Source organism: Roseateles sp. P2_H4 (assembly GCF_056403315.1).
Window position 1 is genome coordinate 1 of record NZ_JBFUFR010000037.1, and the last position, 55,313, is coordinate 55,313.

The window sequence follows — 55,313 nt, forward strand, 5'->3', positions numbered from 1 at the left end:
CTGCAGGCCTTCGGTGAATCGGCGCCGGCCGGCGCCCGACTCGAAGCTCTTGATGTTGACCAGCAGCATCGGCAGCATCAGCGACGGCCTCTCCCGCCACCGCGGCCGGGCCACATCGATCTCACCGATGCAGCGCATGCCATACAGCTCAAGCCACCGCCGGATGGCGCGGCCGGCCTCTGGACCACCCGGTAACTTCTCCAGCCCGTCCAGGAAGCAGTCATCGCGGGCCTCCTTCAGAAAGGCGACGAGATGCCGATGCGGGCGAATCTCATCGGCAACGTCCATCAGCGCCAGCCCCATCTCGGTCGTCACGTTGCCGGCCACCGACAAGGTCAGCGTGTCGGCCGCGTTTTTCTCTCCCAGCCACGCCTTCAACTGGTCGTTGAGCCACCACTGCGCCTCGACCCCCGCGAAGATGAGCTTGATGCTCTGCTGCGCCGACTGCAATTTCCTGAGCTCCTGGATGTCGCTCAAGATGAAATCCAGCAGCGCGTTGCCGGCCTTCGTGCGGAGGTCGCGCTCGGCCGCCGCGATGGAGACGCGGTACGCCTCGATCATTTCCCCGACCAGTGACACATCGACGTCTGCTTGCGCCTCGTTGCCCACCGGCCGCGCGGGTTGAGGGGCCGCGTCGCGTACCGTCGGGATGAAGTCGCCGCGCCGAAGCAGGGTCTCGATGGCATCGCGCACGAGAGGGTCGCCTCGTTCGAGCATGGCCAACTGGCTGGCCCGCTGGCTTGGCGATGCCAGCGCCTGGCTGATGTCCACGAACAACCGCCCGCCCGCATCATGCATACGGGGATTCATCAGCTGCCACATCGACACGCCAAGAGGCCGCAGCGGGTCGGTCATCATCTGTTGATGGCCTACCGACACGTAGACGTGGTTCTCGTGGTCGGTCGCCGCAGGGACGGGAAACAGCGTAGTGATGGAACGGCTCTGCACGAAATGGAAACCGTTGTCCTGGAGACACCATTCGATGTCCTGGGGCCAGCCGAAGTGCGATTCGATCCGCCGACCGAGCTGCACGAGTTCCAGCGCCTGTGCGTCCGTGAGGGCCGGTTGACTCTGCAATGCGGCGGCGACCGCCTGCTCCCGCGTGCCGCCCTCCGGCAAGGCCAGGACGGCCAGCTTCTTGTCGCCTGTCGTTCGGGTGATGATCAGCCCGTCCCGCACCTTGTAGTGGTCTGGATTCACCAGTCCACCCACCAGCGCCTCGCCCAGCCCAAAGCTGGCGTCGATGGCAGCCACCTTGCGGTTGGATGAGACCGGGTCGGCGGTGAACAGGACGCCCGCCACGCGCGGGACGACCATCCGCTGGACCACCACGGCCATCAGCACCTGACGATGGTCGATGCCATTGTGCAGCCGGTAGGCGACGGCACGCTCGGTGAACAGCGATGCCCAGCACCGGCTGATCTGCCGCAGGATGTCTGCAAGCCCGACGATGTTCAGATAGCTGTCCTGTTGACCTGCAAACGACGCGGTCGGCAAGTCCTCGGCTGTCGCGCTGGAGCGGACCGCATACGCAGCTTCCTCGCCAAGGCCCCGCAGCTCGGCGGTGATCGCGTCGACGAGGTCGCCGGGCATCGCGGCGGCCTCGATGGCGTGGCGGATGTCGGCGCTGGCGGACCTGATCTCTTCACGATCATCAGCCTTCAGGCCTGACAGGCGATCCAGCAGACCGTGCCAGGTCGGCACTTCTGTAAGGATGCGCTGAAAGGCTTGTGTCGTTACGCAGAACCCGTCCGGAACGCGAATGCCCTCGATTCGCGCCAGTTCCCCAAGATTGGCTCCCTTGCCGCCGACGGTATTGAGCAGTGTCCGATCAACGTCCGCGAGCCGCAAAGCATAGGGACCCGAAGGTGCAGCGGTGAATGCCATTGCTTGAGCTCTCAATTGCCGTTGAGAGGCCAGTTGGCCGTCACTTTCCATCCAGAAAGGCCGCCGCGGCCTTCCCCACGGCGTCAGTCGCCAGCAGGTTGTAGTGCGTCGTGTTCGGGATGACGGCCCACTGGCCCGCCGGCCGCTGCGAGCCGTCCATGCCTGCGTCCTRCCGCCCGCCACCCAGCAGCTTGTAGAACTCCACCATGTGCTCGGGCCGCATCGCGTCGGCGTCGGCGAACACGAGCAGCGTGCGCGCCTTCACGGCGGCGAGCTGGGCCGTCCAGTCGTAGTCGTGGCTTTCAAGCTCGCCGATCTTGCGCAGCAACGCCTCCCACTTCACGTTCGGGTAGAGCTTGGCCATGGGTGACTGTGCGATGTTCTGCGCGATCATCGGCGCGTGCGCTGCCATCGCGTCGAACGCGGCAATCACCTCGGGGTACCAGCCGGCGCGCTTGAACACTTGCGACACCACCACCAGCCGGTCCACCAGCCCGGGGTGGCGGACCGCCACCTGCTGCGCCACACCGCCGCCCAGCGAATAGCCCATCACGTCGATCTTCTTCAGGCCGAGGTGGCGGGCCAGCGCGGCCACATCGTCGGCCATGTCCTCGAAGCGAAGCGGGCGCTCTACGTCCGGCGTGTGGCCGTGGCCTTGCAGGTGCACGGCGATGACCTGGCGCTGCGCGGCCAGCGCGGCCAGGTTGGGACCGAACGCCTCGCTGGCCGACACGCCGCCGTGCAGCAGCATGAGCGGGCGGCCGCTGCCGTGGATCTCGTAATACAGGTTCACGCCGTTGACGGCAGCGTGGGCGGAACGGATGGCGTCGGTCATGGGAACTCCAGTGGGTGTTTGAGAGGTGGAAGCAGGGGCCGCCTTGGCCGTGAAGGGGAGCGCGGTCAGCGCAGGAAGGGTGAGCAGCGAGAACAGCTGGCGTCGGTGCATGCGTGTCTCCGGTTCATGGGGATGCAACCCTCCCTGGCGGCTCATGCAAGTCACCACGAAGGCAGGTCAGGGTCAGGGGAAAGCGCCTAGGACGGTTTGCGCGGCTTGCGCCTCGCCCGATCTGGCGGCGGCTGCGCGAACGTCATATGCGGGTAGGGGCGAAGGTGGTCCAGGCAGTCAGCAGCGACGGCCGGCTCGTGGCAAGGACGAGCGGTTCGTTCTGGGACGGCGGAGCCTGGCCGGTCTCACTCACGGTGAGCCCTCCGTCTAGCGACCTCGGTGCGGTGGTCCGCGTCTCGAACCGCCGCGCTGGGTTGATGGGCAAGCCGATGCCGCTCGCCTACCGTTGCGAACGCGGGCAGAGCGGCGAGAAGGCAAAGCGCCGCCGCGAAGTCGGTGAGTGCCTTCATCTGTCTTGCGGCCGAGGATTGGCATCGCGCGGCTGTGGAGCGCACAGCCCGTCGATGTAGAAATCGAGGTGCCGGTGAGCGAGCGAGCGCTCTTCGCTCGATGGCATTCCCATGGCCAGCGGCCGTGCAAAGCGCGTCAGGGCGAACACGATGTCCCGCTCGGAGAGATCAGCGCGAAGCGAACCGCCCTGCTTGGCGCGTGCAACGAGGGATTTCATGAGCTTCGCCGCGCGGGAGCGAAGATCGTTCCAGTCTCGTTTTTCCAGGAGTGGGTGAATGATGTTCACCGCCCCGATCCCGTTGTCGAGCGCCACGTGCATGTATTGGCGCAGCGTATCGACGCCGTCGGGAACCGATTCAACGAGGGCCTCTCCAGCATGGATGGTCTTTTCCAGTACATGACGAACGGCGGCGTGCAGAAGGGACTGTTGATCCGGAAAGTGCCTGTAGAGGGTTGCTATGCCCACCCCGGCGCGTTCGGCGACAGCGTCTCGTGCCGGCTCGCCGCCCACCTCCAGGATCAGGTCGACCGTGACTTCAACAAGCCGTTGCCGATTCTTCTGGGCGTCAGCCCGCATCACACGCCAAGTCAGTTCTTCGGTCCATAAGCGGAGAATATTCCTCCGTTTAATGTCGTGTCAAGTGTCGGGAAGATCGCGCTGAATCAGGCCCGGCGCGACCTGCGTCCACAGGCCGTCCTCCCTTCAGTCGAAACTGCCTACCACGAAGGACGCCTTCACCGTGATCAGCCACTCGCCCTCAACCTTGTGCAGGACGAAGTGATCGTTGAACAACTTCTTGCCGATCCGCACCCTCACGTTCGCCGTTGAAAGGCAGTCCGAAACGTGCTCAACCGAGAGGATCGCTTCGTCCCTCGGCGCGTCAGTTGAGCGGGGACTCGGCCTCCCACGGATGAGCGACGCATAGTCCTGCGAGGACAAGACATTCAGTCGTCCTCCGTCAAGCCACTGCACGAAGCAGCTCGGGTGGAAGACTTTGTTGAAGTCACGGCTCTTCGGCTCATAGGCCAGTTCGAAGTAATCCTCTATCAAAGCGGCTACGGCTTGGGTCTGGGTCATCGCGGGCCTTCATCACTGGTTGAACGATTCGTATAGTGAGGAATCCTTCCGCGCTCGACTACAGCGAAGCGGTTATCGCTGCCATTACCCAAACACATAGACCATGGATGATCTGGATGGAGGGCTTGTCATCGGCCTGCTGACGCTGAATGCGGTCGCCCAATCGAAAAGTTTTGGTCGGGCCGCTGCCCGTCTGGGTAAGACACAGCCTGCGGTGAGCCGCTCCATCCAGCGATTGGAGGACCGCTTGGGCGCCAAGCTCGTGCATCGCACAAGCCGACACGTTGAAGTGACGGACGCTGGCCATGCATTGCTCTCGAAGGTACTGCCCCTTCTCCAGGGGTTAGAGGATGCGACCATTGGCGCCGCCGACCAGGCATCAGCCGTCAGCGGTACGCTGCGCGTCGCCTGCGATGCGCGGTTTGCCGGCCTCGTGTTGGCACCGGAGTTGGCGAAATTCCTGGCGGCCCACCCGTCCCTTCAACTGAGGCTGGAGACGCGGAACGAACTCTCGGACCTGGTGAGCGACGGGTTTGATCTTGCAGTCAGGTTTGGGCCTCCGTCGGTCTCGACCTTGGTCTGCCGCCGTCTCTACAGTCCGCGCGTTCTGACCGTCGCCGCACCGTCCTATCTGGCGCAACGCGGTAGGCCCAGCTCCCCACAGGATTTGGTGGATGACGGTCACGAATGCATCAAGGCCATCGATCCCGCCACCGGCAGGCCTTTCGAGTGGGAGTTCTGGCGTGGCGATGAGAAGGTCAAAGTGGCCGTCAGCGGCAGCCTGACGGTCACGGACGCTGGAACCAAGATTGGGGCCTGCCTCGCAGGCTACGGGGTCGCCCAGGTGATCGACCTCGGTGTCGACACGCACGTGAGAGCGGGCACGCTCGAGACCATCTTGACGGACTGGCCAGACGAGACTTTTCCTCTCTATGTCTACTATCCCAGCCGCGCCCACGTTCCGGCCAAGGTCAGGGCATTCATCGATTTTGTAGTCCGCATGATGGCGGGGCCCCAGCCCAGGAAGGACGCCTGCCAACCGTCAGCGGGGCCATAGGCACTCCGAGTTCAAGTTCGTTCAGAGCGCGAGTCGATACCGTCGCTGATACCGTCAGACCATGCGTAGTTGGACGCTCTGATACCGTCATTTCGGCCAATGCTGGGCGCCTCGGCAGACCGAAATGAGGTCACTAGAACGGCGCATGTCCAACTCGAGGCGCTGTGGGACGACGAGTGCGGGTTTGCCAGCGGTAGGGATCCGTCGACGCTGGTGACGGTATCGCTATGAACTAGGCACCGAATATTTGATGCTGCCCCTTCGAGCGCGCTCGCAGCTTGACCATCGAGTGGGAGTGATTCAAAGTCGGGCCGGGCTGGATCCTGACAACCCGAGTTGCTACCGTCAGGCACCCTGACGGTATCGGTTGCCTGCCGCTATTTTTCGCTGGGTCGCGTCGCAAGCGCTCGGGCTGTCGGCCGGTCAACATAGCGCGCGAAAATCGCCTCAAGCGTGCCGTCGGTGCGCATCGTCTCGATCGCGTTGCGCATCTTGTCGACGTCGACGGCGGCAACCCGCTGGCGCGACAGCACGAGTCCGAGGACTGCGTTGTCCTGCGGCGCGAAGTCGAGGATTTGAACCTTTCCGGCCAACTGGTTGCGCTTGAGTAGTGGGCCCCAAACCACCGGTTGGCTTAGGAAGGCATCGACGCGTCCTGCAGCAAAGACTCTGGCGAGAACTTCAAGATCTGCCACGTCATCGATGCGGCCTTCGCGACGGAGTGTTTCAATCCAGACGTCCAGCGTTGCGCCATGGACGAAACCCTTGACCACACCCAGACGTAGAGACTTTTGCGCTCGGAACTCGTCCATGGTCTTCGTTGCGGCAGCCAGTTCGTTGCGCACGATCAGGTAGTTGCGATTGTTCAGGACGTAAGGAACGAAGTACGCAAATCTCTGCCGCTCAAGCGTTTCTATGCCCGAGACCGTCATGTCAAGCGTACCCCCGGCCAGCGCCGTCCAGGTGCGCACGCGAGACTCCATGACTCGCACCAAGGTGCAGCCCGTGCGCCTGCCGACCTCCTCGACAACATCGCGGTCAATGCCGACGTAGTCGCCTGCCGGGTTCTTGAAGTACAGCAAGCCCGTTTCGTAGAAGGCCACTTGATAAGGCCCGCAGGGCGCTTCATGGACCTGCAGTTCAGCACTGGCGAACAGCGTCGCCACCAGACAAGTCAGGACTGCCTTCATCCTTCGAGTTTAGAACTCGGTCGGGCTAGCGTGCCGTCGCGCGATCAGCGCTCGTTGACCTTCGCCTGTTGCATCAGCAGGTCGAGCTTGGCCTTCATCCGGTCCTGCGGCGTGCCGGTCTCGGCGCGGTACTGGAAGGTATAGAGGACGTCCGGAGCCGGCTGGGCATCCGCAACGCCATAGATCGTGCTGATCATTTGCCTGTTGTTCGCGGTCAGCGCAACGCCGTCGTAGGGATGGGCGTGATGAAGCCGTTTGCGCCATTCCGTCTTCGCGGCCTCACTCCCGACCTCGGCGGGTGTCCCATGGCGAAAGACGTCGATCTCGGTCTTCTCGTCGGGGTTGTAGGCCACGATGCCTGCGATGTCGAACTGGGCTCCCTCGGGTTCACGGGCGAAGGCGAAGTCCAGCCGCAGACGGCTGCCCTGATCGATCTTCTGCAACTCGGGCCCGTAGCTGAAAGCCACGCGGCGATCGTCGAAGGCGAAGCTGTGGCCATAGTCGATATGCAGCACCGATGCCGCCAGCGGCTTGGGCAGCAGGGCCCGCTGCGACAGGAAGCGGTCCCATTGCGACAGCTTTCCTTCGTAGGACGCCGCGAAGAAGCCGGTCAGCAGCTTCATTCGCTCGATCTGGAAATTGCGCCCCAGCGTGGAGACCCTGCTCTCGAAACCGACCGTACCGTCGGGCACGGGCAGGTCGAATTCGACCAGCCAGTCGCTGCCGAACCAGGTGGTGATGCGCCAGGCGCGCACTTGCCATACCCGGCCCCAGGTGTCGGTGAAGAGGGTGTCCTCGGTCGGGGCGCCCATTGAAACGACCTTGGCATTCTCGGCATTGATGTGGATCGTGGCCGGGGACGCCTTGAGCACCGCCTCCCTGACCATCTGGGCGTCCGAATACCACTTCGCCTGATTGACGTCGTCCGGCTTGTGCCGGTGGAACACAAGGTATCCCTTGAAGTTGGCCGAATCCTGCCAGCCCTCGCGGCCAAGATCGAGCCGCGTGTAGCTCGGCTGCGTGAAGGTCCAGTTGCCGTTGCCGTTCTGCACGACGATGGCGGGCGCGCTACGCTCGTAGAGGCCGTGAAGCAGCCGTTCGCTGCCGCTGCCGCGGGGGAAGGTTTCGTTCGCGTTGTCGGAGAGCAGCCCGCGCAGCTGGGTCGCATTGAACTCTTCCACCGCCTTCATGTAGGCCGCCGACAGCTCGGCGAAGCTCTTGGGCGCGGGGATGTCCGTCTTGAATCGTCCCGCTCGCGTCTTGTCGAAGACGGCAAAGCCGGTGACGGCGCGCGAATCCGCGCTCACCAGGTGGTCCGGCGCGCTCTTCACGAGCGCGGCGGGAACGGCAATGTTCAGCGTGTTCTCGGTGGTGCGCATGGCACGCACGAGGCCGATCACGCTGCCCTTGGCGTCGATCAGCGGTCCACCGCTGTTGCCGCCCGATATCGGCGCGGAAAACCGCATCCACTGCCAGCGCCCGCTCTCCTCCTCCGGCGTGTCCGACGTGTAGTTCCCTTCCCGCATGACGACGCCCTCGCCGAGTGCGTTGCCGACGGCGTAGACCGTCTCGTTGAGCTCCGGCTTGTCGTTCAGTTCCAGGAAGGCGGAGCGATCCGGCTGCTTCGCCAGCGTGAACACCGCAAAGTCCTGGTCGGTGGAGCCCTTGGTGATCAGCGCAATCGGATAGAGCTTGCCGTCCGCGTCGCGCAGCATCGGCTCGCCGCGCGAGTCGCCGAACGCCGCGATCAGCACGTGCATCGCCGTGGCGTACTGGTTCGGGCCGATGGCGAAGGCAGTCCCTATCGACACGTACTTGTCGGAGCGCAGCTGGTAGGGAATCAGCTCCTGCCAGGGCTTGTCGTAGGTGACGGACTCCTGGGCCGGCTTGGGCAGTACGACTTCAAAGGTCGCCTCGCGCACGTTGCGCTGAATGCCGGCCTCCAGCGGCGCCGCGTACGCGCCGACGCCGAGCTGCAGAGCGAGAACCACGGCCCCGCCGATGCGAGCTGCCGCTGCCAATGACTTTTGCATACGCCTCCCTGATGGTGGCGGCCCGAAGAGGGCGGGGCCGCCGAGGGATGTTGTGGCGGGCAGGCTGCCGGCTGGTATCGAGCGGGTGAAGAAGGATGARGTGCCTGACTGGGGCCGGTCGGCCCGGCTGCCGGTGCGGGGCTCTTCCTCGGCGTCCCCGCGGCGGCGGGTGTCAGGCTTGCCGCCAGGTCAATGCACGATCAACAGCCGTCGGGGCAGGCCTTGCGCTGGCGCAGTGTGCCAACGCGATGGCCAGCGCCACGATGGTGGCCGTGGTGGCGTGGGTTGCATGGCCGTGTCATCGCGCCGCCAGCTGCTTGCGTATCGCTGCCACCATGCGCGTGTCGGCGCCCGCCAGCATGGCTGTGCGGGCCGCGATGCGGCCTTCGCCGTCGAGCAGGATCAGCTCGGCGCTGTGATTGAACTCGCCGTCGGGCAGGGCGCGGTACTGGAATTTCAGCAGCGCGGCGATCTTGCGCGCGGTGGCCGGGTCGGTGCGGGCCAGCGTCCATTGCGAGGCGTCCAGGCCGCGCTCTCGGGCCATGCTTTCCAGCCTGGCCGGGGTGTCGCGTGTCGGGTCGAAGCTGACCAGCAACACCTTCACGCGCCGGCGCTCGGCCTCGGGCAGCGCGGCCTGGGTGTCGCGTGCGGCGTCGATGAGCATGGGGCAGACGAACTGGCAGGACGTGTAGAACATGCTGACCAGCACCGGCTGGCCGCGTGCGGCGTCGAGCTTGACCGTGTGGCCGAGCTGGTCGGTCAGGGTGGCGTCGAACTGGTAGACGGAATCGCCGGGCAGGGCCAGGGCCGCGCCCGTCAGGGCGAGCCAGCCGAGCATGAGTCGTCGTTTCATCGCTGCACCTCGTGAACACATCGGAAGCCCAGGCTGCCGGTGCTGTCGGCCGCGTTGAGCGAAGAGAGCAGGGCGACGCGCATCAGCACGGCGTAGTTCTGGCGGTCCTGCAGGTCGATGGCGCCGGCGCCGCAGAACTTCAGCCGGTCGGGATCGTTTCCGCTGCGGCTGTCGGCGTTGACGAGCAGCGCGTTGAAATCGTCCACCCACTCCCACACCAGGCCGTGCAGGTCGCGCACGCCGTAGACGTTGGCCTCGCCGCCCACGGCGGGCAGCGGCCCGTTGGCGGGCCGGGCATACCAGCCGAGGATGCGTGCCAGCCAGGCGGCGTCGCCGCGTGCATCGGTGCGGGTCGCGTCGGCGGCCGCCGCGTATTCCCATTCGTACCAGGTCGGCAGCCGCCCACCTTCGGCTTCGCAATAGGCCTGGGCCGCAAACCAGCTGACGCCGGTGACCGGTGCCGCCGTGTCGTCGAGGCCCTGCGGCAGATAGCCGGCGCCGGCAAACACCGCCGGCGCGCGACCCGGCTGCCATTGCGGATGCGCCTCCAGGAAGCGGCGGAACTCGGCGCGCGTGACAGGCGTCTCGCGCAACTGGAAGGCGGCGACCTGCGTCGGCTCGCGGTCGGTGTCGCGCGCCAGCACGCTGTTCAGCGTGCCGCCCGGCAGCGCCACATAGGCCGCGCCGGCCAGGCCGGCCAGCGCGGTGGCGAGGTTCATCAATGCCCCGCCTGGTTGGTGGTGGCGGGCTTGGCGGCGCGCTGCTTCTTCACTTCATCGGCGGAGATGCTGCCGCCTGCATTGCCCCAGCTGTTCAGCACATAGGTCAGGATGTTGGCGACCTCGTCATCGTTGAGCTGGTTCATCGGCGGCATCACCGAGTCGTAGTCCTTGCCGTTGACCTTGACCTTGCCCGACAGGCCGTGCAGCACGGCGCCGACCGCGCGCCTGGGGTCCTGGCCCAGCCAGTCGGACTTGGCCAGCGGCGGGAACACCCCGGGCAGCCCGGCGCCATTGGCCTGGTGGCAGACCGAGCAGGTGCCGGCGAACAGGGCCTGGCCGGCGGCGATCTGGTCCTTGGGCGTCAGCGTGCCGGCGGCGGCGGCCGTCGTCGCCGTGGCCACGGCCTTCAGGTTGGGCGCCGCGCGATCGCCGAGGTAGACCGAGTCGACCTCCTTGCCCGAGTAGATGGCCTTGTCCTCGGGGCCGTCGATCTTCAGGATGGCGAGTGCGCCCTTGTTGAAGGCGCGGAAGATGGAGTGGTCGACCAGCACATAGCTGCCCGGCACGCGCGCCTTGAAGTCGACTATTGCCGCGCCGCCGGCGGGGATCAGCGTCGTCTGCACATTCTTCTGCGCCAGCGTGCCGCCCTCGAAGCGCACGTTGTCGAAGATGGCGCCGATGACGTGGAAGCTGGACACGAGGTTGGGCCCGCCATTGCCGACGAAGATGCGCACCGTCTCGCCCGTCTTGGCCTGCAAGGCACGCTCGCCGGTCAGTGCACCCTCGGCGCCGTTGAACAGCACATAGGTCGGCTGCTCGGCGATGGCCTTCTCCATGTCGAAGGGCTGCTGGCCCTTCTCGCGGTATTTGCCGGTCGTGTAAAAGTCGCCCTGCATGACGTAGAACTCATGGTCGACCTTGGGCAGGCCCTGCGGCGGCTCGACGAGGATGAGGCCGTACATGCCGTTGGCCACGTGCATGCCCACCGGCGCCGTCGCGCAGTGGTAGACGTAGATGCCTTCGTTCAGCGCCTTGAAGCTGAACTGCGACTCGTGGCCCGGCGCGGTGAAGCTGGACGCCGCGCCGCCACCGGGGCCGGTGACACCGTGCAGGTCGATGTTGTGGGGCATCTTGCTGCTGGGGTGGTTCTTCAGGTGGAACTCCACCGTGTCGCCCTGGCGCACGCGGATGAAGCTGCCCGGCACCGTGCCGCCGAAGGTCCAGAAGGTGTAGCTGACGCCTTCGGAGATGGGCATGTCCTTCTCGATGACCTCCAACTCGACGATGACCTTGGCTGGCGTCTTGCGCCCGGTGGGCGGTGGCACGAAGGGCGGGCTGGTCAGCTGGGCCTGGACGACTGGCAGGGCGGGTGCGCCCTGGGCCAGCGTGGACGCGGTGATCGCGGCGAGCAGAAGCAGGCGCAGCAGCATGACGGGTCTCCGTTGTGGTTCGGGCCATGCTAGGAAGAGCCTTGGGTCGCCACCTTGCGCCAGATCAAGGGCGGGCTATGCTCCTCGGCCACATCAGCTTCCTCTGCCCCGCCATGCGCGCAGCCTTCAGCCTTCTCGCCCTCGTCATCGTCGCGGCCATCGTGCTGTCGCTCGCCAAGAAACAGGCCACAGCGCTGAAGCCGCCTGCGGCCGGCGCGTCGGCTGCGGCAGCCGCCGGGGCTTTGCCCAGGCCGAATGACGTCGGCCAGCAGGTGCAGGGCTCGATCGACGAGGCGGCCAGGAAGGCGGCCGAAGCCGCTTCGGCCGCGACGAACTGAGGCCGTGACCGGCCACAAGCTCTTCTTCGCGCTGCGGCCCGATGAAGAGACGGCCGAGCGCATTGCCCGTTTTGCCACCGCCGAGCATGAGGCGCGCGGCCTGCAGCCACGGCTGCGGCCCAGCCGCATCTTCCACATCACGCTGCACTACTTCGGCTATGTCGACGGTGAGCCGGATGCGCGCCTCGTCGAGCTGGCCAGCCGCGCCGCGTCCGAGCTCGTGTGGCCGGCCTTCGACCTGAGCTTCGACGCCTTCAGGAGCTGGGGCAAGGAACGCTCGTCCAAGCATCCCTTCGTGTTGACGGGCGGCCAGGGCCTGGAGGCGGTGCGCGAGCTGCGCGATGCCCTCCTGGAGCGGCTCGTGGCCCATGGTTTCAGTGAGCCGGAGCTGGACTACGAGCCCCACCTGACGCTGCGCTACGACAAGCGGGCGGCACCGGACTGGCCGGTCGAGCTGCCGGGCTGGGTCGCCAGCGAGTTCGTGCTCGTGAAGAGCCCGCAGGGGCTGACGCGGCATGACGTCATCGCACGCTGGCCGCTGCAGGGCTGAGGCCTGCTCCTACAGGCCGTGAAGACGCCGGCCGACGGGCGCGAAACCCCGGAGCGACCACGATGCGTCCATCCCTTCCAGTGGAGGCTGTCATGATCCTCAAGCCCATTCTTGCCCTCCTCGCCACGTCGGCCCTGGCCATGAAGGTGGTCAAGCACCTGAGCCACAAACAGCATCAGCGCCGCGTGCATCACGACCGCCAGCTGCATCGCGAAGATGTCAACCGCTGGGAGGCCGAGGGCGGCAATCTGCCCGTGCCCCAGACCGCGGCCAAGGCGCCAGCCAAGCCGCGCGCCAGCCGGACCAAGCGCGTCACCCCTTGACGATGGCCTCGGCCAGGGCGCGCACGCTCAGCGGCGCCGAGCCCTCGGCCTTGTTGGAGATGGTGACGAAGGCGTCCTGTCCCGCGCCCGCCGTGCCGCGGATGATGCGGGCCAGCTCGGCCCGCGTCTCGGGGTCGGGGTCCAGCATCGCGTTGAACTCGCCGTAGCGCTTCTCCGCTTCCTCGTAGCCGTAGGGGCCGTGCAGGCGGTTCAGGTTCCAGCGCACCACCAGCGGCCCCGGCCACAGCGCCCGCAGCAGCGGCAATTGCTGCTGCAGAGGTGGCAGCTTGGGGTGCAGGCCGACGCAGTAGCGCGCGCCGGCGTCGCGCAGCAGGGCGACGAGGTCGGGTGTCAGCCAGGCGGCGTCGCGCACCTCCACCGCAATGACGCCGGCGGGTGGCTTGGGGCATGCCAGCAGCAGGGCGTGCAGGCGATCGAACTGCTCGCTCATGCGCGCGAGCAGCGGCCCCGGCAGCGGGCTGAGCTGGAAGACGAGGGCGCCGATGCGCGTGCCCAGGCCCTCGAAGACCGGCTCGATGAAGGTCTGCAACGCCGTCGTCGCGTCGAGGAAGAGGGGATTGGGCTCCTGGCCACGGCCGTCCTCGCTGCGCACCAGGGCGTCGGTCACGAGGCTGGGCGCCTTCACCGTGAAGCGAAAGCCCTGGGGCACCTGCTGGGCATGGCGCTCGAAGTCGCTGGCCGCCAGCGGCCGGTAGAAGCCGCGGTCGATGCCGACGGCGCGCAGCAGCGGGTGGGCGGCATAGGCGCTGAGGCCGGTCTTGGACAGCGTCGCCTCGCTGTGCTTGCCGGCCCAGACCAGGTCCTGCCAGCCCGGGTAGCTCCAGGTGGACGTGCCGAGATGCACCTGGGGCGGCAGCGCGGCGGCGAGCGCTAAGTCAGCAGCCGCCGGCGGCGCGGGCTGGACGCCGCGGCTGCGCTGGGCCGGCGTGTCGCCACCGAACAGCTGGTCCTGCATCAGAACATCAATACCTTCAGCAGCACGATGTTGACGCCCAGCAGCAGCAGCGCCGTGGGCCATTGCGCGCGGATGACGGCGTTCTTGTCCTTCAGTTCGAGCAGGGCGGCGGGGATGATGTTGAAGTTGGCGGCCATGGGCGTCATCAGTGTGCCGCAGTAACCGCAGAACATGCCGATGGCCGCCATGACGGCCGGGTTGCCGTGGTGCATGCCGAGCAGGATGGGGATGCCGATGCCGGCCGTCATGACCGGGAAGGCCGCGAAGGCGTTGCCCATGACCATGGTGAACAGCGCCATGCCCAGCGCATAGGCCGCGACGGCGAACAGCACGTTGTCGACCGGGATATAGCTCGTCGTCAGATGGGCAACGGCCTTGCCGACGCCGGCGTCGGTGAAGAGCAGGCCCAGCGTGGCCAGCAGCTGCGGCAGCAGCACCGCCGGGCCCATGGTCTCGAGCAGGCGGCGTGCCTCGCGCACGGCCTGCATGGGGCGCTCGCGCGTCATCCACAACGCGCCAACCAGGCCAATGAGGGCGCCGAGGCCGACGCTGATCAGCGTGACGTTCTTGCTCTCGACGAGCAGCAGGCCGCCAAGGCTGACATCCTTCAACGTCAGCGTGCCGACCAGGGCCAGCGTGGTGATGGCGAGGATGGGCAGGAAGAGCTTGTTGCCCAGGCGGGCGGCACTGGCCTGGCGCTCGGCCGGCTCCCGCTGGCCATGCTTGCCGATGGACACGCCGCCCAGGCCGCCGAGCGCGGCGAGCATGAGGACGATCAGCCCGCAGACGACGGGCGGCAGGCTGTCGCCGACCAGGTAGATGACGGCCCACAGCGCCCAGAACAGGCCGCTGCTCCAGCGTCGCGGATTGCTGCGGTCGCGGCAGGTCAGCCAGGCGACGATGAGCAGCGCGGCGCCGGTCAGCAGGAAGAGCTGGTCGAGCTTGAGGATGGAATTCATTTGGCCTCCTCGGCGCGAGCGCGGGCGATGTCTTGCGGCAGGCGGTGGTCCATGCGGATCAGCCGCGCGGCGTGGATGAGGAAGGCCGCGATGGCCGTCGGGATACCCCACAGCGCGATGTGCAGCGGGTCGGTGACGATGCCGTTCTCGGCCAGGAAGGTCTGCATCAACACGATGGAGCCGAAGGCGACGAAGATGTCCTCACCAAAGAACAGGCCGACGTTGTCGGTCGCCGCGGCCATGGCCTTCCATTTGTCGCGTACCGCCTGTGGCACGGGGCCGTGCGTCTTCTCGGCGGCGGCTTCGGTCATGGGCGCCACCAGCGGCCGCACCATCGGGGCATGGCCGCCCAGCGACGTCAGGCCCAGCGCCGCAGCGGTCTCGCGGATGAAGAGGTAGACGACCAGCAGCCGGCCCGCCGTCGCCGAGCGGATGCCCGCGATCCATGTCTGCGCGCGCTCGCGCAGGCCATGGCGTTCCAGCAGGCCGATGATGGGCAGGGGCAGCAGCAGGGTCAGTGGCAGGTTGCGTGTCTTGACGAAGCCGGTGCCGAGCTTGGCGAGGATGAGGTCGGGCGGCAGCTTGGCTGCGAGGCCGGTCGCAATGCCCGCCACCGCGACGACGAGGACGGGGTTGAAGCGCAGCACGAAGCCGACGATGACGACGGCGACGCCGATCAGCGGCCAGAGGGAAACGGTGGGGGTCATGTCAGTTCTCCGTTGCGTGTTCACACATGATTCTTGCGGGCCGAGCGCTGGGCCGCTCCCGAGCCGGCCCGCGCTGACGATGTGCTCGCGGCTCGATGCCGTGAGCATCGTCATCCCCTCGGGGGATCGACCGGGCTCGTCGGCGTTCAGCCGGGCGAGATTGGACGAGGGGCGTCATTTCAGGCGCGCAGTTGCACGCCGGCTTGGGTGAGGGCCTGGTTCAAGGCACGGGCGAAGGCGAGGGCATGCGGGCCGTCGCCGTGCAGACAAATCGTTTGGGCCTGCATCGGCACGGTCTCGCCGGTGACCGCCTGCACGACGCCGTCGCGCACCATGCGCAGCGTGCGTGCGACGGCCGTGCCGGTGTCTTCGATGAAGGCGCCGGGTTGGCTGCGCGGCACCAGGCTGCCGTCCGCGCGGTAGCCGCGATCGGCGAAGACTTCGGCGACCGCGCGCAGGCCGGCGCGTTCGGCGGCTTTCAGCAACTCGCCGCCGGCCAGGCCGTAGACGGCGAGCGCTGGATTGACGTCGAGCACGGCGGCGGCGATAGCGTCGGCCAGGTCCGGGTCGCGCGCGGCCTGGTTGTAGAGGGCGCCGTGCGGCTTGACGTGATGCAGGCGACCGCCGGCGGCGCGCACCAGGGCGTCCAGTGCGCCGATCTGGTAGATCAGGTCGGCGCGAACTGCATCGGGCGCGAGTTGCATCTCGCTGCGCCCGAAATTCTCGCGGTCGGGGTAGCTGGGATGGGCGCCGATGGCGACGCCGTGCCGCAGCGCCGCCGCGACGGTGGCCTGCATCAGCCGCGCATCGCCGGCATGCCAGCCGCAGGCGATGTTGGCGGAGCTGACGAGGGCCAGCAGTTCGGCGTCGTCGGGTGCGCCTTCGCCGAGGTCGGCGTTCAGGTCGACATGCATAGGGCAGTCCTCAGTTGGGCCAGCGTGGTCTGGCGTTCGCGCAGTGCGGCGGTGGCCTCATCGGTAGTGCAGGGCGTGAAGCGCAAGGTGGCGCCGAGGCGCAGCTGGCCGAGCTTCCACAGGTCGGCGCGGATGACGACGCCGATCTTGGGATAGCCGCCCGTGGTTTGCGCATCGGCGAGCAGGACGATGGGCTGGCCCGAAGGCGGCACCTGGATGACACCGGGCAGCACGCCATGCGAGGCCAGCTCGGCACCGCGTTCGCGCCGCAGCTCGGGGCCGGCGAAGCGGTAGCCCATGCGATTGCTCTGCGGCGTGAGCTTCCAGTCAGCGGCCCACAGGGCTTCGCGGGAAGCCGTGGAAAAGTCCTCGTGCTCCGGGCCGGGCAGCACCCGCACCGTCGCGTCCCAGTCGGGCGGCCGCATGCCGATGCTGCGTGCGGGCAGGCGCTCGGGCGTGGCCAGCGGCAGTGCATCGCCATCATGCAGAGCGCGGCCTTCGAGCCCGCCGAAACCGGCCTTCAGGTCGGTGCTGCGCGAGCCCAGGGCCTCGGGCACGGCGATGCCGCCCGAGACGCTCAGATAGCTCCTCATGCGCTCGCGCGGCGCGGCGAGCTTGAGCGTCTGGCCGGCTCGCACGCGGTGGCGCCACCAGGGGCGCAGCGGGCGGCCGTCCAGCGAGGCTTCGGCATCGGTGCCGGTGATGGCGATGCAGCAGTCGGCATCCAGGCGCAGCACGGCCGGGCCCAGCGTGAACTCCAGGCCGGCGGCGTTGACGGGGTTGCCGACGAGCAGATTGCCCCAGCTCAGCGCGAGGTCGTCGACGGCGCCGCAGCGGCTGATGCCGCGATCGCGCCAGGCCTCGCGGCCGAGGTCCTGCACGGTGGTCAGCGGGCCGGCGCGCAGCAGCTCGATCATGCAGCGCCCTCCGCGACAAAGCGCACGCGGTCGCCGGGCGCCAGCAGCGTGGGCGGCTCGGCTTGCGGGTCGAAGAGGGGCAGGGCGGTGCGGCCTATGAGTTGCCAGCCGCCGGGTGTGGCCAGGGGGTAGATGCCGGTCTGCGCGCCGCCGATGCCGACGCTGCCGGCCGGCACGGCCACGCGCGGTTCGCTGCGGCGCGGTGTGTGCAGCGAGGCATCCAACCCGCCGAGGTAGGCGAAGCCGGGCTGGAAGCCGATGAAGAAGACGACATATTCGGCCTGGGTGTGGCGTTGCACGACTTCAGCGGTCGAAAGGCCGCAATGGCCGGCGACGTCGCCCAGATCAGGGCCGTCGTAGCGCACCGGGATCTCGACGAGGCGACCCACCTGCTGGCGGCGCAGCGGCCTGGCCCACAGTGTGCGAACGGCCTGCTCCAGCGCCTGGCCATCGGTGTGCAGCGGGTCGAAAGTCAGCGTCAGATTGTTCATGCCAGGGATCAGGCCCAGCACGCCCGCGGTCTGGGCCAGGCCCGCGCCGAGCTGCCAGATGCGCTGCTGGTGATCGAGGGCGATGGGCGCGTCGACCGCACAGCACAGCGCCGCCTCGCCCAGCGGGCGAATGAGGAGGTCGGGCGGCGTGCTGCTCATTTGGATTTCAATAAAACGTATACGATTTGTATTCGACACGTGTTTATCATGTCAATCATGGTTCGCAGCATCGTGTCGTCTTCGCATCTGGTGTCGGACAAGAGCGCCGAGCTGTCGGAGTTCGAGTTCGGCCTCATCGTCGTCAGCAATGCCTTCAACCGCTGGATGGTGCGCTGCATGGCCGCCGCCGGCATGAAGGATCTGGCCGCGCTGGACATCTCGTTGTTGCACCACGTCAACCACCGCGACCGCAAGAAGAAGCTGGCCGACATCTGCTTCGTGCTGAACGTGGAGGACACCCACGTCGTCGCCTACTCGCTGCGCAAGCTGGTCGGCATGGGGCTGGTCAGCAGCGAGAAGATCGGCAAGGAGGCCTTCTTCTCCACCACCGAACAGGGTCAGGCCCTGTGCGAGGCCTACCGCGAGGTGCGCGAGCGCTGCCTGATGGAAGCGCTGGCGGACAGCGGCCAGCAGAACCAGGACATCGGCGACAGCGCGCAACTGATGCGGCTGCTGTCGGGGTTGTACGACCAGGCATCCCGGTCCGCCGCTTCCCTCTAAGTAAACTGCCGGTCCGATGACCGAGCCGATCTACACGCCCGCCGATGAACAAGCCATGAGGCTCGCGCTGGACCAGGCGCACAACGCCTGGCTGGTCGGTGAGGTGCCGGTGGGTGCCGTCATCATGCGCGCCGGCCAGGTCATCGCGACCGGCTACAACCGCCCCATCACCACGCACGACCCGACGGCCCATGCCGAGATCGTGGCCCTGCGCCACGCGGCCACGCTGCTGGAGAACTACCGCCTGCCGGAGTGCGAGCTCTTCGTGACGCTGGAGCCCTGCGCGATGTGCGCGATGGCGCTGATGCATGCGCGCTTCAAGCGTGTCGTCTTCGCCGCCGCCGACCCCAAGACCGGCGTGGCCGGCTCGGTCATCGATCTGTTCGGCCAAACCCAGCTCAACCACCACACGCGCGTCGAGGGCGGGCTGATGGCCGACGCCGCTTCGCAGCTGCTGCGCGACTTCTTCGCCGAGCGGCGCGAAGCCGCACGCGCCCGTCGCGCCGAACGGCAAGGGCTCATTCCCGCCGGCGAAGCCACCGAACTGGACCCATCCTGATGACCTCACTCACGTTGTTCACGCCGTCCGGCGTGCTCGCCAAGGCTGCACCGTTGAAGCTGGCGGCCAAGCGGCTGACGCAACTCGGCTTCGAGGTCAGCATCGATGCCGATGCGCTGGCCAAACATCAACGCTTTGCCGGCGACGACGCGACGCGGCTCGCGGCCCTGTATCGCATTGCCGACGCCGCGCCCTCGGTCGCCCTGGCCACGCGCGGCGGCTATGGCCTGACGCGCCTGCTCGACCAGCTCGACTGGGGCCGCATCGCGCGCAGCATCGAGCAGGGCACGCGCTGGGTCGGCTACAGCGACCTGACGGCGTTGCAGAACGGCTTGATCGCTCGCCACAAGGGTTTGTCGATGTGGGCCGGCCCGCTGGCCTGCGACGATTTCGGCCGGACTCAGGCCGACGGCGGTGTCGACGAGATCACGCAGGACTGTTTTACCGAGGCCATGAGCGGCGCGCTGGAGGCCGTGGGCTTTCGTGAACCGACCGGTGGCTTCGACGGCCTGGAAGCGCGCGGCCGGCTCTGGGGCGGCAACCTGACGGTGCTGTGCTCGCTGCTGGGCACGCCGCACTGGCCCAAGGTCAAGGGCGGCATCCTCTTCCTGGAAGACGTCAACGAGCACCCCTACCGCGTCGAACGCATGCTGCTGCAGCTGCAGCAGGCCGGCGTCATCGACGCCCAGGCGGCCGTGCTGCTGGGCGATTTCAGCGGTGCCGCCAAGTCGCCGCTGGACCGTGGCTACGGCATCAAGGACGCCGTGGCCGCGCTGCGCGCGCGCACCAAAACGCCGGTGCTGACCGGTCTGCCCTTCGGCCATGTGCGCACCAAGGTCTGCCTGCCGGTGGGTGGCACGGTGGAGCTCTATGTGCAGGGTCGCGAGGCCATTCTGGGCTGGCAGTCCGACCCGCGGCTGGCACATGCCGCCCACCATGACCATGATGGCGATTGCGGCGACGACTGCGGCCACGACCATCACTGAAGTCACCCCGGGTTTTCCTCGCCGCTTTTAGCTCTGGCAGGGCCTGTATAGACGAGTCGCCCGACTATCATTCCCACATCGCCTCGGCCCGCGCCGGGGCGCTGTCTTTTGGGGTCGGTGTTGGGTGCAATCGGGTATTGGATCAGGGGTGGCTTGGGCGCTTTGGCGTTCATGTCGCTCGCCGCTTGCAACAACAGCCCCCACCCGCATGGTGCCGAGCGTGAGAACACGCTCTACATGGCTTTCGCCGAGCGCTCGCCGCGCTATCTGGACCCGACCTCGTCCTATACGGCGCCCGAAAGCACCTACACCTACGAGATCAGCGAGCCACCCTATGGCTACCACCCGCTCAAGCGCCCCTACACGCTGATCCCGCGCTCCGCCGCCGAGGTGGTCCAGCCCTACTACCTCGATGCCCAGGGCAAGCGCCTGCCCGATGACGCGCCGGACGAGCAGATCGCCGAGGCCGTCTACGACATCCCCATCCGCCCGGGCCTGAAGTGGTCGCCCCATCCCGCCTTCGCCAGGGATGCCCAGGGCGGCTATCTCTACCACCACCTCAAGCCCGGCGAGCTGGGCGACAAGCGCAGCCCCTTCGACTTCAAGCAGCTGGGCACGCGCGAGGTCGTCGCGGAGGACTTCGTCTACGCGCTCAAGCGCCATGCCAACCCGCGCATCGAGACACCCATGCAGGCGGTGTTCTCCGAGCACATCCTGGGGCTGGCGGACTATGTCGCGCAGATGAAGCGCGAGAGCGTCCGGCAGCTCGCCGGCCAGCCCGACAGCCTGGCGGACAAGCCCTTCCTGGACCTCCGCCAGTGGCCGCTGGCCGGCGCCCAGGCGGTGAACGAGCATCTGCTGCGCGTGCGGCTCAAGGGCCGCTATCCGCAATGGCGCTTCTGGCTGGCCACCAACTTCACGGCCGCCATCCCCTGGGAAGTGGACGCCTTCTATGCCCAGCCCGGCATGGCGGCCAACTCGTTGACATGGAACCAATGGCCGGTCGGCAGCGGCCCCTTCATGATGACCGAGTACGTGCAGGACCGCCGGCACGTGATGAGCCGCAACCCCAACTACCGGCCCGACACCTACCCCTGCGACGGCAGCCCCGGCGACGCTGAAGCCGGGCGGCTGGCGGACTGCGGCAAGCGCGTGCCCTTCGTCGACAAGGTCGTGGCCATCAACGTGAAGGAGAAGGTGCCGATCAAGGAGCTGTTCAAGCAGGGCTATCTCGACCTGCCCGAGATGGACCGTGCCGACTGGGGCGTCAACCTCGCCGTCGACCGTGATGACTCCGACGAGGTCAAGGCCTTCTTCGAGCAGCGGGGCTTCCAGCTGCCCATGGACGTCGACATCAGCAGCTGGTACCTCGGCTTCAACTGGCTGGATCCCGTCGTCGGCCGCGGCGACACGCCCGAGCAGCAGAAGCGCAACCAGGCGCTGCGCCAGGCCATCTCCATCGCCATCGACTGGGAGGAGGGCTATGGCCGCATCTTCCGCGACAAGGGCGGCGACGCGGCACACGGGCCGATTCCGCCGGGCGTGTATGGGTCGAAAGAGGGCGACGCGGGTGAGTACAACCCGGTCACGCACCGGCTCGTGAACGGCAAGCCGGTGCGCCGGCCGCTGGAAGACGCCTTCAAGCTGATGGCCGAGGCCGGCTACCCCGACGGCCGCGACGCCAGGACCGGCAAGCCGCTGGTGCTGAACTACGACTTCCAGCGCGTCATCACGCCCGAGCTCAAGGCCGAGAACGACTGGATGGTGCGCCAGTTCGCCAAGCTCGGCATCCAGCTCGACATCCGCGCCACCGACTTCAACCAGTTCCAGGAAAAGATCCTGAAGGGCAAGCACCAGATCTTCTGGTGGGGCTGGTTCGCGGACTACCCCGACGCCGAGAACTTCCTCTTCCTGCTCTACGGCCCCAACAGCAAGAGCCACCACGAGGGCGAGAACACGGCCAACTACGCCAACCCCGAGTTCGACCGCCTGTTCCGCAGGCTGCAGTCGCTGGAAGATGGCCCCGAAAAGGCCAGGGTGATGGCGCAGATGACGGACATCGCGCGCCAGGATTCGCCCTGGGCCTGGGGCTTCTGGAGCTATTCGGGCGTGGCCTTCCAGCGCTGGGTGCACAACGGCAAGCCCGGCGTCGTCGTGCGCGACCGTGCCCGCTATCTGCGCGTGGACRCCCAGGAGCGCACGCGCAGCATCGCCGAGTGGAACCGACCGGTCTGGTGGCCGCTGCTGCTGCTGGCGGCCGGCGGGCTGGTCATCTTCATCGCCACGCGCCGCGCCTGGCGCGCCCGCGAGACGGCCACGGCCGTGCAGGTGCAGGGGGAGGGGGCCTGATGCTGTCCTTCGTGCTGCGCCGCCTGGGCTATGGCCTGGCCATCCTGATCGGCGTCAACCTCTTCACCTTCTTCCTGTTCTTCTCGGTCAATACGCCGGATGACATGGCGCGGCTGAACATCGGCGGCAAGCGCGTCACGCAGGTGCAGATCGACAAGTGGAAGCAGGAGCGTGGCTACGACAAGCCGCTCTACTTCGATGCCACCAGGCAGGGCGGCGAGCGCGTCACCCACACCATCCTGTGGGAGCGTTCGGTGTCGCTGTTCGCACTGGACTTCGGCAAGAGCGACGCGCGTCAGGCCATCAACATCGGCCACGAGATCAAGGTGCGCATGGGCGTCAGCCTGCAGCTGGCGCTGCCCCTGTTCATGCTGCAGGTCGTCGTCAGCGTCGCCTTCTCGCTGCTGCTGGTGTTCTTCCGGCACAGCCGCATCGACTTCTGGGGCGTCGTGCTGTGCGTGCTGATGCTGTCGATCTCCAGCCTGTTCTACATCATCGTCGGCCAGTTCCTGTTCGCGCGCGTGCTCAAGCTCGTGCCCATGAACGGCTTCGCGCCGGGGCTGGATGCGCTCCGCTTCCTGGCCCTGCCCATCCTGCTGTCGCTGCTGTCGCGCCTGGGCGGCGAGGCGCGCCTGTACCGTGCGATGTTCCTCGAGGAGATGGGCAAGGACTATGTGCGCACGGCACGCGCCAAGGGCCTCTCCGAGGGCAGGGTGCTGAGCCGCCATGTGCTGCGCAACGCCCTCATCCCCATCATCACCAGCGCCGGCAGCTATCTGCCGTATGTCTTCCTCGGCAGCCTGGTGTTCGAGAGCTTCTTCGGCATCCCCGGCCTGGGCGCCTTCGTCATCGAGGCCATCACGGGCCAGGACTTCGCCATCGTGCGCACCATGGTCTTCCTCGGTGCGCTGCTCTACATCGCCAGCAATGCGCTGATCGATATCGCCTACACGTGGGTTGACCCCCGCGTCAGGTTGTCATGAAGTTCGTGCCGCTCTGGACCGACCTCGCCCTGTGGCTGATGACCGCCACGGTGCTGGCCTATGCGTGGCGGGTGAGATGCCAGCCCAATCTGCGGGCGACGTGGCGGCGCGTGCTGCGCGATCCGGTCGCCGCCTGTGCTGGCGTCGTCATGCTGCTTTTCCTGCTCGTCACGCTGGTGGACAGCCTGCACCTGCGCCGCGCGCTGCCGACGACGGACGGCAGCACCGTCTACGACACSAGCACGCTGTCSRCGCTGGACCTGCTGCTGGCGCGCCAGCTCGCSATGCGCGAGGTCAGCTACTCGGTGCCGCTGGGAACGCATGGCTTCAACAAGGAGAGCGTCGTCGACGCCCAGGGCGAGGTGAAGCGCGACTACCCGCGCCTGCAGTTCGGCGGCGCCCACCTGAGCGACCCGGCCACGCAATGGGCTGGTGACGTGGCCATGCGCACGGGCGCTGGCCTGGCGGGCGGCCTGGCGCTCGCCCTCGCGGCCGTCGCGCTGACCGCGGCGGCCCTGGCGCGGCGCCATGGCGGCTGGCGATGTGCGCTGGCCGACCTGGCCGCCGATCGCACCTTTTACCCGCTGCGCGCCATCCTCGTCACGCTGGCCGTCGTGCTGCTGCTGGCCGGGCCCGTCATCGCGCTGATGCCCCACTATCACGTCTTCGGCACGGACCGCACCGGCAACGACGTGCTCGTGCAGGCACTCAAGAGCGTGCGAACGGCCTTCGTCATCGGGGCGCTGTCGACGCTCGCGACGCTGCCCATCGCGCTGCTGCTGGGTGTGCTGGCGGGCTACTACAAGGGCTGGGTGGACGAGCTCATCCAGTACCTCTACACGACGCTGAGCTCGGTGCCCAATGTGCTGCTGATCGCCGCCTGCGTGCTGCTGGTGCAGGTCTTCTTCGACAAGAACCCCGATCTCTTCGAGACGGCGGCCGAGCGCTCGGACGTGAAGATGCTGATGCTCTGCCTCATCCTCGGCCTGACCGGCTGGGCCGGGCTGTGCCGCTTGGTGCGCGCCGAGACGCTGAAGGTGAGAGAGCTCGACTACGTGCAGGCCGCGGCGGCCTTCGGCGTGGGCGACCTGAGCATCATGGCCCGCCACGTCGTGCCCAATGTGATGCACCTGGTGCTGATCACCGTCGTGCTGAGCTTCTCCGAACTCATCCTCTACGAAGCCGTGCTGACCTATATCGGCGTCGGCGTCGACCCGCTGATGAACAGCTTCGGCAGCATGATCAACCTGGCCCGCGCCGAGATGTCGCGCGACCCGCTGGTGTGGTGGAGCTTCGCGGCGGCCTTCGGCTTCATGGTCGGCCTGGTGCTGGCCGCCAACCTGTTCGCCGATGGCGTGCGCGACGCCTTCGACCCCAAGGCGCGTTCCGCCCGGCCGCGCGTGTTCCAGCGCAAGGGGGCCGTCGATGCTTGAGATCGACGACCTGCGGGTTCAGCTCGATGCCGACGCCGGCCTGGTGCGCGCCCTCGACGGGCTGCGCCTGGCGCTGACGCGTGGCGAGACCTTTGCGCTGGTCGGCGAGAGCGGCTGCGGCAAGAGCATGACGGCGCTGGCCCTGATGCGCCTGCTGCCCGAGAACGGCCGCGTCGCCGGTGGCGCCGTGCGGCTGGACGGCCAGAACCTGCTGGCCCTGCCCGAGAGCCGCATGCGCGAGGTGCGCGGCGGCCGGGTGTCGATGATCTTCCAGGAGCCGTCCACCAGCCTGAACCCGGTCATGCGGGTCGGCCAGCAGATCGTCGAGGCCATCGAGGCCCACACGCCGCTGCGCGGCGCGGCCGCACGTGCCAAGGCCCTCGACTGGCTGGCCCGCGTCGGCATTCCCGAGCCGCAGCGGCGCATAGCCGACTACCCCTTCCAGCTCTCCGGCGGCCAGAAGCAGCGCGTCATGATCGCCATCGCGCTGGCCGCCGAGCCGGAATACCTGATCGCCGACGAGCCGACGACGGCGCTGGACGTGACCATCCAGGCGCAGATCCTCGACCTGATCCGCGACCTGCAGCGCGAACGCCAGCTGGGCGTGCTGCTGATCACGCACGACCTCGCCGTGGTCAGCGGCATGGCCCACCGCGTGGCGCTGATGTATGCCGGCCAGATCATCGAGGTCGCACCCGCGGCCGAGTTCTTCGCTCACCCCAGGCACCCCTATGCCCGTTTGCTGTTGCAGGCGCTGCCCGATGCGGCGCGGCGCGGTGAGCCCTTGGCGGCCATTGCGGGCACTGTGCCGCCCTTGTCGCTGGAATTCGCCGGCTGCCGCTTTGCGCCGCGTTGCGACCGGGCCATGCGCCACTGCGCGAACACGCCCCCGGCGCTGACCGAGGAAGGCCCGCAGCACCAGGTGCGTTGCCTGCTCTACAGCCAGCCCGGCGAGGCTTTGTTGCCGCGCGAAGCCGCGAGTGCAAAGGTTTTGCCTCCTGCGGCGACGGGCGAGGGCGCCCCCTTGCTCGATGTGCGCGACCTGCGGGTGCGCTTCATGCTGAAGGCGCCGCTGTTCCAGCGCGGCTCGCGCCACTTCGATGCGGTCGACGGCATCGGCTTCCAGCTGCACGCAGGCCGCACGCTGGCCCTGGTGGGCGAATCCGGCTGCGGCAAGACGACCTCGGGCAAGGCCATCGTGCAATTGCTACGTCGCCAGGCTGTCATCAGCGGCGAGGCGCTCTTCGAAGGCCAGGACCTGTTCAAGCTGACCGGCGCCGACCTGCTGCGGGCACGGCGCCACATCCAGATCATCTTCCAGGACCCGTTCGCGTCGCTGAATCCGCGCATGCGTGTCGCCGACGTGCTGGAGGAGGGCTTGATCGCGCTGCGTCCTGACCTGGATGCGGCGGCCCGCCGCGCGCGCCTGCACATGCTGGTCGACCAGGTCGGCCTGCGCCGCGACGCGCTGCAGCGCTGGCCCCACGAGTTCTCCGGYGGGCAGCGCCAGCGCATCGCCATCGCCCGTGCACTGGCCGTCGAGCCGCGCTTGATCGTCTGCGACGAACCGACGTCGGCGCTGGACGTGTCTGTGCAGGCCCAGATCCTCAACCTGCTGCGCGAATTGCAGCGCGAACAGGGCCTGGCCTACCTCTTCATCACGCACAACATCGGCGTCGTCGAGTACATCGCCGACGAAGTCGCCGTCATGCAGGCGGGTCGCGTCGTCGAGCGCGGAAGTTGTGAAGAAATTTTCAGACAGCCTTCTGCAAGCTTTACGCAAGCTTTACTAAAGGCAGTTCCGCGCCTCGTCCCGGCCTCGTCGCGTGCCGACAACGGCTAGGGGTTTCACTCTAGGCTTCGTAACTTCAGGAAACCCTTTCGCATCAAGGGCTTACCTGTGGGTGGCGGCGCCCTAAGGGCATCTACGGGGCGGGGCGAATGTTGCGCCCGCACAAACTTCCGGCACCCCAAATCTGAGCCGATCGCTCAGGTCAAGGATTGGCCCTATCCGGCCAGCACTGCCTCACCACACAGGCGGGCATCCATCCATTCAGGAGTGTCAATGTTCAAAACAACCACCATCACGAGCGCCATCCTGGCCCTGGCCGCAACAAGCGCGCTGGCCCAGGAATCGCAGAAGCTGGAACGCATCGAGATCACCGGCTCCAGCATCAAGCGCGTCTCCGCCGAGAGCTCGCTGCCTATCTCCACCGTCACCAAGGAAGACATCGCCCGCAGCGGCGCCACGACGGTTCAGGACCTCGTGCAACTGATCCCTTCCAGCTTCGGCGGCGGCGTCGTCGCCAACAACGTGGGTGCCACGGGTGGTGCTGCCACCGCCAACCTGCGCGGTCTGGGCTCCAAGTACACGCTGGTGCTGCTGAACGGCCGCCGCGTTGCCAACTTCGCCTTCGGCAACAACCCGGTCGACCTGAACTCCATCCCGCTGGCCGCTGTCGAGCGTGTCGAAATCGTCCGTGACGGCGCCTCCTCCATCTACGGCGCCGACGCCGTGGCCGGTGTCATCAACTTCATCCTGCGCAAGGACTACCAGGGTGCTGAAGTCTCCTGGAGCGAATACAAGTCCGAAACGACCGGCGGCAACGTCAGCAACGTCAGCACCGCGGCCGGTTTCGGCGACCTGAACCGTGACCGCTTCAACGTGATGATCACGGCCGGCAAGGAAGAGGTCCAGCCGGTCAAGGCCAAGGACCGCTCCTTCGCCAATTCGGCCGTCCGTCCTGACCTGGGCATCAACAAGTCCTCGCCGCGCAACGGCATTCCCAACCTGAACTTCACCGACACGGCCGGCAACCGCTACACCGGTGTCAATCCGCTGCGCTACCTCGGTTGCAATGCGCCCGAGTTCGGCCTGGCCACCTTCGGCTCGCCCGCCAGCGCCACGCAGTGCGGTACCGACTATGTCAAGTTCATCGACCTGGTGCCCGAGCAGTGGCGCGCGAACATCGCCGGCCGCGGCGTGTTCCAGCTGAACGCTGACAACCAGATCGTCGTGGAAGCGATGCACAACCGCGACCGCGTGCAGTCCTTCTACTCGCCGGCACCCTACACGGTGGCGATGAGCTACCCGGCCAACGGCCGCTTCTATCCGAAGTCGATCACGCTGCCCAAGGGCATGACGCTGCCGGCCGGCTACGTGATGCCCAATGGCACGGTGTTGGGCGCCGCCACGGTGCTCGCCGCCGACATGGCCGTCACCCCGACGGGCGCCATCGGTGGCACCTGGCGCACGGTGGCTGGTGGTGGTCGTTCCGACATCACCGAAACGAAGACCGACCGCCTGCTGGTGGGCGCGCGCGGTACGCTGGCCGGCTGGGACTACGACACCGCCGTCACCTACTCCCGCAACCAGGGCGAGATCTTCTTCGGCCCGGGCAAGTACAGCTATGCCAAGCTGACGCCGCTGGTGGCCTCCGGCGCCATCAACGTCTTCGGCGCCCAGGATGCGGTCAGCAAGGCCGCGCTGGACAGCTCGCTGCTGACCGGCCGCCAGCAGGCCGCGGACTCCAAGTCCACGGAACTGGACTTCCGCGTGTCGCGCGACCTGATGGAACTGGCCGCCGGCCCGTTGGCCATCGCCCTGGGCGCCAACTACCGCGAAGAGAAGCTCAACCAGATCTCCGAGCCGGTGCTGGCCAGCGGCGACGAAGTCGGCGGCAGCGGCCCGATCCCGGGCGTCACCGGCAGCCGCAAGGTCTACGGCGTGTTCGGCGAAATCAACGTGCCCGTCGTCAAGGACCTGGAAGTCAACTTCTCGGCTCGCTACGACAACTACAAGAACAGCTTCGGCACCAGCTTCAACAGCTTCAGCCCGAAGGCCAGCGTGCGCTTCCAGCCGACCAAGGACATCGTGATCCGCGGCTCGGTGGCCAAGGGTTATCGCGCCCCGACGCTGTATGAGAACCTGCGCCCCTTCACGTCCGGCAACAACACCGGTGCGAACTGGAGCGACCCGATCCGCTGCCCGGGTGGCAACCCCCTGCCGAACTCCACGTTCAACAACCAGGCCTACTACCTGGAAGAGTTCGTCAACGAGTGCAATGTCCAGCTGACCACCGCCCTGGAAGGCAACAAGAACGTCAAGCCGGAGAAGTCGCGCCAGTTCTCCGCCGGCCTGGTGTTCTCGCCGATCAAGGACATGACCTTCGGCATCGACTACTGGAACGTCGAGATCAAGGACCCCATCCAGCCGAAGTCTGAAATCCAGGTGCTGAGCAACCCGAGCCAGTACAAGGACTTCATCTACCGCTTCGACCCGCTGAACGACCCGGACCAGGCTCACCCCCTCAAGGGCAGCCAGGACAACCGTTTCCCGATCACCTACGTCTACCTGCCGTACGAGAACAACGGTAAGTTCTACGCTTCCGGCCTGGACTTCAGCTCGCAGTACCGCTTCAAGTCGTCGATGGGCACCTTCGGCGTGAACTTCGACGGCGCACTGGTGGTCACCCACGGTTATCAGTACGTCGGCGGCGCCAAGACCAGCGATCTCGGCAAGTTCAAGGACTTCGGCGCCACCCCGCGCTGGAGGCACTCGCTGAGCGGCAGCTGGTCGATGGGCATGTTCGACGCCGTGCTGACCAACAACTACACGCACAGCTACGACGACTACACGGACCCGGCCGCGGTGAACACCACCGACTACCTGGCCCAGCGTACCGTCAAGGCCTACATCACGTGGGATGCCCAGTTCGCCATCCGCCCCACCAAGGCGCTGACGCTGACCGCCGGCATCAAGAACCTGCTGGACCAGGATCCGTCGTCGTCGCGTAACTCGCTGAACTTCCAGACCGGTTACGACGCCACCTACGCCAATCCCGTGGGCCGTCAGTTCTACGGCCGCATCAACTACAAGTTCTTCTGAACTTGATTTGATGGGTTGTTGACCTCAGGCCGCGCCGCACGGCGCGGCCTTTTTTGTTTCTGGATGCATGTAATCGCGCTGTCGCCCTTGCCCGGGTTAGCCCCAGGAAGTCGTGACAAAACCGGCAGCTAAGATGCCGTTGTGGCCAGGTTTGGCCGGAGGTGTGGTTCTGCTGCGCCTGGTTCGTGGCGATGAAACGTGTGCCCGACGGCTATTGGCCACCGGGCGTTTTTTTTTGGCGCGAGCAGGTGTAAAGAGCTTTACATGCCGGCTGCACTGCGTGTTTTCGACGAGGCGGAATCGTTCTTTCCGCGATCTAGAATGCACGCCCTTCGGGAACCAGTTCACGGCAGGAGCGCAACTTCTTCCGCCGTGGCAGTGGCCGCTTGTCCGAGAGAGTCATTGACTGTGATTAGTAGTTGCAAGAAGGAGCGCGCATGAATTTTGCGGAGGAGAAGCAGGGTGCTTCCCGGTTCACTGGGTTCGGCGTCGTCGTCCTGATCCACGTGGTGGCCATCTATGCGCTGGCCAGTGGGCTGGCTCGCGATATCGTCAAGAAGGTCACCGGCCCCATCGACGTCAAGGTGATCGAAGAGAAGGTGAAACCGCCGCCGCCGCCCGAGAAGGTCGTGCCGCCGCCCCCGGATCTCAAGGCACCTCCACCGCCTTTCGTTCCCCCGCCCGAATTCCAGGTGACCGCGCCCGCACCGCCGGCGCCGGCCATCCAATCCACCCAGGTTGCTCCGCCAGCCGTCGAGTCGGTCCGTCCGGCGCCGCCGCCGGCCCCCGTGGCTCCGCCGGCTGCCCCGCGTACGGGTCCGGTCAAGGCGGCCATGGTCTGCACCAAGATGGGCAAACCTGAACTGCCGTCCGTCAACTGGAGCGGCGAAGCCCTCTACAAGGCCGTCGCCACCGTGAAGGCCGGCCGCGTCACCTCTGTCGAAATCACGCCTCTGCGTGGTGGTGTCGACCGCAAGGCCCAGCGTGCAATGACGCAAGCCATCACGCAGACGCTGCAGGACACCTACGAATGCCCGGGCGACCACGTGTTCGAGCAGGAGTTCCAGTTCAAGATCGAATAAGAGCCTCGCTTCGAACCCGGCGCCAGACCGGCGCATCCGAAAACCGCATCAAACCAGAATTTTCCCTAGGAGTTGACTCCATGATTTCTCGCATCACCGGCTTCCTGGCCGCTATCGCCATGGCCGCCACCCTGGCTGTTTCGCCCGCTCACGCTCAAGACCAGAAGCCGGCCGACGCTGCCTCTGCCGCCTCGGTTGACGCCGCCGCCGCTCCGGCTGCCGCTRCTTCGAAGCCCGCTGAGAATCCCTACAGCCTGACCAACATCCTGGCCCACGGCAACATCGTTGACCAGGCCGTGCTGGTTCTGCTGGGCATCATGTCCATGGGCTCGTGGTACATCCTGGTCGTCCGCCTGTGGGACACCAGCAAGCTGGCTTCGGAAGCCAAGGAAGTCCGCGCCACCTTCTTCAAGAAGGCCAGCCTGGCTGACGGCGTTCGCAGCCTGAAGGAAGAAAGCGCCTTCCGCTACATCGCCACCGCCGCCATCGAGGCTTCGGAGCACCATGAAGGCGCCCTGACCGAGAACATCGACCACAGCAGCTGGGTGACGATGAACGTCGACCGCGCCGTCGCCGACGTCAACTCCAAGATCTCGGGCGGCCTGGGCTTCCTGGCAACCGTCGGTTCGACCGCTCCCTTCATCGGCCTGTTCGGCACGGTGTGGGGCATTCTGAACGCGCTGACCGCCATCGGTCTGGCTGGCCAGGCTTCCATCGACAAGGTGGCAGGCCCCGTGGGCGCCGCGCTGATCATGACCGCCATCGGTCTGTTCGTCGCCGTTCCGGCCGTGCTGGGCTACAACTGGCTGGTCAACCGCAACAAGACCGYCATGAGCCAGGTCCGCTCGTTCGCCGGCGATCTGCACGGCGTGCTGATGGGCAACCGCTCGGTCGCCAAGCGCTAATCCCTGAGCTGCCGCTCGTAAAGGAGCCAATGCCATGGGCATGAACGTCGGATCCTCTTCCGGCGATGAAGATGTGGTCTCTTCCATCAACACCACGCCCCTCGTGGACGTGATGTTGGTGCTGTTGATCATCTTCCTCATCACCGTGCCGGTGGTGACGCAATCGATCGCGTTGAATCTCCCCAAGGAGACCAACCAGGTCCGCGTCACGAAACCGGAAAACATCGAAATCTCGGTCGCCAAGGACGGCGAAGTCTATTGGGGTACCAAGCTGGTTCCTGACATGGAGGAGCTCGTGAAGCGCCTCGGCAAGGAATCGGTCAAGAACCCGCAGCCCGAGGTGCATATTCGCGGCGACGACAAGTCCCGCTATGAGTCGGTCGGTCGCGTGATCTATGCCTGCCAGCGCGCCGGCATCATGAAGATCAACTTCGTCACCGAGCCGCCGGCTCGCGGCGGTTGATCCCAGGAGTCACACATGGGAATGAATGTTGGAAGTTCGTCTGGCAGCGGTGAACCCGAAGTCATGATGGACGTCAATACGACGCCGCTGATCGACGTGATGCTGGTCCTGCTGGTGATGCTCATCATCACCATCCCGATCCAGCTGCACACGGTCAACCTCGACATGCCGCCGCCGAGCACGAATCCGCCTCAGCAGGATCCGGTCGTTCACGTTGTCATGATCGACTTCGACGGTACCGTTTACTGGGACACGGACGCGCTGCCTAACATCGACGCGGTCAACGCGAAGATGCAGGAAGTCGGCGCCATGCCGCTGGGCGACCAGCCCGAAATCCACATCAAGCCGAACAAGCTGGTGGACTACGGTGTAGTGGCTGCGGTGATGGCCTCGGCCCAGCGCAACAGCGTCAAGAAGATGGGCATGGTTGGTAACGAGCAATACGTCAAGTGACGTCCTCGGGACCGCTGACCACGATACTGTGATGCGCGCTGCCCGAAAGGGCGGCGCGTTTTTGCTTTGCAGGAGAGCAAATTGAATACTCTGAAAACCATGGTGGCTGTCGCCGTTGGCGCCCTGGCCCTGTCCCTGAACGGCGCGCCCGGTGCCGAGTTCGGATTCAGCCAGGCGTCTGCCCAGGACAGCGTGCGCAAGGAAGTCGGCACCCCGCTGACCGATGCCAGCAAATTCGTCAAGGCCGGCAAGTACAAGGAAGCCCTGGCCAAGCTGCGTGACGCGGAAGCCGTCGGCGGCCGCACGGCCGGTGAGAACAACGCCATCGAAGGCGTGCGCTTCTCGGCCGCCATGGGTGCCAACGAGCCTGACACGATGGTGCGTTCCTTCGAGGCGCTCAAGGGCGCCGGCAAGCTGGGACAGCCGCAGCAACTGCAGTACATGGAAGCCATTGCGGGTACCTACCTGCGTGGCGGCAATGCGGCCAAGGCGCTGGAATGGGCCAACAAGTACTTCGCGGCCGGTGGCAACAGCCCGACGGTCAAGCAGGTGCAGCAGCAGGCCCAGTTCAAGTCGGGCGACGTGTCGGGTTTCCTGAAGGACACGCTGGCCGAGATCCAGAGCGACGAGAAGGCCGGCCGCGCCCCGGCGAAGGACAAGCTCACCAATCTGCTCTGGGCGGCGCAGAAGAAGGGTGACGCGAGCGCTGAGGCCCTCGCGACCGAGAAGCTGTTGAACTACTACCCCGATCCCAAGCTGTGGGCCCAGATCCTGGGCGGCCTGCCGGAGAAGAAGAGCTTCGACAGCAGCCGTTACGCGCTCGACCTGTATCGCCTGCGCCTGGCCACCGGCAACATGTCCCGCGGTGCCGAGGACTACATGGAAATGGCCCAGCTGGCCGCCCAGGCCGGCTATCCCGAAGAGGGCAAGCAGGTCGTCGACAAGGGTCTCGCCGCTGGCGTGCTGGGTCAAGGTGCCGAAGGCGCCCGCCACAAGCGCCTGGCCGACCTGATGGTCAAGAAGATCGGCGAGGCCAAGGCCGCAGCCGAGGCCAACGTGAAGGCCGCCGAGCAAGCCAAGGATGGCAATGCCTTCGTGACCCTCGGCCTGGCCAATGCCTTCGGCGGCAACGCCAAAAAGGGCATCGACCAGATCGAACAGGGCATCGCCAAGGGCAACCTGAAGCGCCCCGAAGACGCCAAGCTCTACCTCGGCCTGGCCCATCAACTGGCCGGCGAGCCTGCCAAGGCCCAGGCAGCCTGGAAGACGGTCAAGGGCAACGAAGGCGCTGCCGACCTGGCTCGCCTGTGGGTCATCCAGTCGCGTTCGGCCAAGCGCTGATCTGATCTTCGGATCACCAAACAAAAAGGGCCTGGTGCGAACCAGGCCCTTTTTCCATTGTTGCTTGCGAAGCATTTGCCACGTCAGCGGCACTAGCGACACCAGCGGGCCGAGACCGGACGAGGGGCCTTATTTCGGCGCCATGCGGATCGCGCCGTCCAGACGGATGACCTCGCCGTTCAGCATGTCGTTGGTGACGATCTGGTGCACCAGCTTGGCGTAGTCCTCTGGCTTGCCCAGGCGGCTCGGGAAGGGCACGCTCGCGGCCAGTGCGTCCTGCACCTCCTGGGGCATGCCGAACAGCATCGGCGTGCCGAAGATGCCGGGAGCGATGGTCATGTTGCGGATGCCGTTGCGGGCCAGGTCGCGGGCGATCGGCAGCGTCATGCCGACGACGCCGCCCTTGGAGGCCGCGTAGGCGGCCTGGCCGATCTGGCCGTCATAGGCGGCGACCGAAGCCGTCGAGATCATCACGCCGCGCTCGCCGGTGGCTTCCGGCTCGTTCCTGGACATGGCCTCGGCGGCCAGGCGGATCATGTTGAAGGTGCCGATCAGGTTGACCGTGACCGTCTTGCTGAAGGACGCCAGCGGGTGGGCACCCTCCTTGCCGACCGTCTTGATGGCCGGCGCGATGCCGGCGCAGTTGACGAGGCCCATCAGCTTGCCCATGGCGACGGCCGCGGCGACGGCGGCCTGGCCGTCGGCCTCCTGGCTGACGTCGCATTTGACGAAAGCGCCGCCGATCTCGGCCGCCACCTGCTGGCCGCGCTCGACCTGCAGATCGGCGATGACGACCTTGGCGCCGTGGGCGGCCAGCATGCGGGCCGTGCCTTCGCCGAGGCCCGAGGCGCCGCCGGTGACGATGAACACCTTGCCTGCGATTTCCATGATGAGGATCTCCTGGGTTGATTGGTTGACGTAAACGTCAATTGTGGACGACAAAAAAGCCGCGGGGCTCAGGCGCCGCGGCTTTGTTCAAGAAGGCTTGCTCAGGCCAGTGCCGCGAGCGCCTTCTTCATGATGTCGTCGACCGAGCCGACGCCTTCGATGCGGCGGTACTTGGGCGCGTTGGCGTCGCCGGTGGCGGCCCATTGCGAGTAGTAGTCGACCAGCGGGCGGGTCTGCGCGGAATAGACGTCCAGGCGCTTCTTGACGGTCTCTTCCTTGTCGTCCTCGCGCTGGATCAGCTCCTCGCCGGTCTCGTCGTCCTTGCCGGCGACCTTGGGCGGGTTGAACTTGACGTGATAGGTGCGGCCCGAGGCCACATGCACGCGGCGGCCGCTCATGCGCTCGATGATGGCGTCAAAGGGCACGTCGATCTCGAGCACATAGTCCAGCTTGACGCCGGCGGCCTTCATCGCATCGGCCTGGGGGAGGGTGCGGGGGAAACCGTCGAACAGGAAACCCTTGGCGCAGTCGTCCTGGGCAATGCGTTCCTTGACGAGGCCGATGATGATGTCGTCGCTGACCAGGGCGCCCGAATCCATGACGGCCTTGGCGGCCAGGCCCATGGCGGTGCCGGCCTTGATGGCGGCGCGCAGCATGTCGCCGGTGGAGATCTGCGGAATGCCGAATTGCTTGCAGATGAAGGCAGCTTGGGTGCCTTTGCCGGCGCCGGGTGCGCCCAGAAGGATCAATCGCATGGGTCTCCTCGTCTCGTCAGGACTCTGAAAAAGTCCTGCATAAATCAGCGGTTGAGTATCGCATGTGGCCTTTCGGGGGCCTGACGTGTCAACCCTTGATGAGCTGCCTCACGCGCTCCAGATCCTCGGGCGTGTCGACCCCCGGACCCGGCCGCTCCTCGCTGACGTGAACGGCAATGCGTTCCCCATGCCAGAGCACGCGCAACTGCTCCAGCGACTCGATCTGCTCGAGCGGGCTGACGGCCAGCGTCGGGAAGCGGCGCAGGAAGCCGGCGCGGTAGGCGTAGAGGCCGACATGGCGCAGCGCGCCATTCGGCTGGCCCGCGCCATCGCGCCACCAGGCGATGGGCGCGCGCGAGAAATACAGGGCCCGGCCGGCCTGGTCGGTGACCAGCTTGACGACATTCGGGTTCGCGAACTCGGAAGGATCGGTCAGCGCATGCGCGACCGTCGCCATCACGCAGTCGGGCTGCGCGGTCAGCGTGGTCGCACAGGCATCGATCATGGCCGGCGCGATCAGCGGCTCGTCGCCCTGCACATTGACGACGACGGCATCGTCGGCCAGGCCGAGTTGCTCGACGGCCTCGGCGAGGCGGTCGCTGCCGGATGGATGGTCGGCGCGCGTCATCAGCGCGCGCACGCCATGGGCGGCACAGGCAGCCGCCACTTCGGGGGAGTCGGTCGCGACGACGATCTGGCCGGCGCCGGATAGCGCCGCGCGTTGGGCGACGCGCACGATCATCGGCAGGCCGGCGATGTCGGCCAGCGGCTTGTTGGGCAGCCGGGTTGACGCCAGGCGCGCCGGGATGATGACAGTGAAGCTCATTGGTGCGCCCTTCGGCCTGCGGCCTGTCCCGCCAAGCGGGAGCGAGCTTGCTTGGGGCGGCCCGGCGCGGCGCTCACGGTGCGAGCGGCACCGGCGCGCTGGCGGCCTCGGGATCCCAGGGCTTGGCCTCGCTCTCCAGCATCAGCGGAATGCCGTCGCGGATGGGGAAGGCCAGGCGGTCGGCACGGCAGGCCAGGGCGGGGAGCTCCAACCCAGCGCCCTCGCGCAGCAGAGTCAGCGGCCCCTTGCACAGCGGGCAGACCAGCATTTCGATGAGACGTTGATCCATCAGGCGGGAGGGAAGAGTGGGTGCAGTTGGGCGTCCAGCGCGGCCTCGAAGCCGGCGCCGGGCCAGAAGTCTAGCGCCACGACCCAGACGGGCAGGTTGCCGACGCGTCCGGGCGGCAGCTTCACGGCGTCCTTCTCAGTCAGCAGGATGCCGCGCGCGTCGGCGGGCCAGGGCAGGTCGGCGAAATCGGCGTGATCGGGCAGGGCCAGGGTTTCAACGCTCAGGCCGAGGCCGGCCAGCATGTCGAAGAAGCGCTGCGGCCGCGCGACGCCGGCGATGGCCAGCAGCCCGGCACGCTCCCGCAGCGCCAGCAGCGCGTCCATCTGCGCCGGTTTGCCGGCCCACCAGTCGGCCAGTGTCACGGCGCCGGCCAGGCGGCGCTCGGCGACAAAGCCGGGCAGGGCGGTGCTGGGGCGCGCTGCGTTGTAGACGACGAGCTGGTCGGCCATCAGCGGCGCGGGCGGCTGGCGCAGGGGGCCGGCCGGCAGCAATCGGCCATTGCCCAGGCCGCGCTCGTCGAAGACCAGCAAACTCAAGCTCCGCGGCAGCCGCCAGTGCTGCAATCCGTCGTCGCTGACCAGCAGCTGCAGCCGGGGTTCGGCGGCCAGCAGCGCGCGCGCGGCGGCGACCCGGTCGCTGCCCACCGCCACCGGCACGCCGCTGCGCAGATGGATGAGCAGGGGCTCGTCGCCGACCTCGCGCGCCGTCGACACCCGCGTGACGAGGCGCACCCCGTCGCCGTCGCGCCCATAGCCGCGTGACACGACGCCGGCGCGCAGGCCGCGCTCGCGCAGCAGCGCCAGCAGGGCCAGCGTCGTCGGCGTCTTGCCGGCACCGCCGACGATCCAGTTGCCGACGACGATGACGGGGACAGGCAGCTTCTCGACGCGTTTCAGGCCCAGGCGATAGGCCGCACTTCGCAGTGCCAGCAGGCCACGGTAGAGCCAGCTCAAGGGCAGCAGAGCGACGGACAGCGCACCGCCCGTCAGCCACTGTTGCTGCAGGCTATCAGCGAGCGTCAGTTTGCGCGGCGAAGGTGACACGCGTCAGGCCAACGCGGCGCGCGGCGTCCATCACGTTGACGACGGCCTGGTGGGGCGTGGCGGCGTCGGCCGAGATGATCAGCGACGCCTCGGCATTGCCGCCCGAGGCCTGGCGCAGCGCACCGATGAGGATGTCCACCGAGCGGCCTTCCACCGGCTGGCGGTTGACGACGAAGCGGCCGTCGGCGGCGATGCCGACGATGACCTCCTGCGGCCTGTCCTTGAGCTTGTCCGCGTCGGCCGAGGGCAGGGTGATCTGCAGCTCGGTGAACTTGGAATAGGTCGTCGACAGCATCAGGAAGATCAGGATCACCAACAGCACGTCGATGAAGGGGATCAGGTTGATCTCGGGCGGCTCGCGGTGGGGAGAGCGAAAGCGCATGGCGTTCTCGGCGAGTTCAGGCCGTATAGCGGCGCAGCTGACCCAAGAGGCGGTCGGCAGCGGCTTCGAGCTCGAGCACGTACTCCTCGATGCGGCCACGGAAGTAGCGGTAGAACATCAGCGAGGGGATGGCGATCATCAGGCCGAAGGCCGTGTTGTAGAGGGCGATGGAGATGCCGTGCGCGAGCTGGGCGGGGTTGCCGCCGCCGGGCGTCTGGCTGCCGAAGATCTCGATCATGCCCACCACCGTGCCCATCAGGCCCAGCAGCGGCGCCGCCGTGGCGATGGTGCCCAGGGTGTTCATATAGCGCTCGAGCTGGTGCACGGCGCGGCGGCCGGCGAACTCGAACACCAGGCGCAGCTTGCCCTCGGGCATCTGCGGCTCGGCCGTCACGGCGCGCAGGCCGGAGGCCAGCACCTCGCCCAGCAGGGAGTTCTCGGCCAGGCGGTCGACCATGTCGGGCGCGGGCAGTTGCTGGGCGCTGACGTTCATGACGTCCTCCAGCAGCCGCGGCGGCAGGATGCGGCTGGCTCGCAGGCTGGACAGCCTCTCGATGATCAGGGCCAGGGCCACCACGGAGCACAGGAGCAAGGGCCAGATCGGCCAACCGGCGGCTTGTATGATCGAAAACAAGGGCGTCCCCGTCGATGAAAAGGCCCGCAGGCCGACTACAAAAACGGCCGCTGACGGCCGGATGAGTGCGCGGGATTATGGCCCCAGGCTTGCGAGCTTCGGCCCGACCTCGCAGCGGCGAAAGCGTTCCCACAATCCACCGTTGCTGTGGATAACTTTGTGGGCAAGGCCGCTCAAGCAGCCGGCAGAGGCCGTCAAATCAAGGCCTTGGACAAGTTGCCTCCAATTTGAGCAGTGGAATTCGAATTGAAAAACAAGGCCTTATGTGCTCATGACAGCTTCATGACGAGTGAAATGAGCCGAAATTGCCCGCCAGCCCAGTATTGGCGCGGCTGTGGACTTCCCGGCCCGCGCCGGCATTGGGTTTGCGCGTGATTGAGCCTCGCGAAGCCGCATCCGGCCGACGTGTCTGGGGCGTGGCCGGCCTGCTGGAGGCGGTGAGCCAAAGCCTGGCCGAGCGCTTCTCCGTCGTTGCCGTCGGCGGCGAGATCTCCGGCTTCACCCGCGCCGCCAGCGGCCATTGTTACTTCGGTTTGAAGGACGCCGACGGCCAGGCGGCGAGCCTGCGCTGCGCGATGTTCCGCCGCGCGGCGGCCATGCTGGACTTTGCGCCCGGCGAGGGCGTGCTCGTCGAGGTGCGTGGCCGCGTCGCCGTCTACGAGCCGCGGGGGGAACTGCAATTCGTCGTCGAGGCCATGCGCCGGGCCGGCGCCGGCACGCTGTACGAGCAATTCCTGAAGCTGCGCGCGCGGCTCGACGCCGAAGGCCTGTTCGCGGCGGACACCAAACGCGCCTTGCCCAACCACCCGCGGCGCATCGGCGTCGTCACGTCGACCGCCGGTGCGGCCCTGCATGACGTGCTGACGGCACTGGCCCGGCGGGCGCCCCAGGTGGAGGTGGTCGTCTACCCCAGCCCGGTGCAGGGCGCCGAGGCGCCGCCGGCCCTGGTCCGCGCCCTGCAGGCGGCCAATGCGCGCGCCGAGGTCGACGTGCTGCTGCTGGTGCGTGGCGGCGGTTCGCTGGAAGACCTCTGGGCCTTCAACGACGAGCGCGTCGTGCGCGCGGTGGTGGCGTCGGCCCTGCCCGTCGTCTGCGGCGTCGGCCACGAGACCGATGTGACCCTGTGCGACCTGGCCGCCGACCTGCGCGCCCCGACGCCCACGGCGGCCGCCGAGCTGGCCGCGCCGGCGCGCGCCAGCCTGCTGCAGCACCTGGCCGCCCTGGAGCGCGGCCTGACGCTGCGCACCGATCACCGCCTGCAAACCCTGGCCCAGCGCCTGGACCGCCTTGCGTTGCGACTGTCCCGCCCCAGCGACACGCTGGCCCGCCAGCGCCGCCTGTTAGGGCTGCTGGCCCAGCGCGCAGCCGCCGCCCCACGGCGGCGCGTCGAACTGCAAGGCCAGCGGCTGAACCATCTCGAACAGCGCCATGAGCGCGCCCACCGCGAGATCCTGGCCCGCCAGCACATCCGGCTCGATGCGCTTCAGGCCCGCTTGCTGGCGCTGGACCCCCAGCATGTGCTGGCGCGGGGCTATGCCTGGCTGGATGACGGGCAGGGCGGTGCCATCACCTCCGTGCAGGCCCTGCAGCCGGGCCGCGAGGTACGCGCCGTGCTGGCCGACGGCGCCGCCGACATGCAAGTCTTGCGGGTACGGCCTTTGCCGCAAGGGTGATTGGCGCTCCCTACAATCCGCCGCGTTTCCCTTCCCCCCAACACTCTGAGGTTCACACCATGGAACACACGCTGCCCCCGCTGCCTTACCCCATCGACTCGCTGGCTCCGCACTACAGCCAGGAAACGCTGGAGTTCCACCACGGCAAGCACCACAACGCCTACGTCGTGAACCTCAACAACCTGCAAAAGGGCACCGAGTACGAAGCCCTGTCGCTGGAAGAGATCATCAAGAAGGCACCGAACCCGGGCCCGATCTACAACAACGCCGCCCAGATCTGGAACCACACCTTCTTCTGGAACTGCATGAAGCCGCAAGGCGGCGGTGAACCCGGTGGCGCGCTGGCCGCAGCCATCACCGCCAAGTGGGGCAGCTACGCCGCCTTCAAGGAAGCCTTCGTCAAGAGCGCCGTCGGCAACTTCGGCTCGGGCTGGACCTGGCTGGTCAAGAAGGCCGATGGTTCGGTCGACATCGTCAACACCGGCGCTGCCGGCACGCCGCTGACCGGCGCCGACAAGGCCCTGCTGACCGTCGACGTGTGGGAACACGCCTACTACATCGACTACCGCAACCTGCGTCCCAAGTTCGTCGAGACCTTCCTGTCGAACCTCGTCAACTGGTCGTTCGCCGAAGCCAATTTCGCCTGAGCGAATTCCGCTTCGAAGAAGCCGGCCTCGCGCCGGCTTTTTTTATTGCGATACCTGGATCACATGACGGACCAGCGGATAGACCTGGTGCTGCCAGCGCCGCCCACTGAACACGCCGTAGTGGCCCACATTGGGCTGGATGTAGTGGGTGCGCAGATAGGCCTTCAGGCTGCTGGCCAGGTCCTGGGCTGCCAGCGTCTGGCCGACCGCGCAGATGTCGTCGCGTTCGCCCTCCACGGTCAGCAGGGCCGTGCGGCGGATGGCCGCCGGGTTCACGCGCCGGCCCTTGAACATCATCTCGCCGCGCGGCAGGTCATAGGTCTGGAAGACGCGTTCCACCGTTTCCAGATAGAAGTCCGCCGCAAGGTCGGCCACGGCCAGGTATTCCTCGTAGAACATGCGCGTGACCTCGGCCTTGTCGAATTCATCGGCGACGAGATGCTTGTAGTAGTCCTTGAAGGCATTCGTGTGCCTGTCCTGGTTCATGCTCATGAAGGCAGACAGCTGCACAAAGCCCGGATAGACGCGCCGGCCCGCGCCCGCGTGCTGCCAGGGCACATGGCTGATGAGGTTCTTTTTGAACCAGCTGATGGGCTTGCTGGTCGCCAGCTCGTTGACGGCCGTGGGGCTGACGCGGCAGTCGATGGGGCCGGCCATCAGCGTCAGGCTGGCCGGCGTGGCGGGATGGTCGTCCTCGGCCATCACGGCCACGGCGGCCAGGGCGCTGACGCAGGGCTGGCAGACGGCCACCACGTGCGCTTGCGGGCCGATGGCGGCCAGGAAGTCGATCAGGTGGCCGGTGTATTCATCGAGACCGAAGCGGCCAGCCGACAGCGGCACGTCACGCACGTTGTGCCAGTCGGTGACATAGACGTCGTGGTCCTGCAGCAGCGTGCGCACGGTGTCGCGCAGCAGCGTGGCGAAGTGGCCCGACATCGGCGCCACCACCATCACCTTGGGGCTTGGCGGCGCGCCCTCCCTGCGAAAGCGCAGCAGCGTCGCGAAGGGCGTGGTCAAGGCCGCTTCCTCGGTGACCGGCCAGCGTTCGTCGCCGCTGGTGATCTCGCCGATGCGCCAGGGCGGGCGCGTGTGGGTGATCTGGGCCAGCTCGAACACCTTGCCGGCGGCCGACCATTGGCGCACCGGCAGCCAGCCGGCGTCGGCTATGGCCGGCTGTTGCAGGAAGGGCATCGACAGGCGCGTGGCCGCGCGCAGCGGCCACATCAGATCGCTGTGGGCCTGGTAGGCGGGGTACATGGTGGCTCCTGCAAGGCCTGGGTACTTCAGGCAACGCAAGGAGCGCGCCAGCATGGCATGGGCCTTGCGTCGATCCAGCTGCCAAGACCGTCGAGGAGACGCCCATGCCTGTTGCCACGCCGACCCGACCCGCCAGCAAGGCCGCGAAAACCGCGCCCGCCCGCAAGCCCAAGGCCGCGGTGGCGCCCGCGGCCACGCTGACGTTGAGCAGCAAGAACTATTCGTCCTGGTCGCTGCGCGGCTGGCTGCTGACGCGCTTTGCCGGCCTGGCCTTCGAGGAGATCATGGTCTCGCCCGACGATGAGGATGCGCGCAAGGAACTGCTGCTGCTGGCGCCGTCCATCCGCGTGCCCTGCCTGCGCCATGACGGCGTGACGGTCTGGAACAACATGGCCATCGCCGAATACCTGAACGAGAGCTTTCCCAAAGCCGGCCTGTGGCCCGCGGACCGCGTCGCGCGATCCCATGCGCGGGCCATCTGCGGCGAGATGAATTCGGGTTTCGCCAATCTGCGCGCGTCCCTGCCCATGAACCTCAAGGGGCACTTCCCGCGCCACAAGATCTGGGCTGGCGCCAAGCCCGACATCGAACGCGTCACCGAGATCTGGACCGACTGTCTGTCCCGCTACGGCGGCCCCTATCTGTTCGGCGCCAAGCGCAGCGCCGCCGACGCCTTCTTTGCGCCCGTCGTCACGCGCTTCATGACCTACGACGTGCCGCTGAACGCCGCCTGTATGGCGTATTGCAAGACCCTCAGCGCCATGCCCGAGCTCAAGGAGTGGACGTCTGCGGCCAAGCTCGAGCCCGACGAGATCGAGCAACTGGACATGGACTTCTAGCCCCAGGGCTAGTCCCAGGGCGAGGGCACCGGCACCTCGCAGGGCGCCGGCATGTCCACGGTGCCGAAGTCGGCGGGCGACACGATCTCCAGGTACTCCATGTCCGGCGAGTAATCGAACAGGTAATGCACGATGCCGGGGCGCTGGTGCACGCAGTCGCCGGCCTCCACCAGCGTCACCTGGTCGCCGTACATGAACTTGGCCCAGCCCTTGGTCATCAGCACGATCTGGAATTCCGCCTCATGGCGGTGCCATCCCGTGCCCTTTTCAGGGGCCATATTCGCCTTCACAAGGTGCGCGATGACCTTGCCGCCGGTGGCCGCGGCCACGCCGAGGTCGCGGTAGAGGAAGAAGTCTCTCAGCCCGTCGGGGCGCCAGGGCGTGTCCCCGGGCTTGACGTGGGAGAACTGCGTGGCGGACGCATCGTTGGCGGCGTCCACGGGTATCGACAGATCCGACATGAGGGGGCCTCCTGAAAAGCTGCAGGCCCTGGAACACACGCAATATGCGTTCCCGTCGGGGTGGGATGCCAACGCCTTGATGCAGATCATGGCCGCGGCAGGGTGGTGCACTTAGATTGCCGGCGTGAGCGCTCCCCCTCCAGGTTTGTGCGCGGCCGAGGCCGACGCCGGCCTCCTTGCCCCCTTCACGACCTGGCCCGACGGCCAGGCCGGTGCGGCGCTGTCGCAGTTCCAGGTGGCCGGCATGCATTGCGCGGCCTGTTCGGGGTTGATCGAGGCGGCGTTGCTGAAACTGCCGGGCGTCAGTGGCGCGAGCGTGAATCCAGCTTCGGCCCGGCTGGCCTTGCAATGGCTGCCGTCGCGCCTCGCGCTGGCCGATGTGATGGCGGCGCTGCAGGCAGCGGGCTACCGGGCAACGCCCGACGTCGCCGCGCCGGCACGCGAGCTGCGCCGGCAGGAGAGACGGCGCGCGCTGTGGCGGCTGTTCGTCGCGGGCTTCCTGATGATGCAGGTCATGATGCTGGCGACGCCAGCCTATGTGGCTGGCGCGGGCGAGCTGGCGCCCGACCTGGCGCGGCTGCTGTGCTGGGGCAGCTGGGTGCTGACGCTGCCGGTGATGGCCTTTGCGGCCGGACCCTTCTTCAGCGGTGCGTGGCGGCAGCTGCGTGCCGGTCGGCTGGGCATGGATGTGCCGGTGGCGATTGGCATCGCGGTCACGTTTGTTGCCAGCACCGGCGCGCTGTTCGACCCCGGCGGCCCGCTGGGTCATGAGGTCTATTTCGACTCGATGACGATGTTCATCGCGTTGCTGCTGCTGGCACGCTGGTTCGAGCTGGGAGCGCGGCACCGCGCGGCGGACGCGCTGGAGGCGGTCGCGGGCGCCTTGCCCACGGTGGCTGAGCGCTTGCTTGGCAATGGCGGCAGCGAGCGCGTCGCGCCCGAGGCCTTGCGCGTGGGCGACCGCATCCGCGTCGCGGCCGGCGAGGCCTTCGCGGCCGATGGCTGCGTGCTGTCCGGCCAGGGATGGGCCAACGAGGCCCTGCTGACGGGTGAATCCGCGCCGGTCGCCAAGGCAGTGGGCGATACGGTCGTGGCCGGCAGCATCAATCTGGAGGGCTCGCTCATCGTCAGCGTGCTGCGCGTGGGTGCCGACACGACGGCCCAGGGCATCGTCAGGCTGATGCAGCAGGCCCAGAGCCAACGGCCTTCTGTCTACGGTGTGGTCGACCGCGTGGCCGCAGGCTTCACGGCGGTCGTGCTGCTGCTGGCGCTGGGGGCCGGCGTGGCCTGGTGGTGGCTGGACCCCTCGCGCGCATTCGCCGTCGCGGTGGCTGTCCTCATCGTGACCTGTCCCTGCGCACTGACACTGGCCGCGCCCGCGGCCTGGCTCACGGCCAGCGGTGCGTTGGCGCGGCGCGGCCTGTTGCTCACGGATCTGTCGGCGCTGGAGAGGCTGTGTGCCGTCGACACCGTCGTCTTCGACAAGACGGGCACGCTCAGCGAGGACCGCCTGCAGCTGCGCCGGCATTGGGCCCAGGGCGCCGATGCCGATGCACTGCTGGCCGTCGCGCGCAGCCTGGCGGCGCTGTCGCGCCATCCGCATGCGCAGGCCCTGGCGGGCGACGCTGGTGTCTGGACGGACGTGCGCGAACTGGCAGGCCGAGGCGTCGAGGCGCGCGACGCCACCGGCCAGCTCTGGCGCCTGGGTGCACCGGCCTGGGTCAGCGAGCGGCCCGACCCGGCTGCGCGGCTGGCTTTCGGCTGTGGCGACTGCGTGCTGTGGCTGGACCTGGCCGAGGCGCCACGCGCCGACGCGGCCGAAGCGGTCAAGACCTTGCGCGCCCAAGGCATGCGCGTGCGCCTGCTGTCGGGCGACCAACCGGCCGCCGTCGCGCGCATGGCGGCGCTGCTGGACATCGTGCACTGGCGCGCAGGCGCCACGCCCGAGTCCAAGCTGGCCGCCCTGCGTGGCTGGCAGGCGGCGCATGAGCGCGTGCTGATGGTGGGTGACGGCATCAACGATGCGCCGGTGCTGGCCGCGGCCGACGTGCGCATCGCCATGGGGCAGGGCGCCATGCTGGCGCGCAGCGCGGCGGACGCGCTGCTGGTGTCCGGCCGGCTGATGGCGCTGCCGCAGGCCCTCGTGCTGGCGCGCAAGACGCGCCGCGTGCTGCGCCAGAACCTGGCCTGGGCCGCGCTTTACAACCTGGCCTGCGTGCCCTTGGCGCTGACGGGCTGGTTGCCGCCGCTCGCAGCGGGCATCGGCATGGCCTGCAGCTCGCTGTTCGTCGTGCTCAACGCGCAGAGGTTGAACCGCTGATGGACATCCTCTATCTCCTCATCCCCTTCTCGGTCGTGCTGGTGCTGCTCATCGTGGCCGTTTTCGGCTGGGCCGTGAACTCCGGACAACTGGATGGCTTCGAAAACGAGGCTGAACGCATCTTGCTTGACGAGGATCAAGCGGCCTGAGGCACCCGCCGCCAAGAATCGTTCGCATCAGACTGAAGGAGTCGCAATGGCGAACGACAGGGTCCCGGCAGCGCCTGGGACGACATACGAGGACGGGCCGGTGCGCGCATTCGCGCTGGCCGCGGTGCTCTGGGGCGTGGTGGGCATGGCCGTGGGCGTCTTCATCGCCGCCCAGCTGGCCTGGCCCGAGCTGGGTGCCGGCATCCCCTGGCTGAGCTACGGCCGGCTGCGCCCCCTGCACACCAACGCGGTCATCTTCGCCTTCGGTGGCTGCACGCTGATGGCCACCAGCTACCACGTCGTGCAGCGCACCGGCCAGACGCGGCTGTTCGCGCCCATGCTGGCGTGGTTCCACTTCTGGGCCTGGCAGGCCGTCATCGTCGGCGCCGCCATCACCTTGCCGCTGGGCATCACGCGCGGCAAGGAATATGCGGAGCTGGAGTGGCCCATCGGCGTGCTGATCACGATCGCCTGGGTGTCGTATGCCATCGTCTTCTTCGGCACCGTGGGGCGGCGCAAGATCCGCCACATCTACGTGGCCAACTGGTTCTTCGGCGCCTTCATCCTCGCCGTGGCGCTGCTGCACCTGGTCAACGGCGCGGTGCTGCCGGTCAGCTTGTGGAAGAGTTATTCGGCCTATGCCGGCGTGCAGGACGCCATGGTGCAGTGGTGGTACGGCCATAACGCGGTGGGCTTCTTCCTGACCGCGGGCTTCCTCGGGATGATGTACTACTACATCCCCAAGCAGGCCGAGCGCCCCGTCTACAGCTACCGGCTGTCCATCGTCCACTTCTGGGCGCTGATCTTCACCTATATGTGGGCGGGCCCCCACCACCTGCACTACACGGCGCTGCCGGACTGGGCGCAGAGCGTGGGCATGATCTTCAGCCTGGTGCTGCTGGCGCCGAGCTGGGGCGGCATGATCAACGGCATCATGACGCTCAGCGGTGCCTGGCACAAGCTGCGCGACGACCCCATCCTGAAGTTCCTCATCGTCTCGCTGTCCTTCTACGGCATGTCGACCTTCGAGGGTCCGATGATGTCGATCAAGACGGTCAACGCGCTGTCGCACTACACCGACTGGACCGTGGGCCATGTGCACAGTGGCGCGCTCGGCTGGGTGGGCCTGATCTCGATGGGGTCGCTGTACCACCTGATCCCGCGCATGTTCGGCCGCACGCAGATGTACTCCAAGCGCGCCATCGAGTTGCACTTCTGGATCGCGACGCTGGGCATCGTGCTCTATATCGCGGCGATGTGGATCGCCGGCGTCATGCAGGGCCTGATGTGGCGGGCGGTCAACCCCGACGGCACCCTGGTCTACACCTTCGTGGAGAGCGTCAAGGCCACCTGGCCCTTCTATGTGGCGCGCCTGCTTGGCGGCCTCCTCTACCTCAGCGGCATGCTGGTGATGGTCTGGAACGTCATCAAGACCATGCAAGCCGGCCAACCGCAGCAAGTGCGCATTCCCGCCGTGCTGGCCCACGCCTGAAGGAGCCGACATGACCACCCAAACTGAACGCGTCACCGGCCACCAGCGCATCGAGACCAGCAATCTGCTGATGATCGTCCTGGTGCTGCTGACGGTCGTCGTCGGCGGCTTCGTCGAGATCGTGCCGCTGTTCTTCCAGCGCTCGACGACGCAGGCGGCGCCCGGCCTCAAGCCCTACACGGCCCTGCAGGTCGCCGGCCGCGACATCTATGTCCGCGAGGGTTGCTACAACTGCCACTCGCAGATGATCCGCCCGCTGCTGGCCGAGACCCTGCGCTACGGCCCCTACTCGACGGCCGGCGAATTCGTCTACGACCGGCCCTTCCAGTGGGGCAGCAAGCGCACCGGGCCCGACCTGCACCGCGTGGGCGGCAAGTACAGCGACGACTGGCACCGCATCCACCTGAACAACCCGCGCGACGTGGTGCCCGAGTCCAACATGCCGGCCTATTCCTGGCTGGTCAATGCGCCGGTCGATGCCGCGGCTTTGCCGGCCAAGCTGGGCGCCCTGCGCACCCTGGGTGCGCCCTACAGCGACGCCGAGGTCCAGGGCGCGGCCCAGGCCGCCGCCGGCAAGACCGAGCTGGACGCCCTCGTCGCCTATCTGCAGGTGCTGGGCACTTCGGCCAAGGAGGCTTCCCGTGGGAATCAATGAACTGCGCGTGGCCGTGACCCTGGTGTCGCTGGCCGTCTTCATCGGCATCGTCGTCTGGGCCTGGCGTGGCCGCTTCGAGGCTGCGGCTGATCTGGCGCTCAAGGGAGATGATCAATGAGCGATTTCTTCAACCAGGGCTGGTCGATCTTTGTCGCCGCCTCTACCGTGCTGGGCCTGGTGGCCTGCATCGTGCTGCTCATCATCGCGAGCCGGCGCCAGCCTTCGGCCGCCGACAACACGACGGGCCACGTCTGGGACGAAGACCTGCGCGAGATGAACAACCCGCTGCCGCTGTGGTGGATGGGCCTGTTCGTGCTCACGATCGTGTTCTCAGGCTTCTATCTGGCCTTTTACCCGGGCCTGGGCAGCAGCGCCGGCAAGCTGGGTTGGACGAGCGTGGGCGAGCACGCCGCTGATCAGGCGCAGCAGCGCGCGACCATGGCCCCGGTGTATGCCGGCTTTGCCGGCCTGACGGCCGAGCAGTTGGCCCACGACCCCAAGGCCCATGCCATCGGTGAGCGCCTGTTCGCCAACAACTGTGCCCAGTGCCATGGCTCGGATGCCAAGGGCTCCAAGGGCTTCCCCAACCTGACTGACAAGGACTGGCTCTGGGGCGGTAGCTTCGAGACCATCACGCAGACGATCACCGAGGGCCGCGAGGGCAATATGCCGGTCATGGCGCCGGCGGTGGGCACGAGCGAGGACGTGCGCAACGTCGCCCACTATGTGCTGTCGCTGTCGGGCAGCCCGCACAACGCGCTGTATGCGCAGCTCGGCAAGCCCAAGTTCACCGCCTGCGCGGCCTGCCACGGCCCGGGCGGCCAGGGCAACCCGGCCCTGGGCGCGCCCAACCTCAGCGACAAGGTCTGGCTGCATGGCTGGGGCGAGGACGCCGTCATGGCCATGGTCAACAACGGCAAGCACAACGTCATGCCGGCCCACGGCGAGCGGCTGACGCCCGAGCAGATCAAGGTGCTGGCCGCCTACGTGTGGGGCCTGTCTCAGTAACTCATGGCCGATTCCGAAGCCGTCATCCGGCTCTACCGTTCCGAGGACAAGATCCACCCACGCGCGGTGGATGGCTTCTACGCGCGCTGGCGCTGGGCCTTCGTGGCGCTGACGCAGGCGGTCTTCTATGGGCTGCCCTGGTTGAGCTGGGGCGATCGGCCGGCCATGCTTTTCGATCTGGCCGCGCGGCGCTTCTACGTCTTCGGCCTGGTGCTCTACCCGCAGGACTTCATCTACCTCGCGGCCCTGCTGATGATTTCGGCCTTCGCCCTGTTCCTGTTCACGGCCGTGGCGGGGCGGGTCTGGTGCGGCTATGCCTGCCCGCAGACGGTCTACACCGAGATCTTCATGCTGGTGGAGCGCTGGTTCGAAGGCGACCGCAACGCGCGCCTGCGACTTCAGAAATCGCCCTGGAACTGGAACAAGCTGTGGCGCAAGGGCGGCAAGCAGCTGGGCTGGATTGCCATCGGCCTGTGGACGGGCTTCACCTTCGTCGGTTACTTCACGCCCATCCGCACGCTGGCGGGCGAAGTGATGGCGCTGGGCCTGGGCCCCTGGGAATCCTTCTGGGTGCTGTTCTATGGCTTCGCGACCTATGGCAATGCAGGCTATATGCGCGAGCAGGTCTGCAAATACATGTGCCCCTATGCGCGCTTCCAGAGCGCGATGTTCGACCGCGACACGCTGATCATCAGCTATGACACCGGGCGCGGTGAGCCGCGCGGCAGGAACACGCTGCGCGGCAAGAAGGGCGAGGCGCGTGTTGAAGCCGTGGGCGACTGCATCGACTGCGGGCTGTGCGTGCAGGTCTGCCCTACCGGCATCGACATCCGCGAGGGCCTGCAGTACGAATGCATCGGCTGCGCGGCCTGCATCGACGTCTGCAACGGCGTCATGGACAAGATGAGCACGTCGCGCGGCCTGATCCGCTACGACACCGAGAACGGGCTGGAACAGCATCTGGGCCGCGGCCAGCGCCTGCGCCGGGTGCTGCGGCCCCGCGTGCTGGTCTACAGCACCGTGCTGCTGCTGATCTGCGGCGGGGTGCTGTTCAACCTGCTCGGGCGGTACAGCTTCCGCGTCGATGTCGTGCGTGATCGCGCGGCGCTGGCGCGGCTGGTGGAGGACGGCTGGATCGAAAACGTCTACCGGCTGCAGATCATGAACGCGACCGAGGCGACCCAGCATTACCGCCTGGCCGCCGATGGCCTGCCCGGGCTGACTCTGAACCAGACGGCCGCCATCGAGATCGGCCCCGCCGAGGCGCGCTGGGTGGCTGTGTCACTGCGCATACCGCCCGAAGCCGCGCAGGCCCTGAAGGCCGGCGCCCATCCGTTGACCTTGCGGGTGCAACGCGAAACCGACGGCAATGGCGATGACGAAACCGTCGCCGAGAAATCCACCTTCGTCGTGCCGCGTTGAGCGGCGGGAGCTCCACATGAAAGTCCTTCCCAACCCCGCATCGCCCTGGCGCCAGCCCATGGTCTGGCTCGTCGTGTCCGGCCCGGCGGCGGTCGTCGTCGCCAGCTTCTTCACGCTGAGTCTGGCCATCCGCCACCCCGACCCGCCGCTGGCGTTGCGCCACAGCACGGCCACGGCCGCCGACGACACCGAGCCCGCCGACCTGCGGGCTCGCGAAGGTGACCCCGTGCCGGCCCTTGTCGCGCGCAACCATGCAGCCACCGGCACCGCGGGCCTGACRCAATGAACGGTGCCGGCGGCCCCTCGCGCATCAAGCGCTTTGCGATGGCCGTGGCCTGGGCGTCTTTCCTCGCGGCCGGCGTGTTGGAAGCCCTGGTGTTCGCGGTCGTCGACCCCGCCGAACTGCGCTGGTTCGGCGCCGCGCCGGTGCAGCTATCGGCCCAGGCGGTCTACACCGTCAGCTTCCTGATCTTCTGGGCCGTCGTCGCGCTGGGCAGCAGCCTGGCGCTGCTGCTCGTCAACTTGCCCGGCGGCGAGGTCAGGCCTTCACGTCACGCACCGGGCTGGCCTCGCTGAGCCCTGCGTTGGCAACGACACGTGCGCCCCGGTCATAGGTCCAGTAGGCCCAGGCCCAGTCCAACAGCACAACAAAACGGTTGCGGAAACCGATCAGGAAGTAGACGTGGGCGAACAGCCAGAACAGCCACGCGAAATAGCCTGAGAAGCGCAGCGGACCGGCCGGCGTGTCCAGATCCACGACGGCGCTGTTGCGGCCGATGGTGGCGAGGTTGCCGTAGTCGCTGTAGCGGAAAGCCTGCGTGGCCTCGCCGCGCAGGTGGCGCTTGATGTTGGCCGCGGCGCAGCGGCCCATCTGCTTGGCACCGGGCGACACGCCCGGCACCGGCCTGGGCTCTTTGCCCGGTGCATGGCTTTGCGCGGCCGCCAGGTCGCCGATGACCTGGATGTTGGGAAAGCCCTTCAGGCTCAGGTCGGGCTCGACGACGACACGGCCGGCGCGGTCCAGCGTGCAAGCGGTGGCATCGGCCAGCGCGCGGCCCAGCGGGGAGGCCGCCACGCCGGCTGCCCAGACGACGCAGCGGCTGTGCAGCCGCTCGGGCCCGGCGGCCGTCGTGACGTCCAGGCCCTCGGCGTCGATGCCGTTGACGCGGGCGCCCAGGTGCACTTCCACGCCCAGTGCCGTCAACTGCTCGCGGGCGCGTTCGCTCAGGCGCTCGGGCATGGCGCCCAGCACGCGCGGGCCGCCTTCCACCAGCAGCACGCGGGCCTGCCTGGGGTCGATGCGGCGGAACTCGCCCGGCAGCGTGTGCCTTGCGATCTCGGCGAAGGTGCCGGCCAGCTCGACCCCGGTGGGGCCGGCGCCGACGACGACGAACTGCAACTGCGCCGCGCGCCGGGCCGGATCGTCTTCGCGCTCCGCTGCCTCGAAGGCCATCAGCACGCGGCGGCGGATCTCGAAGGCATCGTCCAGCGTCTTCAGGCCCGGCGCGTGCTCGGCCCAGTCGTCGCGGCCGAAATAGCTGTGCGTGGCGCCGGCGGCGACGATGAGATGGTCCCAGCGGAGCAGGGCGCCGTCCTTCAGCGTGACCGTCTGCGCCGCGGCATCGATGCCGGTGACCTCGCCGAGCAGCGTCGTCACATTGCGCTGGCTGCGGAAGAGATGGCGGATGGGCGCCGCGATGGACGGTGCCGACAGGCCGGCGGTCGCGACCTGGTAGAGCAGGGGCTGGAAGAGGTGGTGGTTGGTCTTGTCGACGACGGTGACGTCGACTTCAGCGGTGCGCAGGGCACGCGCCGCTTCCAGGCCGCCGAAGCCGCAGCCGATGATGAGGACTTGGGGACGCATGAGACTCATCCTACGCCTCGTTTGCTGCGCCGCAGCATGGAAGGGGTCAAGCGCCGTTTCCTGCTGTTGCAATGGATGCGAAGCTGGGGAGGGCCTTGCGGCGGAGGGCCTCTTAGCATGCGGCGCGTCCTGCACGATGTCTGTCGATTCCCTCACCGCGCCCGCCCATCCCCGACCCGAGCCCACGTCCAGCGCCGACTCGGCCTGGCAGCGCCTGCGCAACGAAGGCCTGCGCGGCCTGTCCTTCCGCCAGGGCCTGCTCGCGGTCTTCCTGCTGATCGCCATGGCCCTGGGCGGTGCCGCGGCCCAGGCCATGCTGGCGTTGGAGCATGTGGCCCTGCAGGGCCGCGAAGCCTCTCAGGACGCCGCCGCCCTGACGGCCCAGGTGCAGCGCCTGGCCGAGCGCACGGTGGCGATGGAGCGCAGCGCGCGCCAGTTCCTGGTGCTGGATGACGGGGCCTTGCGCGAGCGCTTCCAGGCCGCCTGGCAGGAGGCGCGCGACACGCAGTCCGAACTCGCCCATGCGTTGACCGAGCCGGCGACGCACCAGCTCTTCGCCGACTGGGGCGCCCAGGCCGATGCCGCCTGGCGCATCCTGCAAACGCCCGGCCGACTGCGACAGCCCGCCCTGCAGCGCTTGACCCCGCTGTTCGCGCGCCTGCATGGCATCAACCAGGCGCTGGCGCAGCAGAGCCAGCAGGCCATGGACAGACGCAGCGATGCCGTGCTGGCCGAGCTGGAACAACAGCGCCGGCTCATCAGCGCCCTCGTCGTCGGTGCCAGCGTGCTGGCGGTGCTGCTGGCCTTCAGCTTCGGTCACTGGCTGCTGCGGCCGTTGACCCATGTCGAGGCGGCCATCGGCCGGCTCGGTGACAACCACTTCGATGAACCGGTGCAGATCAGCGGCCCGGTCGACCTGCGCCGGCTGGGCCGCCAGCTGGAGTGGCTGCGCCAGCGCCTGGCGACGCTGGAGTCCGACAAGACCCGTTTCGTGCGCCACATCTCGCACGAGCTGAAGACGCCCATGGCCTCCATCCGCGAGGGCGCGGCCCTGCTGCGTGATGGCGTGGCCGGGCCGCTGACGGCCGACCAGGCCGAGATCGTGCGCATCCTCGGCGACAACAGCGCGGCCCTGCAGCTGCAGATCGAGGGCCTGCTGAGCTACCAGGCGCTGGCGTCCGACGCCCAGCAGTTGCGCCGCCGTCCCGTGGAGCTGAAGGCGCTGCTGGAACGTGTCGTCGACGATCAGCGGCTGCTGTGGCGGGCCAAGGACCTGCAGATGCGCATCGACGCGGCCGAATGCGAGGTGCTCGTAGACGGCGACAAGCTGGCGGCCGTGCTCGCCAACCTGCTCGTCAACGCGGTGCGCTTCAGCCCGCCGGGCGGCAGCGTGACGCTGACGCTGGCGCATGACGCGGCCGGCGTGCGCATCGACTGCGCCGACGAGGGCAGCGGCGTGGCGGCCGAGGACGCGCCACGCATCTTCGACCCCTTCTACCAAGGCCGTCACCAGCCGCCGGGCGCTCGTCGCGGCAGTGGTGTCGGCCTGTCCATCGTGCGCGAGGTCGTGCAGGCCCATGGCGGCAGCTGCCGGCTGCTGGCCAGCGCGCGCGGTGCCCATTTCCGGATCGAGATTCCCCATGCGAAGACTGCTTGAGATTGCCCTTTTGCTGCTGCTGGCTGCCTGCCAGACGCCGGCACCCTCGCCACAAGCTGCGCCGCCTGCGCCGGTCTGCCCGGAGCCGGCCGCGCCGCCGCCCGCCAACGACGAGGGCGTCAAGGCCCTGCAGGGCTATGCGGCCGATCTGCAAAAGGCCTGGCAGCTCGGCCAGGGCCGCAGCGCCGCCGAGCAGGCCCAGGCCGCCGCCCAGCTCGACGCGCTCGGCACGTCGACCGACCCGCTGCTCGAACCCCTGAAGCCGCTGGCCTCCCTGATGAGCACGCGGCTGGCCGAGCAACGCCGGCTGCAGGACAACCTCGACAAGCTCGGCCAACAATTGCGCGACGCCCAGCGCCGCAACGAACAGCTCAACGAGAAGCTCGAAGCGCTGAAGGCCATCGAGCAGACGCTGCCGGCCAAGCCGGGCGCGAAATGAAACCCCTCGTCCAAGGAGTACCTTGGCCTGGGACCGCGCTGTGGTCAGGGCCGCAGCGCTTCGGCAGGCACATCACGTCCACCGGACGTAATGTGTCCGGCCTCAGCCCCCGAGGGGACGGCGATGCTTGCCGGATCGACCGGCAAGCACATCACCCAAGGCGGGCCGGCTTGGGAGCGGCCCGGCGCTCGCCCCGCGAGACCCGACAGGAGTCTGCATGACGGCACAAGCCACCATCCTCGTCGTCGACGACGACACCGACCTGCTGCGCCTGATGACGATGCGCCTGACGGCCGCCGGCCACGCGGTGCAGGCCGTCTCCAGCGCCGAGGCGGCGCTGGCCCACCTGGCCGTCAAGCTGCCGGCCCTCGTCATCACCGATGTGCGCCTGCCCGGCCTGGACGGCCTGGCCCTGTTCGACGAGATCCGCGCCCGCCACCCCTCGCTGCCCGTCATCCTGCTGACCGCCCACGGCAGCATCCCCGATGCCGTCGAGGCGACGACGCGCGGCGCCCATGCCTATCTGACCAAGCCCTATGACGGCAAGGAGCTGCTGGACAAGATCAACCAGGCCCTGCTGCTGAACCGGCCCGGTCCCGCGCCCTTTGGCGGCGATGGCGCCTGGCGCAGCGAGATCATCAGCCGCAGCCCGCGCATGGCCGAGGTGCT

Annotated in this window: 57 protein-coding genes (1 of these 57 running past the window's edge); 32 read left to right on the top strand and 25 right to left on the bottom strand. The window is 67.5% G+C overall.

All coding sequences use genetic code 11. The features are described 5' to 3' along the window. The 4 genes from AC1DW3_RS23535 to AC1DW3_RS23550 all read right to left on the bottom strand — a co-directional run. A partial coding sequence (locus tag AC1DW3_RS23535) for a phosphoenolpyruvate synthase (protein ID WP_477935454.1) occupies positions 1-1,887 on the bottom strand: 1,887 nt, incomplete at its 3' end. A gap of 40 nt (positions 1,888-1,927) precedes the next feature. Further along, positions 1,928-2,722 carry an alpha/beta fold hydrolase gene (locus AC1DW3_RS23540; protein ID WP_477935456.1) on the bottom strand — a complete coding sequence of 265 codons (795 nt, stop codon included), beginning with the start codon at positions 2,720-2,722 and terminating at the stop codon, positions 1,928-1,930. A 517-nt stretch (positions 2,723-3,239) separates the two neighbouring features. Next, the gene (locus AC1DW3_RS23545; protein WP_477935458.1) at positions 3,240-3,821 is read right to left on the bottom strand and encodes a TetR/AcrR family transcriptional regulator; all 582 of its coding nucleotides are present in this window, start codon (positions 3,819-3,821) and stop codon (positions 3,240-3,242) included. A gap of 126 nt (positions 3,822-3,947) precedes the next feature. Further along, complete coding sequence (locus tag AC1DW3_RS23550; RefSeq protein WP_477935460.1) at positions 3,948-4,322, bottom strand: nuclear transport factor 2 family protein; 375 nt, start codon at positions 4,320-4,322, stop codon at positions 3,948-3,950. Positions 4,323-4,425: 103 nt separating this feature from the next. On the opposite strand from AC1DW3_RS23550, the gene AC1DW3_RS23555 reads away from it, so the two are divergent. After that, positions 4,426-5,379: a LysR family transcriptional regulator gene (locus AC1DW3_RS23555; RefSeq protein WP_477935462.1), complete on the top strand. Its 954-nt coding sequence runs from the start codon at positions 4,426-4,428 to the stop codon at positions 5,377-5,379. A gap of 377 nt (positions 5,380-5,756) precedes the next feature. On the opposite strand, the gene AC1DW3_RS23560 is transcribed toward AC1DW3_RS23555, so the two are convergent. The 5 genes from AC1DW3_RS23560 to nirK all read right to left on the bottom strand — a co-directional run bounded on the left by AC1DW3_RS23560 (position 5,757) and on the right by nirK (position 11,607). Then, positions 5,757-6,569, bottom strand: a complete 813-nt coding sequence (locus AC1DW3_RS23560; RefSeq protein WP_477935464.1) for a substrate-binding periplasmic protein — start codon at positions 6,567-6,569, stop codon at positions 5,757-5,759. A gap of 44 nt (positions 6,570-6,613) precedes the next feature. Then, a complete protein-coding gene (locus AC1DW3_RS23565) occupies positions 6,614-8,602 on the bottom strand; it encodes a S1 family peptidase (protein WP_477935466.1) in 1,989 nt (662 codons plus the stop codon). Positions 8,603-8,900: 298 nt separating this feature from the next. Then, positions 8,901-9,455: an SCO family protein gene (locus AC1DW3_RS23570; protein ID WP_477935468.1), complete on the bottom strand. Its 555-nt coding sequence runs from the start codon at positions 9,453-9,455 to the stop codon at positions 8,901-8,903. After that, positions 9,452-10,174 (bottom strand): formylglycine-generating enzyme family protein, encoded by a 723-nt coding sequence (locus tag AC1DW3_RS23575; RefSeq protein ID WP_477935470.1) that lies wholly within the window; start codon positions 10,172-10,174, stop codon positions 9,452-9,454. Before AC1DW3_RS23575 ends, AC1DW3_RS23570 begins: the two co-directional genes overlap by 4 nt. Next, a complete protein-coding gene (nirK, locus tag AC1DW3_RS23580) occupies positions 10,174-11,607 on the bottom strand; it encodes a copper-containing nitrite reductase (RefSeq protein ID WP_477935472.1) in 1,434 nt (477 codons plus the stop codon). The genes AC1DW3_RS23575 and nirK overlap by 1 nt, the downstream gene beginning before the upstream one ends. A 77-nt stretch (positions 11,608-11,684) precedes the next feature. Between nirK and AC1DW3_RS23585 the strand changes: the two genes are divergently transcribed. From AC1DW3_RS23585 to AC1DW3_RS23595, 3 genes are all read left to right on the top strand, one after another. After that, positions 11,685-11,945 (top strand): hypothetical protein, encoded by a 261-nt coding sequence (locus AC1DW3_RS23585; protein ID WP_477935474.1) that lies wholly within the window; start codon positions 11,685-11,687, stop codon positions 11,943-11,945. Between the two features lie 4 nt (positions 11,946-11,949). After that, positions 11,950-12,495 (top strand): 2'-5' RNA ligase family protein, encoded by a 546-nt coding sequence (locus AC1DW3_RS23590; protein WP_477935476.1) that lies wholly within the window; start codon positions 11,950-11,952, stop codon positions 12,493-12,495. A 92-nt stretch (positions 12,496-12,587) separates the two neighbouring features. Further along, a complete protein-coding gene (locus AC1DW3_RS23595; RefSeq protein WP_477935478.1) occupies positions 12,588-12,818 on the top strand; it encodes a hypothetical protein in 231 nt (76 codons plus the stop codon). Here the strand turns inward: AC1DW3_RS23595 and AC1DW3_RS23600 are convergent. The 6 genes from AC1DW3_RS23600 to pxpB all read right to left on the bottom strand — a co-directional run bounded on the left by AC1DW3_RS23600 (position 12,808) and on the right by pxpB (position 17,941). Then, on the bottom strand, positions 12,808-13,794 hold the full coding sequence (locus tag AC1DW3_RS23600) for a DUF72 domain-containing protein (RefSeq protein WP_477935480.1): 987 nt from the start codon (positions 13,792-13,794) through the stop codon (positions 12,808-12,810). The genes AC1DW3_RS23595 and AC1DW3_RS23600 overlap by 11 nt on opposite strands. Continuing rightward, positions 13,794-14,753, bottom strand: coding sequence for a DUF979 domain-containing protein (locus AC1DW3_RS23605; RefSeq protein WP_477935482.1), 960 nt, complete (start codon positions 14,751-14,753; stop codon positions 13,794-13,796). The genes AC1DW3_RS23600 and AC1DW3_RS23605 overlap by 1 nt, the downstream gene beginning before the upstream one ends. Next, complete coding sequence (locus tag AC1DW3_RS23610) at positions 14,750-15,460, bottom strand: DUF969 domain-containing protein (RefSeq protein WP_477935484.1); 711 nt, start codon at positions 15,458-15,460, stop codon at positions 14,750-14,752. The genes AC1DW3_RS23605 and AC1DW3_RS23610 overlap by 4 nt, the downstream gene beginning before the upstream one ends. A gap of 179 nt (positions 15,461-15,639) precedes the next feature. After that, positions 15,640-16,374, bottom strand: a complete 735-nt coding sequence (gene pxpA / locus AC1DW3_RS23615) for a 5-oxoprolinase subunit PxpA (RefSeq protein ID WP_477935486.1) — start codon at positions 16,372-16,374, stop codon at positions 15,640-15,642. Continuing rightward, positions 16,359-17,291, bottom strand: coding sequence for a 5-oxoprolinase subunit C family protein (locus tag AC1DW3_RS23620; RefSeq protein WP_477935488.1), 933 nt, complete (start codon positions 17,289-17,291; stop codon positions 16,359-16,361). The genes pxpA and AC1DW3_RS23620 overlap by 16 nt, the downstream gene beginning before the upstream one ends. Further along, entirely contained in the window at positions 17,288-17,941 is a 654-nt protein-coding gene (gene pxpB / locus AC1DW3_RS23625; RefSeq protein ID WP_477935490.1) for a 5-oxoprolinase subunit PxpB, read from the bottom strand. Before pxpB ends, AC1DW3_RS23620 begins: the two co-directional genes overlap by 4 nt. 48 nt (positions 17,942-17,989) lie before the next feature. On the opposite strand from pxpB, the gene AC1DW3_RS23630 reads away from it, so the two are divergent. From AC1DW3_RS23630 to AC1DW3_RS23690, 13 genes are all read left to right on the top strand, one after another. Beyond that, positions 17,990-18,502 carry a winged helix DNA-binding protein gene (locus tag AC1DW3_RS23630; RefSeq protein ID WP_477935492.1) on the top strand — a complete coding sequence of 171 codons (513 nt, stop codon included), beginning with the start codon at positions 17,990-17,992 and terminating at the stop codon, positions 18,500-18,502. Positions 18,503-18,518: 16 nt separating this feature from the next. Continuing rightward, positions 18,519-19,061, top strand: a complete 543-nt coding sequence (tadA, locus tag AC1DW3_RS23635) for a tRNA adenosine(34) deaminase TadA (protein ID WP_477935494.1) — start codon at positions 18,519-18,521, stop codon at positions 19,059-19,061. Then, positions 19,061-20,047: an LD-carboxypeptidase gene (locus AC1DW3_RS23640; protein ID WP_477935496.1), complete on the top strand. Its 987-nt coding sequence runs from the start codon at positions 19,061-19,063 to the stop codon at positions 20,045-20,047. Before tadA ends, AC1DW3_RS23640 begins: the two co-directional genes overlap by 1 nt. 171 nt (positions 20,048-20,218) lie before the next feature. Then, positions 20,219-22,396, top strand: coding sequence for an ABC transporter substrate-binding protein (locus tag AC1DW3_RS23645; RefSeq protein WP_477935498.1), 2,178 nt, complete (start codon positions 20,219-20,221; stop codon positions 22,394-22,396). Continuing rightward, the gene (locus AC1DW3_RS23650) at positions 22,396-23,379 is read left to right on the top strand and encodes an ABC transporter permease (RefSeq protein WP_477935500.1); all 984 of its coding nucleotides are present in this window, start codon (positions 22,396-22,398) and stop codon (positions 23,377-23,379) included. Before AC1DW3_RS23645 ends, AC1DW3_RS23650 begins: the two co-directional genes overlap by 1 nt. Then, on the top strand, positions 23,376-24,812 hold the full coding sequence (locus tag AC1DW3_RS23655) for an ABC transporter permease (RefSeq protein WP_477935502.1): 1,437 nt from the start codon (positions 23,376-23,378) through the stop codon (positions 24,810-24,812). The genes AC1DW3_RS23650 and AC1DW3_RS23655 overlap by 4 nt, the downstream gene beginning before the upstream one ends. Continuing rightward, positions 24,805-26,655: an ABC transporter ATP-binding protein gene (locus AC1DW3_RS23660; protein WP_477935504.1), complete on the top strand. Its 1,851-nt coding sequence runs from the start codon at positions 24,805-24,807 to the stop codon at positions 26,653-26,655. The genes AC1DW3_RS23655 and AC1DW3_RS23660 overlap by 8 nt, the downstream gene beginning before the upstream one ends. A gap of 222 nt (positions 26,656-26,877) precedes the next feature. After that, positions 26,878-29,700 carry a TonB-dependent receptor plug domain-containing protein gene (locus AC1DW3_RS23665; RefSeq protein ID WP_477935506.1) on the top strand — a complete coding sequence of 941 codons (2,823 nt, stop codon included), beginning with the start codon at positions 26,878-26,880 and terminating at the stop codon, positions 29,698-29,700. Between the two features lie 437 nt (positions 29,701-30,137). Continuing rightward, positions 30,138-30,782: a hypothetical protein gene (locus AC1DW3_RS23670; RefSeq protein ID WP_477935508.1), complete on the top strand. Its 645-nt coding sequence runs from the start codon at positions 30,138-30,140 to the stop codon at positions 30,780-30,782. An 80-nt stretch (positions 30,783-30,862) separates the two neighbouring features. Continuing rightward, on the top strand, positions 30,863-31,687 hold the full coding sequence (locus AC1DW3_RS23675) for a MotA/TolQ/ExbB proton channel family protein (RefSeq protein WP_477935510.1): 825 nt from the start codon (positions 30,863-30,865) through the stop codon (positions 31,685-31,687). Positions 31,688-31,721: 34 nt separating this feature from the next. After that, positions 31,722-32,150: an ExbD/TolR family protein gene (locus AC1DW3_RS23680; RefSeq protein ID WP_477935512.1), complete on the top strand. Its 429-nt coding sequence runs from the start codon at positions 31,722-31,724 to the stop codon at positions 32,148-32,150. Between the two features lie 15 nt (positions 32,151-32,165). Continuing rightward, complete coding sequence (locus tag AC1DW3_RS23685; RefSeq protein ID WP_477935514.1) at positions 32,166-32,603, top strand: ExbD/TolR family protein; 438 nt, start codon at positions 32,166-32,168, stop codon at positions 32,601-32,603. 81 nt (positions 32,604-32,684) lie between these two features. After that, a complete protein-coding gene (locus AC1DW3_RS23690; RefSeq protein ID WP_477935516.1) occupies positions 32,685-33,944 on the top strand; it encodes a hypothetical protein in 1,260 nt (419 codons plus the stop codon). Positions 33,945-34,073: 129 nt separating this feature from the next. On the opposite strand, the gene AC1DW3_RS23695 is transcribed toward AC1DW3_RS23690, so the two are convergent. The 7 genes from AC1DW3_RS23695 to AC1DW3_RS23725 all read right to left on the bottom strand — a co-directional run bounded on the left by AC1DW3_RS23695 (position 34,074) and on the right by AC1DW3_RS23725 (position 38,761). Next, positions 34,074-34,832 carry a 3-hydroxyacyl-CoA dehydrogenase gene (locus AC1DW3_RS23695; RefSeq protein ID WP_477935518.1) on the bottom strand — a complete coding sequence of 253 codons (759 nt, stop codon included), beginning with the start codon at positions 34,830-34,832 and terminating at the stop codon, positions 34,074-34,076. A 101-nt stretch (positions 34,833-34,933) separates the two neighbouring features. Continuing rightward, positions 34,934-35,587: an adenylate kinase gene (gene adk, locus AC1DW3_RS23700; RefSeq protein ID WP_477935520.1), complete on the bottom strand. Its 654-nt coding sequence runs from the start codon at positions 35,585-35,587 to the stop codon at positions 34,934-34,936. Positions 35,588-35,675: 88 nt separating this feature from the next. Further along, on the bottom strand, positions 35,676-36,413 hold the full coding sequence (gene kdsB / locus AC1DW3_RS23705) for a 3-deoxy-manno-octulosonate cytidylyltransferase (protein ID WP_477935522.1): 738 nt from the start codon (positions 36,411-36,413) through the stop codon (positions 35,676-35,678). A 73-nt stretch (positions 36,414-36,486) separates the two neighbouring features. Further along, positions 36,487-36,702 carry a Trm112 family protein gene (locus tag AC1DW3_RS23710; RefSeq protein ID WP_310261003.1) on the bottom strand — a complete coding sequence of 72 codons (216 nt, stop codon included), beginning with the start codon at positions 36,700-36,702 and terminating at the stop codon, positions 36,487-36,489. After that, on the bottom strand, positions 36,702-37,745 hold the full coding sequence (gene lpxK, locus AC1DW3_RS23715; protein ID WP_477935524.1) for a tetraacyldisaccharide 4'-kinase: 1,044 nt from the start codon (positions 37,743-37,745) through the stop codon (positions 36,702-36,704). Before lpxK ends, AC1DW3_RS23710 begins: the two co-directional genes overlap by 1 nt. Then, on the bottom strand, positions 37,711-38,127 hold the full coding sequence (locus AC1DW3_RS23720; RefSeq protein WP_477935526.1) for an ExbD/TolR family protein: 417 nt from the start codon (positions 38,125-38,127) through the stop codon (positions 37,711-37,713). Before AC1DW3_RS23720 ends, lpxK begins: the two co-directional genes overlap by 35 nt. A gap of 16 nt (positions 38,128-38,143) precedes the next feature. Next, a complete protein-coding gene (locus AC1DW3_RS23725; RefSeq protein WP_056197795.1) occupies positions 38,144-38,761 on the bottom strand; it encodes a MotA/TolQ/ExbB proton channel family protein in 618 nt (205 codons plus the stop codon). Positions 38,762-39,132: 371 nt separating this feature from the next. On the opposite strand from AC1DW3_RS23725, the gene xseA reads away from it, so the two are divergent. Next, positions 39,133-40,434, top strand: coding sequence for an exodeoxyribonuclease VII large subunit (gene xseA, locus AC1DW3_RS23730; protein WP_477935529.1), 1,302 nt, complete (start codon positions 39,133-39,135; stop codon positions 40,432-40,434). Between the two features lie 59 nt (positions 40,435-40,493). After that, positions 40,494-41,081, top strand: coding sequence for a superoxide dismutase (locus AC1DW3_RS23735; protein ID WP_477935531.1), 588 nt, complete (start codon positions 40,494-40,496; stop codon positions 41,079-41,081). A 42-nt stretch (positions 41,082-41,123) separates the two neighbouring features. Here AC1DW3_RS23735 and AC1DW3_RS23740 read toward each other — a convergent pair whose 3' ends face one another. Further along, positions 41,124-42,338: a polyhydroxyalkanoate depolymerase gene (locus AC1DW3_RS23740; RefSeq protein WP_477935533.1), complete on the bottom strand. Its 1,215-nt coding sequence runs from the start codon at positions 42,336-42,338 to the stop codon at positions 41,124-41,126. Positions 42,339-42,442: 104 nt separating this feature from the next. On the opposite strand from AC1DW3_RS23740, the gene AC1DW3_RS23745 reads away from it, so the two are divergent. Next, positions 42,443-43,177 (top strand): glutathione S-transferase family protein, encoded by a 735-nt coding sequence (locus AC1DW3_RS23745; protein WP_477935535.1) that lies wholly within the window; start codon positions 42,443-42,445, stop codon positions 43,175-43,177. 8 nt (positions 43,178-43,185) lie between these two features. On the opposite strand, the gene AC1DW3_RS23750 is transcribed toward AC1DW3_RS23745, so the two are convergent. Beyond that, positions 43,186-43,638 carry a cupin domain-containing protein gene (locus AC1DW3_RS23750; protein WP_477935537.1) on the bottom strand — a complete coding sequence of 151 codons (453 nt, stop codon included), beginning with the start codon at positions 43,636-43,638 and terminating at the stop codon, positions 43,186-43,188. Positions 43,639-43,762: 124 nt separating this feature from the next. Here AC1DW3_RS23750 and AC1DW3_RS23755 point away from each other — a divergent pair, with 124 nt between their 5' ends. From AC1DW3_RS23755 to AC1DW3_RS23795, 9 genes are read left to right on the top strand one after another with little or no spacing between them, the layout of a single operon-like run. Continuing rightward, complete coding sequence (locus AC1DW3_RS23755; RefSeq protein WP_477935539.1) at positions 43,763-45,958, top strand: heavy metal translocating P-type ATPase; 2,196 nt, start codon at positions 43,763-43,765, stop codon at positions 45,956-45,958. Next, positions 45,958-46,107: a cbb3-type cytochrome oxidase assembly protein CcoS gene (ccoS, locus tag AC1DW3_RS23760; protein WP_477935541.1), complete on the top strand. Its 150-nt coding sequence runs from the start codon at positions 45,958-45,960 to the stop codon at positions 46,105-46,107. Before AC1DW3_RS23755 ends, ccoS begins: the two co-directional genes overlap by 1 nt. 46 nt (positions 46,108-46,153) lie before the next feature. Beyond that, complete coding sequence (gene ccoN / locus AC1DW3_RS23765) at positions 46,154-47,599, top strand: cytochrome-c oxidase, cbb3-type subunit I (protein WP_477935543.1); 1,446 nt, start codon at positions 46,154-46,156, stop codon at positions 47,597-47,599. A gap of 10 nt (positions 47,600-47,609) precedes the next feature. Next, complete coding sequence (gene ccoO / locus AC1DW3_RS23770; RefSeq protein ID WP_477935545.1) at positions 47,610-48,254, top strand: cytochrome-c oxidase, cbb3-type subunit II; 645 nt, start codon at positions 47,610-47,612, stop codon at positions 48,252-48,254. Further along, the gene (locus AC1DW3_RS23775) at positions 48,241-48,372 is read left to right on the top strand and encodes a cbb3-type cytochrome oxidase subunit 3 (RefSeq protein WP_477935547.1); all 132 of its coding nucleotides are present in this window, start codon (positions 48,241-48,243) and stop codon (positions 48,370-48,372) included. The genes ccoO and AC1DW3_RS23775 overlap by 14 nt, the downstream gene beginning before the upstream one ends. Beyond that, positions 48,369-49,262 carry a cytochrome-c oxidase, cbb3-type subunit III gene (gene ccoP, locus AC1DW3_RS23780; protein ID WP_477935549.1) on the top strand — a complete coding sequence of 298 codons (894 nt, stop codon included), beginning with the start codon at positions 48,369-48,371 and terminating at the stop codon, positions 49,260-49,262. Before AC1DW3_RS23775 ends, ccoP begins: the two co-directional genes overlap by 4 nt. Before the next feature lie 3 nt (positions 49,263-49,265). Continuing rightward, positions 49,266-50,684, top strand: coding sequence for a cytochrome c oxidase accessory protein CcoG (ccoG, locus tag AC1DW3_RS23785; RefSeq protein ID WP_477935551.1), 1,419 nt, complete (start codon positions 49,266-49,268; stop codon positions 50,682-50,684). Positions 50,685-50,700: 16 nt separating this feature from the next. Then, positions 50,701-50,970 carry a hypothetical protein gene (locus AC1DW3_RS23790; RefSeq protein ID WP_477935552.1) on the top strand — a complete coding sequence of 90 codons (270 nt, stop codon included), beginning with the start codon at positions 50,701-50,703 and terminating at the stop codon, positions 50,968-50,970. Then, entirely contained in the window at positions 50,967-51,260 is a 294-nt protein-coding gene (locus AC1DW3_RS23795) for a hypothetical protein (RefSeq protein ID WP_477935554.1), read from the top strand. The genes AC1DW3_RS23790 and AC1DW3_RS23795 overlap by 4 nt, the downstream gene beginning before the upstream one ends. Here AC1DW3_RS23795 and AC1DW3_RS23800 read toward each other — a convergent pair. Then, positions 51,223-52,548 (bottom strand): NAD(P)/FAD-dependent oxidoreductase, encoded by a 1,326-nt coding sequence (locus AC1DW3_RS23800; RefSeq protein ID WP_477935556.1) that lies wholly within the window; start codon positions 52,546-52,548, stop codon positions 51,223-51,225. The genes AC1DW3_RS23795 and AC1DW3_RS23800 overlap by 38 nt on opposite strands. Positions 52,549-52,684: 136 nt before the next feature. On the opposite strand from AC1DW3_RS23800, the gene AC1DW3_RS23805 reads away from it, so the two are divergent. The 3 genes from AC1DW3_RS23805 to AC1DW3_RS23815 all read left to right on the top strand — a co-directional run. Continuing rightward, the gene (locus tag AC1DW3_RS23805) at positions 52,685-54,205 is read left to right on the top strand and encodes a sensor histidine kinase (protein ID WP_477935558.1); all 1,521 of its coding nucleotides are present in this window, start codon (positions 52,685-52,687) and stop codon (positions 54,203-54,205) included. Further along, entirely contained in the window at positions 54,189-54,644 is a 456-nt protein-coding gene (locus tag AC1DW3_RS23810) for a hypothetical protein (protein WP_477935560.1), read from the top strand. Before AC1DW3_RS23805 ends, AC1DW3_RS23810 begins: the two co-directional genes overlap by 17 nt. A gap of 217 nt (positions 54,645-54,861) precedes the next feature. Then, positions 54,862-55,313: the 5' portion of a sigma 54-interacting transcriptional regulator gene (locus AC1DW3_RS23815; RefSeq protein WP_477935562.1), read on the top strand. The gene runs 961 nt beyond the window's last position; the window shows 452 of its 1,413 coding nt (coding positions 1-452); the start codon lies at positions 54,862-54,864; its stop codon lies off the right edge, out of view.

Bases quoted from the DNA above. Each gene is read 5' to 3' on its own strand.
- AC1DW3_RS23545 (WP_477935458.1), bottom strand. From the start codon at position 3,821: ATGCGGGCTGACGCCCAGAAGAATCGGCAACGGCTTGTTGAAGTCACG.
- AC1DW3_RS23550 (WP_477935460.1), bottom strand. From the start codon at position 4,322: ATGACCCAGACCCAAGCCGTAGCCGCTTTGATAGAGGATTACTTCGAA.
- AC1DW3_RS23555 (WP_477935462.1), top strand. From the start codon at position 4,426: ATGGATGATCTGGATGGAGGGCTTGTCATCGGCCTGCTGACGCTGAAT.
- AC1DW3_RS23560 (WP_477935464.1), bottom strand. From the start codon at position 6,569: ATGAAGGCAGTCCTGACTTGTCTGGTGGCGACGCTGTTCGCCAGTGCT.
- AC1DW3_RS23565 (WP_477935466.1), bottom strand. From the start codon at position 8,602: ATGCAAAAGTCATTGGCAGCGGCAGCTCGCATCGGCGGGGCCGTGGTT.
- AC1DW3_RS23570 (WP_477935468.1), bottom strand. From the start codon at position 9,455: ATGAAACGACGACTCATGCTCGGCTGGCTCGCCCTGACGGGCGCGGCC.
- AC1DW3_RS23575 (WP_477935470.1), bottom strand. From the start codon at position 10,174: ATGAACCTCGCCACCGCGCTGGCCGGCCTGGCCGGCGCGGCCTATGTG.
- nirK (WP_477935472.1), bottom strand. From the start codon at position 11,607: ATGCTGCTGCGCCTGCTTCTGCTCGCCGCGATCACCGCGTCCACGCTG.
- AC1DW3_RS23585 (WP_477935474.1), top strand. From the start codon at position 11,685: ATGCTCCTCGGCCACATCAGCTTCCTCTGCCCCGCCATGCGCGCAGCC.
- AC1DW3_RS23595 (WP_477935478.1), top strand. From the start codon at position 12,588: ATGATCCTCAAGCCCATTCTTGCCCTCCTCGCCACGTCGGCCCTGGCC.
- AC1DW3_RS23600 (WP_477935480.1), bottom strand. From the start codon at position 13,794: ATGCAGGACCAGCTGTTCGGTGGCGACACGCCGGCCCAGCGCAGCCGC.
- AC1DW3_RS23605 (WP_477935482.1), bottom strand. From the start codon at position 14,753: ATGAATTCCATCCTCAAGCTCGACCAGCTCTTCCTGCTGACCGGCGCC.
- AC1DW3_RS23610 (WP_477935484.1), bottom strand. From the start codon at position 15,460: ATGACCCCCACCGTTTCCCTCTGGCCGCTGATCGGCGTCGCCGTCGTC.
- pxpA (WP_477935486.1), bottom strand. From the start codon at position 16,374: ATGCATGTCGACCTGAACGCCGACCTCGGCGAAGGCGCACCCGACGAC.
- AC1DW3_RS23620 (WP_477935488.1), bottom strand. From the start codon at position 17,291: ATGATCGAGCTGCTGCGCGCCGGCCCGCTGACCACCGTGCAGGACCTC.
- pxpB (WP_477935490.1), bottom strand. From the start codon at position 17,941: ATGAGCAGCACGCCGCCCGACCTCCTCATTCGCCCGCTGGGCGAGGCG.
- AC1DW3_RS23630 (WP_477935492.1), top strand. From the start codon at position 17,990: ATGTCAATCATGGTTCGCAGCATCGTGTCGTCTTCGCATCTGGTGTCG.
- tadA (WP_477935494.1), top strand. From the start codon at position 18,519: ATGACCGAGCCGATCTACACGCCCGCCGATGAACAAGCCATGAGGCTC.
- AC1DW3_RS23640 (WP_477935496.1), top strand. From the start codon at position 19,061: ATGACCTCACTCACGTTGTTCACGCCGTCCGGCGTGCTCGCCAAGGCT.
- AC1DW3_RS23650 (WP_477935500.1), top strand. From the start codon at position 22,396: ATGCTGTCCTTCGTGCTGCGCCGCCTGGGCTATGGCCTGGCCATCCTG.
- AC1DW3_RS23665 (WP_477935506.1), top strand. From the start codon at position 26,878: ATGTTCAAAACAACCACCATCACGAGCGCCATCCTGGCCCTGGCCGCA.
- AC1DW3_RS23670 (WP_477935508.1), top strand. From the start codon at position 30,138: ATGAATTTTGCGGAGGAGAAGCAGGGTGCTTCCCGGTTCACTGGGTTC.
- AC1DW3_RS23680 (WP_477935512.1), top strand. From the start codon at position 31,722: ATGGGCATGAACGTCGGATCCTCTTCCGGCGATGAAGATGTGGTCTCT.
- AC1DW3_RS23685 (WP_477935514.1), top strand. From the start codon at position 32,166: ATGGGAATGAATGTTGGAAGTTCGTCTGGCAGCGGTGAACCCGAAGTC.
- AC1DW3_RS23695 (WP_477935518.1), bottom strand. From the start codon at position 34,832: ATGGAAATCGCAGGCAAGGTGTTCATCGTCACCGGCGGCGCCTCGGGC.
- adk (WP_477935520.1), bottom strand. From the start codon at position 35,587: ATGCGATTGATCCTTCTGGGCGCACCCGGCGCCGGCAAAGGCACCCAA.
- kdsB (WP_477935522.1), bottom strand. From the start codon at position 36,413: ATGAGCTTCACTGTCATCATCCCGGCGCGCCTGGCGTCAACCCGGCTG.
- AC1DW3_RS23710 (WP_310261003.1), bottom strand. From the start codon at position 36,702: ATGGATCAACGTCTCATCGAAATGCTGGTCTGCCCGCTGTGCAAGGGG.
- AC1DW3_RS23720 (WP_477935526.1), bottom strand. From the start codon at position 38,127: ATGCGCTTTCGCTCTCCCCACCGCGAGCCGCCCGAGATCAACCTGATC.
- AC1DW3_RS23735 (WP_477935531.1), top strand. From the start codon at position 40,494: ATGGAACACACGCTGCCCCCGCTGCCTTACCCCATCGACTCGCTGGCT.
- AC1DW3_RS23740 (WP_477935533.1), bottom strand. From the start codon at position 42,338: ATGTACCCCGCCTACCAGGCCCACAGCGATCTGATGTGGCCGCTGCGC.
- AC1DW3_RS23745 (WP_477935535.1), top strand. From the start codon at position 42,443: ATGCCTGTTGCCACGCCGACCCGACCCGCCAGCAAGGCCGCGAAAACC.
- AC1DW3_RS23750 (WP_477935537.1), bottom strand. From the start codon at position 43,638: ATGTCGGATCTGTCGATACCCGTGGACGCCGCCAACGATGCGTCCGCC.
- ccoS (WP_477935541.1), top strand. From the start codon at position 45,958: ATGGACATCCTCTATCTCCTCATCCCCTTCTCGGTCGTGCTGGTGCTG.
- ccoN (WP_477935543.1), top strand. From the start codon at position 46,154: ATGGCGAACGACAGGGTCCCGGCAGCGCCTGGGACGACATACGAGGAC.
- ccoO (WP_477935545.1), top strand. From the start codon at position 47,610: ATGACCACCCAAACTGAACGCGTCACCGGCCACCAGCGCATCGAGACC.
- ccoP (WP_477935549.1), top strand. From the start codon at position 48,369: ATGAGCGATTTCTTCAACCAGGGCTGGTCGATCTTTGTCGCCGCCTCT.
- ccoG (WP_477935551.1), top strand. From the start codon at position 49,266: ATGGCCGATTCCGAAGCCGTCATCCGGCTCTACCGTTCCGAGGACAAG.
- AC1DW3_RS23795 (WP_477935554.1), top strand. From the start codon at position 50,967: ATGAACGGTGCCGGCGGCCCCTCGCGCATCAAGCGCTTTGCGATGGCC.
- AC1DW3_RS23800 (WP_477935556.1), bottom strand. From the start codon at position 52,548: ATGCGTCCCCAAGTCCTCATCATCGGCTGCGGCTTCGGCGGCCTGGAA.
- AC1DW3_RS23805 (WP_477935558.1), top strand. From the start codon at position 52,685: ATGTCTGTCGATTCCCTCACCGCGCCCGCCCATCCCCGACCCGAGCCC.
- AC1DW3_RS23810 (WP_477935560.1), top strand. From the start codon at position 54,189: ATGCGAAGACTGCTTGAGATTGCCCTTTTGCTGCTGCTGGCTGCCTGC.